Genomic DNA, 55,700 nt, shown 5'->3' with positions numbered 1-55,700 from the left:
CGTGATCTTCGGTCGCATGATCGGCAGCTATGGCCAGCGCCAGGCAAGCGAGCCGCCGCCTTTGCCTCGTACGCTCAACTCACCACTTAGCGTAACGGGAGGACATCATGGCTCGAGCCCTGCTGATCGTCGACGTTCAGCCAACGTTCTGCGAAGACGGCGAACTGCCAGTGACCGGCGGTAATGACGTGGCGTTCAGGATCGCGGAGTATGTCCTGGCACATCGGGGCGACTACGACCTGGTCGCCACCAGCCAGGATTGGCACATAGATGCGCCCGATCACTTTTCATCGCAGCCGAATTTCGTCGACACCTGGCCGCCGCACGGGCTGGCGGACTCCCCCAACGCCGCGTTACACCCTGCTCTCGTCGCCGCCCTGGGCGAGACGGGAAGCGATGTCTCGATCAAGAAAGGTCAGTATGCGGCGGCATATTCTGCCTTCGAAGGGACGGACGACGCGGGCCAGGACCTCGCCACGGCGCTCCGCGCGGCCGGCACGGACCTGCTGGATATCTGCGGCATCGCCGAGTCGCATTGTGTTCGGGCCAGCTCACTCGACGCATTGGGGGCCGGATTCAGCGTGCGGCTACTGACTGATCTCACGGTGCCGGTCACGGTCGAGTCCGGTGCCGCGGCTCGGGAAGAGATCGCTGCGGCAGGCGGACAACTTGTCAGCAGCTGAACAAACGAACGCGGCAAGCAGGAAGATTGCCGACACTCAGCCGGGGGAACTGGGTCGGATGGTCCTGCTTGCCGTCGGTTCGTAACTACCCGCGAAGAGCGGGCATACATCTATAGTGACGCGTGGATCTGTCCCTGTCTAGCCCGATATTAGGTCTAGACAGACTGTGGAATGAATTCGAAACACAGACTTAACTAGCCGTTGCGAAGGTCCCGTGCCTTCTCCTTTGCAGCGTCGGCGGCGTCCGAAGCCTTTCCTGCTACGTCAGAGGCCTTGCTGGCGAGATCGGATGCGGCCTGACTCGCCTTCGAAGGCAGATCGGACTGGCGAACTTGCCCGGCCGCCTTGCCTGCCACGTCAGAGGCTTTGCTGGCCAGGTCGGATGCGGCCTGACTCGCCTTCGAAGGCAGATCGGACTCCCGAACTTGCCCGGCCGCCTTGCCTGCCACGTCAGAGGCTTTGCTGGCCAGGTCGGATGCCGCCTGACTCGCCTTCGAAGGCAGATCGGACTGGCGAACTTGCTCGGCTGCCTGAGCGGCGAATCCTTTAAGCGCCGCCGCCGCCTCAGGTGCATGTTCACGTACCGCGTGCTTTGTGGACTCATACCCGCCCGACACGGCTTGCTGTGTCTTGGAGGCCAGGTCAAGCAAGATTCCGATGATCGCGCCGACAAAGGCACCTATCGCCAGGCCACGCCATACATTTCGCATCTCTACTCCTTTGATTTTATTGCGGATTTACGCTGGGAGAATCTGTAGCGTCAGGTTGGACCTGACTGTCTGGGGTCTGCGTACCTCCACCTCATAGCCGAGCGCATGGGTCTCGCCGCGGGGCGCTAGGTTGAGAAGTTCCACAGTCGAGGGCAAGCGCACCGGCGAACGAAACGAAGCCTCGACGGTGAAGTGATCGGCCAGCCTGCCCTCGAAGTAGGCCAAGGTGCGTGCCTTCAGCCACATGCCGTGGGCAATCGCTGACCTGAAACCGAACGGTCGTGCAGTGAGAGCGCTCAGATGGATAGGATTGCGATCACCCGAGATTGCCGCGTAGCGCCGGCCGATGTCGGCCGGTACGCGCCATTGTGCCGAGACCGGCATCGCAGAGACAGCGGTAACGTCTGGGCGAACCGCCTTTTCCCGATGTTGGTCGGGGCGCCGGTCGGGGCGCTCATCGGAACGGGTCTCGCGATGCAGGTAAGAACTGGTCTCGCGCCACACGACTTCGCCGTCGATGCGGGCCTCGGCAAGCACGTCGAATTCCAGCCCGGCGCGGTGCTGGCGTGGGCCTTGCGCCCAGACCTCAAGCGATACCAAGTCCACCGAGTGGACTGGTCGAAACTGGGTGATCGAGTTTCTGGTGTGCACCAACCCCAACAACGAAAAGGGAAAGTCTGATTCACTCATCCGTGCCACCGCCAGCGGAAACGTCAACAGGTGTAGGTACGTCGGAGGTAGAACTCCGGATACGCGCCAATCGCAGATGCGCTGATAGGCAACCAGACGCGCCTGATCGATGGGCTGTTCCGGCAACGTCAATCGCCTAGGTCCGATTTCGTGGCTGGCCGTGCTTTCCGGGGCCGCGCCAACGCGTTTTGGCGACAGACCGACCAGAACTGCCTTGGCGAACAGCGGCCCGAGTGCGGGCGGCTTGCTGAGCGTCCGGACCGGAACCGGGCCGGCGGTGTTCATGCACCGACCAGGTTCTGTCCACACACTCGAATGATCTGACCGTTTACTGCGCCAGTCCCCGGCCAGGCCAGCCAGCCGACCGTCTCGGCGACATCGACCGGCAGGCCGGCTTGCTGAAGACTATTCAGCCGACTCGCAACCTGCCGAACGGCAAAGGGCATCGCGTGCGTCATGTCGGTGTCGATGAATCCAGGTGCGACTGCATTGATCGTGGCACCAGCGGCTGCAAAGCTGCCCGCGAACGCACGAACCATGCCGATGACGCCGGCCTTGGAGGCAGCGTAGTTCGTCTGCCCGCGGTTGCCTGCGATACCCGTAGTAGAAGCTAGGCAGATCACGCGGCCGCCGCCAGTCATGACTCCGCGCTCCAACAGCACCGCGTTGATCCGCAGCTGTGCCTCGAGATTCACGGCGAGCACCGAGTCCCATTGAGCGGGTTTCATGTTCGCCAGCAACCGGTCACGGGTGATGCCCGCATTGTGGACGACCACATCCAGCGTGCCAAATCTCCGTCGGGCGTGATCAATGAGCCGTTGGGCGGCGTCGGGTGCGGTGATGTCAAGCTGCAGCGACGTACCGCCGATCCGATTCGCCACCCGGGCCAGGGAATCGCCAGCTGCCGGCAGATCCGCGAGGACGACTTGTGCGCCGTCACGAGCCATCGTCTCGGCGATAGCGGCACCGATGCCACGAGCGGCACCGGTTACGACCGCAACTCGACCTTCGAGTGGTCGGATCCAGTTCGCCTGCTCCGTCAGTGCTCCCGACCCGATCCGGATCGGTTGACCATCCACATAAGCCGACCGGCCAGACAGTAGAAACCGCAAGGTCGATTCCGCAGCACGCTCGTCGACCCCCTCGCCGTCGAGGACCACCAGGTTCGCGGTGGCACCCCCGCGCAGCTCCTTGCCTATCGAGCGAACGATCCCGTCCAACGCCTGCCTCGTAGCGTCGAGCACTGGATCGGCGCCCGTGGCGGAGCGGCTGAGCACGATCACTCGACCGGAAGGGGCTAACCGACGCAATGAGCCGACGAAGAAGTCACGCAGGCTGGTCAGGTCTGCAGGGGTTTCGGCTGCTGTGGCGTCGAAAACCAGCGCCGACCAAGCCGCCTTGGACGTAGTCGTGGACGTAGTCGTGGACGTAGTCGTGGAACCGTCCGACCCCTGATCGCCGGCGGTGTCCGAGGCCAGTTCCGGCTGCAGCCCCGCCGACTCGAGCACGCCTCCAAGCTCGGTCAACCCGATCCGGCCCGCGGTGCCGCCGAGCAGTAGCCGCCCAGAGACCGGTGGCTTCGAGAGGCTATGACGCCGCAACAATGCCGGTCTCGGCAGGCCCAGCCGGGACGCCACCGACTTGCCGAATGGCGAATTGATCAGAGCGGCGTAGTGATCAGCCATTTCAGTACTCGAGAATCGCAGCGACGCCTTGGCCACCGGCCGCACAAATCGAGATCAGTCCACGGCCCGATCCTCGTTCGTGAAGCAGTTTGGCCATGGTGGCAACGATCCTTCCGCCTGTGGCAGCAAATGGGTGGCCCGCGGCCAATGATGATCCATTGACATTGAGTTTGGATTGATCGATCGGACCCAATGCCGAAGCGCGTACCAGTTGACGGCGGCAGAACTCCTCGTCCTCCCAGGCGGCCAAGGTCATCAGGACGGTCGAGGCAAAGGCTTCGTGTATCTCATAGAAGTCGAAGTCCTGCAGGGTTAGTTTGTTGCGCTCCAACAGCCGCGGGACTGCATATACCGGCGCCATCAGCAGGCCCTCCGACTTCGGATCACCATGCACGTAATCGACAGCTGCGGACTCGGCATCCACAAAATGGGCGAGGACGTCAAAGCTGTGCTCGGCCGCCCACTCGTCACTGGCCAGCAATACCGCTGCGGCGCCGTCAGTCAATGGGGTGGAATTTCCGGCCGTCATGGTGGGATTCGGCAGGTCCTTGCCGAAGACGGCCGGCAATTTCGCCAGCTTTTCCATGGTGGTGTCGGGACGAAGGTTCTGGTCACGGCTCAGCCGCAGGAACGGCGTGAGCAGATCGTCGAAGAAGCCACGCTCGTAGGCGGCTGCCAAGTTGCGGTGACTCAGCAGGGCCAGCTCATCCTGAGCTTGACGAGCTATTGCCCACTCGGCCGTGCTGATCGCCTGATGCTCGCCCATCGACAGCCCCGTTCGGGCCTCAGAGTTCGAGGGGATTGCTGGCGCGAGCTGCCAGGGTCGTAAGCCGGTCAGAGCCTTGAGTCTCGCTCCGATGTTCTTGGCTCGGTTGGCGTCCAAGAGCACCGTCCGCAGGCCTTCGTTCACTGCGACCGGAGCGTCGGAGACCGTGTCGACGCCGCCGCTGACGCCAGACTCGATCTGGCCCAACGCGATCTTGTTCGCCACCAGGAGAGTCGTCTCCAGACCCGTGCCACAGGCTTGCTGCACATCGTAGGCAGGAGTCTGGGGCGAGAGAGCCGAACCAAGCACGGACTCACGCGTCAGGTTGAAATCCCTGGAGTGCTTGAGAACCGCGCCCGCCGCGACCTCGCCCAGCCGCTCGCCCTGCAGCCCGAATCGGGCGACCAGCCCGTCGATGGTGGCGGTCAGCATGTCCTGATTGGAGGCCTGAGCGTAGGCCCCGTTTGCACGAGCGAACGGAATGCGATTCCCGCCGAGGACGGCGGCTCGGCGTGCGGCCATGGCGACTACCTCCTGTTTTGCGTACGTCCCACGCTATCGAGTGACACGCGCGTCCGCATTCCGCAGATGCCATCCGGTTCCTCAGTACTAGCTCTTGCTCAGTAGTAGTGGCGCCGACCGCCGACCTCACGACCGACGGCACCGAGAATCCACAGGACCGCACCTACGAGGATGAGGATTATTCCAAGAACGGTGAGAATGCCGATGTTGGCAATGACGCCGATTATCAACAGAATCAGGCCTAGGACGATCACAAGACACTCCTTCGAACGGGAAGCCAAGCGCGGCTTCCATTGATTACTTCGATCGATTGCGTTGCCGAGGATGAAAACGGGTGCAAGCCTTAACGGCGGCACCGTCTGATTGCGAAATTAATTTCTCGTGGTTACCTGATGCGTTTTGCTTGGGAATTACCCGGCTAATGCAATGGGTAGGCGACCTAGCAAACCGGCCTCGACGAACTCGCGCGCGAGAACCTCACTGCACGCGACGACGTGAACCGGTGCCTGACCGTGTTGAATGCGTTCGCGAGCGGCGGCAATCAGCAATTGCACGCAATTGGGTTCGACAGATGTCACACCACCTGCGATGACTTCGACTCGCGAAGGACCATCTGGCACACACGAAATCATGCCCCCGACGGCGTCGGCCGAGACCTCGTCCAATGCGCCGATGATTGTCACTCGTGCTACGTCAGCGAGCATCTCCAGCGAGACGTGGTAGGACGCAGCGGCCGCGCCGTTGCGCGGAACGGGGAACTCCGGAAGATCCGGAAGATCGGGACGGGAGTCAAGTGCTGACACGAACGGCCTCCACGGAGTCGATTGACTCCCAACTACCCGGCTGCTGGTTCAGCCCGGCCCTGCTGCACACCCCGACTGAACAAATCTGCGTACGCGACCTGTCGAGCTCCATTGACAAGCGACCAGCGCTCGTCCTGGGCATGCGATTCGAATCGAGTGTAGACAGAAATTCTGTAAAGGTTCGGTTAACCATACCCGGCGCTTAGGATTTCGCCACCGGGATTTCGACTTTGCAAACAGACACGCGCTGCGTAACGTTGAGAGACGGCTCAAACGGCAGCCGAGTCAGCTGGCCGTTTCGGTTATCCGGAGCGCCACGCTCGGACTATCGAGGCGATATGACGATTCCGCCGATCGAACCCGGCCCTTCAGTGCCGCCGATCACTCCTGAACCGGTTGGCCCGCCACCGACACCTACGCCGGCGCCGACGCCGCCACCGGTTCCCAATCCTCCTCCTGTACCCAACCCACCCCCACTGCCCGACCCACTGCCGGACCCGCCGCCGGGGCCGTCCCCGATGCCGCCTGAAGAACCACCGCCGAACCCCGAGCCAGGATCTTCCGAGCCCGGCTCACCCGGCGTTGAACGTTGACCAGGCGGCAGTCCCTTCCGTCCAGCGTTGAGCGAATCGGAGTCGTGGTTCCTGCTCACAATGAAGGCGAGCTGCTAGCAGCCTGCCTGCGCAGCCTGGCGCTAGCTGCGGCGCAGACGACGGTTCCCGTTCACGTCGTCGTGGTACTGGATCGCTGCACCGATGGGACGAGCGAGGTACTGCGTCGAGCGGACCCTGCGGCTTTCGCGCAACTATCTTGGTTTCCCGGTCTGCGGACGGGCGTCGGTTCGTCGCGCGACGCCGGTGCCCGTGCGTTGATCGAGGGATGCGGTAGTCGCGGTTTGTGGCTGGCAAATACCGACGCCGACTCGACCGTGCCGGCAGGCTGGCTGGTGCGGCAAATGGCATATGCCGCCGACGGTGCGGAGGCGGTCCTGGGCACCGTCGACGTCGCCGATTGGTCGGGGCATTCGGCCGCAGTTCGGCGACGGCATCTGCTGGGCTACCGAGCCGTGCCCGGGCATCGCCACATGCACGGTGCCAACCTGGCAGTCGCGGCCGCTGCCTATGTCGAGGTCGGCGGCTTCCCTGCCACGGATTCCGATGAAGACGTCGCGCTGATCAACGCCTTGGAAGCTGCGCACCGTCGCGTCGTGTGGGCCGCCGACCTACCCGTAGTTACCAGCGCACGCTCAGACGGCCGGGCTGTCAACGGTTTCGCCGGCCACCTGCGGCAGCTGACCCGACTCGTCGAGAATGAGACGGCCACTGATGTCGCCCGCTAAGCCCCGCTCTGGAGCACCTGCCGCCCCGCTGGGTGCGGGCGCCGCTCTCGGGCAGCGCCTTCGCGAACTCGTGGCCGCCGACGCTGACCGAATCCCACTACCCGGCCGTGGTCACACCATCCAGCGATGGCGGGCGCTGGCCGGGGTGGCCGCTGAGGACGTCGCCCTCATCAAGCTTTACGAGGGTCATACCGACGCGCTGTCGATCCTGGCCGAGGTGGATCCCGATGCAGCCACCGCGCTGGACGTGGCCGAGTTCCAGATGGCTAACCGTCGTGCGGGCCGCACCGTGTGGGCCACCTGGGCCGCTGAGCCGCCCTCGGCGCGGCTGTTGCTGCACCGCGGCGCGGACGGTATTCGGTTGGACGGCCGCAAGGCTTGGTGCTCGGGTGCGGGCCTGGTCGACCGCGCGGTCGTCACGGCCTGGGACGACCGGGGCGAGCAGTGCCTCGCGACTGTCACGCTCGACCAGCCAGGCGTTCGCATTACCGATGAGGGCTGGCACGCCGTAGGCATGGGTCGATCCGAGAGCGTGGATGTCGTGTTCGACAACGCTCATGCGGTCCAACTCGGTCAACCCGGCCAGTACACCGCGCGGCCGGGATTCTGGCATGGTGGCGCGGGAATAGCTGCCTGCTGGTACGGGGCCGCGATTCCGTTTGTCGAGGCATTGAGTGATCTGGTGGCCAGGCGCGGGGAGCCGCATGCTGCTGCTCACCTCGGCGCGGTGAGCACGAGCGTCGCCGCCACCCGGGCGTTGTTGGTCGAATCAGCTGCTTGGATCGATGCAAACCCGTTACAGGACGCGCAGGAGATCGCGATGCGCGCCCGCTCCGCAGCCGAACAGACTGCGCTGGTGGTGATCGAGCGAGCGGGTCGCGCGCTCGGTGCCGGGCCGCTTTGCCGCGACGAGTCCCTAGCCCGCCGTTTCGCCGACCTGCCGGTGTTCTTGAGGCAGAGTCACGCCGAACAGGATCTCGCGGCCCTTGGATGCCTTACCGCGACGAACCATTCGGCGTCCCAATCCGGCTGGTCGCTATGACCGGCGTCGATGTGACACGGCCGCCGATGCCGATAGCTGAGCGACGCATCGTTGGTCGCGGAACACCCGAGAGGGACTGGCAGAACTGGGCTGGCTGGGCAGATTTGGATTCTGGCTCATTGGTTGATCTCGTGCCGCCTGGCCAGCGACTCGTGGTCGTCGCACCGCATCCCGACGACGAGGTGCTCGGCGCCGGCGGACTGTTGTTGCTCGCTGCGGCCGCCGGCCGGAGCATCCTTGTGGTGGCGGTGACTGACGGCAGCGGTAGCCATCCCGGCTCCGATCGATACTCCCCGGCCGAGCTGGTGACACAGCGGCGGTCCGAACGGCAGAACGCCTTACAGCTGTTGGGAATAGCGGCTGCCTCGGTGGTCGAGTTCGGGCTGGAGGACGGCACGGTAACCTCGCGAACCCAGCACCTGACTGCACTGATTGATGACATCACCGGTGATGGCGACGTCATCGTGACACCATGGCGCTACGACGGGCACCCCGATCACGAAGCCACGGCCATCGCGGTATCGGCAGTGATCGCGCGCTCGACGGCCACGATCCGCCAGCTCGAAGCGCCCATCTGGGGTTGGCATTGGGCGAGCCCGTCCGGCGGTCAGCTGCCGGCCCGCAGTGGGTTCGTTCTCCCGCTGGAGCCCGACGTTTGCGCTCGCAAGCTGGCCGCTATCCGATGCTTCACCAGCCAGCTTGAACCAGATCTGAGGACCCAAACTCCAGCCGTGCTGCCCGACTACGTGCTCCAGCGGTTTACCCGAAGCTGTGAGGTGTTTCTACGTTGACCGAGCCCGTGGACATCGAATACCTCAACGACCTCTACGCCCAGGGCCCGGATCCTTGGGGTCTCAAATCCAGCTTCTACGAGCGCCGCAAACGTAAGTTGCTACTCGGCTGCCTCCCGAGGGAGAGATATGAATGTGCTTACGAACCGGGCTGCGCAGGCGGTGACCTGACGGTCATGCTTGCCACCCGCTGCGACGGTCTGCTAGCCAGCGACTATCACCCGGACGCCGTGCGACGTACCCGCCAGCGGGTAGCGAGCCATCCAAACGTCAGCGTGACTCAAGCGTTGCTGCCAGACCAATGGCCGCAACAGCAAAGGCATTTCGACCTCATCGTCGTGAGTGAACTCGGGTATTACTTCACGCCCGCCGCGTGGACCGAATTCGGCCGGCTAGCGGTCGAATCCGCGGGCCCGAACCTGACCCTCGTCGCGTGCCACTGGCGCCACGATTTCGCCGAACGCCAACAGGGCACTGCTGAACTACACGCCCGCCTTGCTGAGTCGATCGGCTTTCCGCCAACGATCAGGCTTCTTGACGAAGACTTCGTCATGGAGCTCTGGACCTCGGACAGCCAGAGTCCGGCTCAGCGCGAGGGCCGAAGGTGAGCATTCGGCTGCGCACAGTCCACCGAGAGATCAAGCGCCAAAGCACAGAGGAGACGACATGACAGAACCATTGAGTGGACGCAAGATTGCCTTTCTGGTAGCAAACGAAGGTATCGAGCAATCCGAACTGGTAGAGCCGTGGACGGCGATCGAAGAGGCCGGCGGCCAGCCCGTACTCATCGCACCGGAAGCCGGCGAAGCCCAAGCCTTCAATCACCTCGACAAGGCTGACGCCTTTCCAGTACGGCTGCGCGTCAGCGATGCGAAAGCGGCCGACTACGCCGGCCTCGTCCTCCCTGGTGGCGTGGCAAACCCGGACGCCCTTCGAGTGGACAAAGATGCCGTCGCCTTCGTAAGGAGCTTCGTCGATGCCGGATTGCCGATCGCGGCCATCTGCCACGCCCCATGGACACTCGTGGAAGCCGATGTGCTGCGAGGTAAGTCGCTGACGAGTTGGCCAAGCCTGCGCACCGACATCAGCAACGCCGGCGGCCACTGGTCAGACGAGCAGGTCGTCGTTTCTGCCGATCAGGGCTGGACCTTGGTGACCAGTCGCAAACCCGACGACCTGGCCGCATTCAGTACGGCTGCGATCCAGGCCTTTCAGGTCTGACTCCCTTCAGGGCCGCCTCTGAGTGCTGGTCTCCTGCACGGACGCGACTGATGGAGGAACCGGGGGCGGCTTCGGCGCGTTGACGGAGACCGGTTTGCCCAGATGCACCGACAGTTCGGCCTCGGCGTAGTGACCGAACGGCGGTATATCGACGTAGCCGGACGATCTGTACAGCGCGATCGCCTCGGGTTGCTTGTAGCCCGTCTCCAGCACCAGCCAGTCGAGTTCTGCCGCCGCCGCGGCCTCCTCCAGGTACGTCAACACGCGACGCGCGTAGCCGTGGCCACGTCCGGCCGGTGCCACGTACATCCGCTTGATCTCCGCCACCCGGCCCGCCCAGCCGGTGTCGCTGTGTTCCGCGCCGTGCCTGCGCCATCCGCCCATCGTGACGGGGACGCCAGCCACGTACCCGACGACAAACGTTCCACGAGGTGCGGCGAACTCGTCGGGGTCGACGGGTGCAGAGTCCGGGCCGCCGTACCGGATGACGTACTCGGCTTGGACCTCGTCGATCAACCTTGACGAGTCGGGGTGGTCATAGCGAGTGCGCCGCAACTCCACATCAATCGAGGTCACTCGAGATCACCGATCTTCGCCACCGGAGCGTTCCGCCGAAGGATGCTCGGTCCGTTCGTCCGAATCCTCCAGAATGATCTCAGCCTGTCGCCGCGGATCGTCGCTGCCGACTTTTTGCTCCTCGGGCTCGAGATGTGAGCGATGCTCGACGCGCTCGGCGTCGAGATCCTCGATAGCGAGATCGTCTGCATTGTCAGGCTTTCCAGCGTCGGTGGTCATGCCATGACGGTACCGAAGGGTTCAAAGCGGCCGAAACCCTGACGCCCGCCCGGAATATCGATGTCGCAGAGCGGCTCAACACGCTAGTTTGAACGCTCAGGAGGCCGGAGTTGCTGCATATATCGCTCTTCGGTGAGCAGTCCATCACCGATCTTGCGACCGGCAGCGTACGCACGCGGTCGGCCCGTACGGTTGCGCTCATCGCCTTTCTGGCCGTACATGCCGGCATGCCGCAGACCCGGCAGCGTATCGCGGGATTGTTCTGGCCGGACTCCACGGATGCTCAAGCACTGACGAACCTGCGGCGGGAATTGCACCATCTTCGGCAAGTGCTCGTCGACGACCCATCGCTCGTCGTGACTCCTAGGGACCTGTGCTGGCGCGATACCGAGACCTGTCGGGTCGACGTCCGGACATTCAGCCTCGAACGCGAGGCTGCCCTGGCCGCCTCGGCCACAGCCGAGGACGTGGGGGTTCTCAGGCACGCGGCCCTGGCGATTGCGGAGTACCGCGGCGAACTCCTGCCCGGCATTTACGACGATTGGCTACTCGAAGCCAGGTCGGCGATCGAACGGCAATGCGTCGACCTCTGCGACCTGCTGGTGGACGTGCGGGCCCGAACCGGAGACCTCAGCGGCGCTGCAGAAGCCGCCCGCCGCCGGATCGCATTGCAACCGCTCGAAGAGGCTGGCTACCGAACGCTGATGCAGCTGCAGGCAGACCTTGGCGATCGCGCAGGCGCCGTGAGTACCTATCACCATTGCGCTTCGGTTCTCGAACGCGAACTAGGCATCGATCCCGATCCGGCGACACGGCGCACACTTCATGAGCTCCTAGCCCGCGCTCGACCCGCGGCGGCGACCGCCGTCCGGCAAGCCGCACGGGCGGCGGGCACTGCAGTGCCAGCAGGGGAGCCAGAATCGGAGCGAACAACGGAGCCAGCCACGGAGCCGGCCGGCAGGCGATCGGGCCTCGCTGCTGCCGAACTCTACGGACGCTCCGAGGAGTTCGCGGTGCTCAGAGCCGCGTGGCAGGGCGCCGCCGCTGGCCGCCCGAGCCTCGTCCTGGTTCGAGGCGATGCGGGCGTCGGCAAGACACGCCTCGTTGCCGAACTTGCGGATGAGGTCCGCTCGTCGGGCGGGGTCGTGGCCAGCGCGCAGTGTTTCGGTACCTCCGGACGGCTCGCCCTCGCCCCGGTGGCCGACTGGCTCCGGACGCCGGCCATCCAATCCGCAGCGCTCGATCCGGTTTGGCGAGTCGAGGTCGAGCGGTTGGTGCCGTCGGCAAAGGATGATCCCAACGTGCGAGCAGCAGCCACGATATCGCTCAGCGATACGGGCGTCGGGTCCAGGGCGATGGTCGATGCCTGGCAGCGTCATCGCTTCTTCGAGGGCATGGCACGGGCCCTGACCGGTATCGACCGTCCGATCCTGCTGGTTCTGGACAACCTGCAGTGGTGTGACCAAGAAACGCTGGCGTTCCTGTCGTTCTGCCTGGGCCTGACGACCGATGCTCGCATTCTGGTAGCGGCAACGCTGCGCACGGACAACCTCGACGAAGAGCCCGAGGTGCTGGGGTGGACAGCGAGGATGTGGGCTACCGGAATGCTCACCGAAGTCTCGCTCGGACCGTTGGACGTGCACGACACCGCGCGGTTGGCCGAAGCGATCGCGGGGCGACCGCTGCTCGGTAACGACATGAATCTGTTGCACGCGATGACCGGCGGATTCCCGCTGTACGTCGTAGAGGCTGCACGGACGACCGTGGATGTAGGGGACTCGCCGGTACCGATCGGTGACTTCACATCAGTGCTGCGCAACCGGCTGGAGCAGGTGAGCCCGACAGTTCGCGACGTTGCCGGGTTGGCCGCGGCAGTGGGACGCAACTTCACCCTTGATCTGCTGACTGAGGCCAGCGATCTCGATGCCGATGCCGTGGTGCGCGCGGTGGACGAGCTGTGGCGCCACCGGATCCTGCGCGAGTTCCGTGATGGTTACGACTTTTCCCATGATCTGCTGAGGGAATCGGCGTACAACCAGATCAGCCCGCCGAGACGATGGTTGCTGCACCGCCGAATTGCCCAAGGTCTGGAGTTGCTGCACGCCAACGACACAGATGCCGTGTCGGCTCAGCTGGCCGAGCAATATGCCCGTGGTGGCCGGCCCGAGCGTGCCATGGCCTACTACCGGCGTGCCGCCGATGTCGCCGCGAGCAGGTTCGCCCACAACGAGGCGATCCGTTTGCACAAAGAGGCATTGTCGATCGTGCTGACGTTGCCTGAGGGTCGTGATCGAGAACGGCAGGAGCTCGAAGTCCTCGAGGCCATGGCGGCTCCGCTCAACGCCAGCTACGGGTATTCCTCTCCGGAGCTGCAACAAACCCTCAGCCGGTCGGTCGTGCTTGCCGAGGGACTCGGGCGAAAAGGGTCAGCCCTTACCGCCCTGGTGGGGTTGTGGGCCTCGCAGTTCGTCCAGGGCAAGCTCGATCCGTCCTTCCATACGGTCACTCGAGCTCTGACGCTGGTCGTGACCGATCCTGTCCTGACCGGATCAGCACAGTTTGCCTTCGCCGGGTCACTTCTCAGCCTGGGGAGGCCGGAGGAGTCCCTTCGTCACTTCGCCCTGATTGAAACGCTCACGCGAGGTGCGCCGTCTCTGACCATCGGCACGAGACCCGACGTGCACGGCAAGGCGTGGGCGGCGCACGCGCACTGGCTGATCGGTCAGTACGAGGAGGCGGTGGCAAGCTGCCAGGACGCCATCGATCATGCCCGCGGCGTCGAACATCCGTACAGCTTGGCGGTGGCACTCGCCTACGGCGGTATCACCTACCAAATGCTGGAGGATCTGCCGAAACTGGACGACACCGTTCAGGAGCTGCGGGAGCTCTGCGACCGGTATGACTTCGCGTATTACCGGGAATGGGGACTGATCCTTGGAGGGTGGGCCGAGGGCGGTGCGGCCGGTCTGCAGCTCATCCACCAAGGGATCGACAATCTCAAATCCGATGGCTCGTTTGCCCGGATGCCCTACTGGCTGTCGCTGCTGGCAGACACCTTGCAGCGAAATAACAGGCCCGATAGTGCGAAAGCAATTCTCGACGCTGCAATTGTGGACGCTCAGGCCCGGCGCGACAGCTGGTGGCTACCCGAGGTGCTGCGACTTCGTGCGGCTTATGACGCGAATGCTGCAGTGCGCCTGAAAACTGCCGTTCAGCTCGCGCAGAAGCATGGCAGCGTAGCCCTGATAGCGCGCTGCGAACGCGATCTGGCCGCCTTGACCCGGTAGTCGACCTCCTGAAGGCGGCCCGAACGTAGCCAGAACGAGCGTTCGGCCAATCGGCATCAACAGGTCATGAAAGACGAACGATCGGCGAACGCGGCCAGACCTAACTTCAACAGGTCCACGTTTCCAGAGCGATTTTCAGAGGGAAGAACATGACCAATCACGAACCGACGGCAACGATTCGTGCTGCTTCGGCGCCCTACGAGGATTTGGCCGCTAATTTGCGCGGCGAGTTGATCACCTCGAAGGACCCCGGCTACGACGAAGCACGCGCGGTGTACAACGCCATGATCGACAAGTATCCAGCTGCGATGGCTCGCTGTCGTGACACTGCCGACGTCATCGCGTGCGTCCGCTTCGCGCGCGAGCACGGCCTCGAACTCGCCGTTCGCGGCGGCGGTCACAATGCCGCTGGCCTGGGCGTTGCCGACGATGCTCTCGTCGTCGACCTTTCGACATTGCGCAGCACCACTGTCAGCCCGGAAAACCACACCGTTCGGGTAGATGCCGGCTGCACGTGGGCCGACGTCGACCACGCGACCGTCGCCTTCGGGATGGCGACGCCGTCGGGCTTTCTCGGATCCACCGGGGTGGCCGGGCTGACCCTCGGGGGTGGCATCGGCTACTTGACCAGGCGCTTCGGTCTCACCATCGACAACTTGCTGTCCGCTGATGTCGTACTGGCTGACGGCACCTTCGTGACAGCCAGTGAAAGCTCGCACAGCGACCTGTTCTGGGCGATGCGCGGCGGTGGCGGAAATTTCGGGATCGTTACCTCGTTCACCTTCCGCTGCCACGACATTGGCGAGAACGGCGTGATCATCGGCGGCCCGGTGCTGTACGACATCGCCGACACTGCCGAGGTGATGCGCTGGTATCGCGAGCTTCTGCCGTCCCTGCCGGAGGAATTGAGCGGCTGGATCGGTTTGATCACGATCCCACCTGCCCCGCCGTTCCCGGAGGAACTCTGGGGTCGCGGTGCGTGCGCGATCGTCTGGTGTTACACCGGATCACACGATCGGGCTGATGAGGTGCTGGAGCCAGTGAAGGCCTACGGCTCACCGCTGGTCGTCGGGCTACAGCCCATGCCGTTCAACGTGCTTCAGACCGCGTTCGACGCGCTGTATCCAGCGGGTCTGCAGTGGTACTGGAAGGCAGACTTCTTCAACGAGATCTCCGACGCTGCCATCGATGTGCACTGCAAATACGGCAAACTGCTGCCCAGCGGGCATTCGACGATGCACCTCTATCCGATCGATGGTGCCGCCAGCCGGGTCGCCGAAGACGCGACGGCGTTCGCGTATCGCGATGGCGGCTGGGCCGGAGTCATCGTCGGCGTCGACCCCGACCCGGCCAACGCCGAGGCAATTTCGCAATGGGCGAAAGACTATTGGGAGGAATTGCACCCGACCTCGGCCGGGGGTGCCTACATCAATTTCTTGATGGACGAAGGTCAGGAACGGGTCAAGGCGTCGTATCGGGGAAACTACAGTCGACTGACCCAGGTCAAGGATCGCTACGACCCTGAGAACACCCTGCACATCAATCAGAACATCCAGCCCGCCAAAGGTTCGCGTGCCTAGCAACCGATGCGGTAGCCAAAAGAACTGCGGGCGTTGCCGTGATCGGCAACACCCGCAGTTCAGGCGATCTGAACAGCTCCAGAGGTACTAACTCCAGCTGATGTTCTTGACCTCGGTGAAGTCTTCGAGGCCGTGGCGGCCCCATTCGCGGCCGAGCCCGCTCTGCTTGTAACCGCCGAAGGCGCCCTCCTGCGCAATACCGGCCGGAGTGGAGCCCCACCCTGGGCCCTGGCCGTTGCCGGCACTCGCTGCGGCCGCCGAGCCATCGCCGACGCCCTGCGCGCTCATCAAGCCGGCGCGAATCTGCCGGGCGATGTTGAACGCGTGCCCGGTGGTCTTGGCGACGACGCCGCCGCCGAGGCCGTAGAGCGAGTCGTTGGCGATCCGCACCGCGTCGTCATCGTTGCCCGAGTACGGGATCACGGTGAGTACCGGTCCGAAGATCTCTTCCTGCGCGATCCGCATCGAGTTCTCGCCGATCATGATCGTCGGCTCGTAGAAGAAGCCCTTGGCCTGGCTCGATGGGCGCTTGCCGCCGGTGACGAGTTCCGCGCCTTCGTCCAAGCCTGACTGGACGAGAGATTCGACCCGCGCGCGCTGCTGCTCACGGATCAGCGGCCCGAGGGTCGTCGCCGGGTCACGCGGGTCGCCGATGGTTACCGCAGCAATGGCGTCGTCGACGCCGGAACGGTAAGCATCCATCAAATGCTCGGGCAGCAGCAGCCGCGTCTGCAGCACGCAGCCCTGACCACAGTGGTTCAGCACCGCGCCGAAGCCGATCGACCGGGCATAGTCCTCGCTGACATCGCCGAGGACGACCTGGGCGCTCTTGCCGCCGAGTTCGAGTTGGACGCGCTTGATCGTGCCCGCTGCCGAGGCCATGATGCGGCGCCCCGTCGCGGTCGATCCGGTGAAGGTGACCATGTCGACCATCGGGTTGGAGGTCAACTCGTCGCCGACTGCGCCACCGCCGGTGATGACATTGAAGACACCGGGCGGGATGCCCGCCTCGTCAGCGGCGCGAGCGATCACCATTGCATCGAGCGAGGTCCACGGGTGCGGCTTGAGCACCACCGTGCAGCCGGTCGCCAGGGCTGGCGCCATCTTGACCATGTTCAGCATGAAGGGAAAGTTGAACGGCGTAATCGCGGTCACGACGCCGATTGGCTCGCGGAACAGCGCCTGCCCGTTCACGCCGTTGGGGCCACCGGTCGGAGCGCCGACAGGTTCGACCCACTGAAGCTCATGCTGGATCTGGGCGGCGTTGGAGCGCAACATCCCGATCGAGCCGTAGCCCTGGACGAAGTCGGTCACGTTCGCCGGGCTCCCGGTCTGGGCGATCATCAGTTCCCGCAGGTCATCGGCTCGCGACTCGAGGATTTCTGCCATCCGGACGAGCAACGCAGCTCGCTCTGCTGGTTTCATCCAGGACCACGGCCCGTCGTCGAAGGCCGCGCGGGCCGCCTCGATGGCACGGAGGGCGGTTTTCGCCGTCGCCTCCGGCACCCGTCCGATGACCTCTTCGGTCGCCGGGTCGATCACCTCGATCGGCGGCAGGTCGTCATCGGTGACCCACTTGCCGTTGATGTAGAGATCAGAATTCCACTGCTTCGCCATGGAGCGCTCCCGGGATAATCGAATCGAATGGGCGGGTCATTCACGGCCTGGCCAACCCGAGACGGCTGGCCGGCATCGATCCAGTATGACGTGTGCCACCGTATTACTGAACGGGCTACCGCAAGCTGACCGGTAAGTCAGCTGCCTTCAACGGTTTCGGTCGCCCGGCTCGAGCCGCGCAGCTGGTTGGCCCAGAAGGGCAGGATCAACACCGACAACATCGCTGCCGTAACCAATACGGAGGCCAGTGCCGGCTGCATCAAGTCGTCAGTGACTCCGATGCCGGTGATCACGACGACCAGCGGCAACGCGGTGGAGGAGTACACAGCCAGGGCCTTGACGTCGCGAGCTGCGAGCTTGCCGCGGTAAAGCCAGCGGATCGGCCCACCGCGAACGACGAGGTACAGCATCAGGGCAACCGGCAGGAGCAGCAGGTAGAGCGGCTGGTCGAAGAGTGCGTCAAGATCGAGGCGTACCCCGCTCATCACGAAGAACACCGGGATGAGAAACCCGAAGCCGACCGCTTCGAGCTTGGATTCGAGAATCTCCACCTCGCTCGCTGGGCTGAGCGAGAGGAACAGGCGCAGGATCATGCCACCGGTGAAGGCGCCGAGCAGGTAATCGAGGTCGAACGCGGTCGCAATCCATACCAGCAGTACACAAAGCAGGCAGGCGACCCTGACGCCGAACTGGGCACTGGTGGAGAGAGTTTCACCGATGACCCGAACCACGCGTGGTGTCCGGCTCCGAAGTGCCAGGCCGACGGTGGCCACCGCGACGAGGACGTAGACCACGAGCACGACCGTACTGTGCAGGGGCCGGTCAGTGGCCAGAAAGATGGAGATGCCCACGATCGGACCGAATTCGCCGACCGCGCCGGAGGCGAATACGTAAGGACCGAAAGCAGTTTCGAGCTCGCCCCGGTCGCGCAGAATCGGTAACAAAGTGCCTACCGCGGTCGTCGTGAGTACTAGTCCGAGCGCAACCGAATGCGGTCCGAGGTTGCCGGTGATCAAGGAGACTATTGCGGCAACGGCAAAGCCTGCCAGCAACGTGACCAGCCAACTGCGGACCGCGAGCGTGATCGGTGCGCCCCGAATTCGTTGGAAATCGATCTCGTATCCGGCCAGAAACATCAGCAGCGCAAGCCCAAGATCGGATAGGCCGGTGAGCGCATTGGAGTCTTTGACCCAGCCGAAGACCGTAGGACCGACGAGGATTCCAAGGACGAGCTCCAGTACGACCGTCGGCACCGCGAGGCGCCCCTTGAGCAGGTCCGCGATGATCGGCGCGAGTGCAGCCATCGCGAGGACCACCACAAGGCTATGCAGGTTCGTCGCATCCACACTGGCCTCCTTTGACCAGCATGATCGTCTCAGACAGCAGTCTCAGACAACCGTCCACCGGTTGCCCTCGGCCGTTCAGTCGTTCTCGACCTCGAAGTCCCACGAGGCAACGATCTGATGGCTCGCTCCAGAGCTGGTCGGTGCCCAGCGCATCAGTCCCTCACCCGTCGGCATCACCACCCGAAGCTCGAACTTCGCCACCCCTCCTGGCGGCAACACCTTCGGCGGGAGCGGCTGACCGGCAACCAGCGTCGGGTGATAGACCGCGCCGAGATGGTCGATGGTTGTGAAGTCCGAGACCGTGATGGGCAGCGCTGCGCTGGCCGCGCTCAGCGTGACCGTCCAGGTGCAAGTGGTCGCGGGTGCCTGGTAGGGCAGGCCTTCCCCAGGCACGACCGGACCACTGACAACGGCGCGGACCGAGATGCCACCAGCAAGGTGCACATCGACACCGTCGCCCTCGGTGGTCAGCGCAGGGCGTTCAGATGTTCCGATCAGCACGCTGTCGGCTTGGATCGAGGCCGACGGTAGGAAGGTCGGGAGCGGGCCGTAGCTGTCGTCCTTCGCCGAGTCGCTAGCAGAATGGGAGCCGCACCCGCTGAGCACCAGGGGCGCTGTCACGAGTGCGGCGAGGACGGCCGTCAGGACGCGGTTCCGGCGCCGGGCACGAGGCCCGGCGCCGGCGACAACGGTCAATGGTGCCCGTGGTCGTTTGCGTTGTTGAACACGTCCGGACCAAACGGTGCCAGTCCGGCCTGCGCGGCGAAGCCCAGGTGTCCGTCCCGGTCAAGGCCGCCGGAGACCGTCCCAGCAGGCAGCTTGGCGTTGTCGCGACCGTCACTGACCTGGAAGATGTCTTCCATCGTCCGGAGCCAGCTGTAGTGGTTGTAGAACGTGCTGCTCGTCGTCCCGGGCTTGATCAGCGGGCTGATCAGCACGCTGCCGGTGTTGCCACCGCCTGGGGTTGCGTCGTCGGCGTCATACAGCGGGTCAGCCGTCTGACCGGGAGCGAGGAAGCCCGGGGCACCTTCGGCGCTGAGGCTGATCGCGCTGACCGGTCCGGTCGGGTTGACCGGAGTACCCGCCTGGTTGACGAGCTGGAACGAGCCGTCGATCACCGAACCCTTGGGCGAGCTGGCAAGCTGCGGACCGGTGTCGCTGACCGTTCCGACAAACGTGTTCGGCGGGATCGGGCTCGAACCGTCGGCGTTCTTGTCGACCGTGTCGGTCACGATTCGGCCGGTGTCATCGGCCAGAATCGTCGGATCGAGGACGTAGGTCGAGTTCGCACTTGCCGCCACCACATCGTTACGAGCACCCGGAGTGGTGCCCGAGCCGCCACGGACGATGCCCGCCACGCAGTTGGCCGGAACCGGCGTCGGCGTGGTTTGCGTGCATGCCGGCGGCCGGTCGATGAACGCGTTGTTACCTGGTCCCGGGAAGAGCTGCTGACCGAACTGGTTGGTCTGCAGGGTCGAGTTGGGTCCGGTCGGTTCGGTGTGGACGTTCTTGCCGAAGAGGTTCTCGCCAGCGGCGTCGGCGAGAAGTCCGGCACTCGCGTTCGGCTTGTCACCCTGGGTCGGTGCGTAGGCGTTGGCGTTGTTGAAGCTGTTACCCGAGTATGTGAACGGCGGGTTGCCCTCATCGAAGGTCACGTCGATCAGGCCACCGTCCTTGAACGCCGGTGATGCTTCGATCATCGGGATGTAGTACTCGAGGAAGAGGTCCGATGCGTAGAGGCCGCCGGTGAAGTTCGTCGGCGTGGTCGAGGCCGGGTTCGGCGTCGGGCTCTGGTAGATCGGCTTGCCCGCAGGCGTAAACGATCCGGAGAGGTTGTTGCCCTGGCAGATCGCGTCGTGTGCGTCGCTGCAGTTGTTCGGGCTGATCCAACTGAACGCCGGGGTTGTCGATTCCTTCTGCAGGTCCTTGAAGAGTCCGGTCTTCGGGTTATCCAGGTTGGCGACGTGGGCAGCATCGCAGTCGCTGCCACCCTGTGCGGGTTTCGTCAATGGCGGCAAGGTCTCTCCGGATGCGGAGACCGTTCCGGTGAGGCTATGGAACCACGGCATCGGGAAGTGCTTGGCGACATACTGGTCGTTGGCTTGGGCACCGGTGAAGCTGGTGACGCCCGGCGGCAGCGGGTTGCTCGCGGTTGCGCTCATCTGGATCGGGTTGGTCGTCGGGTTGTTCGCCGCCGAACCGGGGCCGCCACAGATCGAGTCTTCCCGTCCGGGCTGGTTGCCGAGGTCTTGCGCATAGCCCTTCCAGGTCTTGTTCGCGGCGTCGAGTTGGTTGAACAAGGTCGGCACGTCTGACGGGTATGAGCAGCCGTTTGCACCGTTGGGCGCGTTGGCGCCACTGGGCTGTTTGGCGTTCGCCGGCGAGGACACCTGACCGGCGTTAGCGCCCTTGGTCACGATGTCGCTGTTGCTACCGAAGTCGGTATTGGCAACGCTGCAGTCCGATTGAGTGTCCTCTTCGGGAGCCTGGCCGGAAACCATCGAGAGATAGTTGTCCATGCTCGAGTGGCCGGTGCCGTAGTAGTTGGTGAGTTCCACACCTTGGCTCGGCAGGGTCTTCCAGAGGTAGCTGTTCTGATTCAGGCCGGTGAACGTCGCGTCGTAGGACTTGTTCTCCAGAATGATCAGCCAAACGTGCTTGACCTGGCCTGCCTTCAGCCCGGTGCTGGTTATAGTCGCGCCTCCGTGCTGTGCGTCAGCCGACGCGCTGGAGGCAGTCGCGGCGACGGCGCCTGCCACCAGCACACCGGCCGCGACCAGCGCTCCGGTAAGACGAGTACGTCTCTTGGTATTTGGGAAAAATCTCATGGCACGTGTCTATCAATCGGACGATCAACGACACCACGGGTCAAACGGGACAGCCAGGTGAACACTAGGCAAACGGCAGTTCATCGGCACATGACAGACTCACAGCCAATGTCCCGCGATCGCACAGTCTCGACACAGAGGAAGACCCGGCCTACCGTGGATCGACCGCGCCGCATCGCGGTACGGCAGAGCGAGGAGGAGCCGATCATGGGTTCTCAGGAAAATGCCGATCTGGTTCGCCGCGGCTATGCCGCGTTCAGCGCCGGGGACATGGCGACGCTCAGCAGCTTGTTCGCCGACGACGCCGTCTGGAACGTGCCTGGCAGCGGTTCCCTGTCGGGCGCGAAGAAGGGGCGTGAGGCCATCCTCGGATTTTTCGGCGAACTGATGTCCCGCTCGAACGGGACGGTGTCGGTGACGGTAGACGACATTGTCGGCGGCGAGGAGCACACGTTCGGGTTGAGCCACAATCACGCCGAGCGCGGCGGCAACGTCCTCGACCAGACTGCCGTGCTCGTGTTCAGTGTCCGCGATGGCCAAGTCACCGAGGTGAACGAGTTCTTCGAGGACACCACCGCGAGCGACGCGTTTTGGTCCTAGCGTTTTGGTCCCAGCGTTTCGGTCCCAGCGTTTTGATCTGGCTGATTCGATCTACCCGACCAGCCGCGTTGGGACGTCGAAGGCTACAAAGACCGCTGGGTCTACGAAGTTCGTGTTGCGCTCGATGCCCGATTCGGTAACCGAGAACACCTGCAGCGAGTGCATCTCATAACTGGCGCCAGCACGGGCGTAGGCCGCGACTGCTGGCTGCCCGTTGGCCTCAACCGGCAGCATGCGCCAGTCCGTACCGCGCATTTCAAACGCGCGAGCTATGAACTGGACATAGTTCTCCCGGCCCAGGTACCAGTTGAGCACCGGCGGCATCTCGAGTAGCACGTCCTCGGTTAGTAAGTCAGCCAGGGCCGTCAGATCAGCGGCGACGAACGCCTTGACGTAGCGGTCGATCATTGCGCGCTGGTCAGCCTTGGCCGGTTCGTCCACGCGGTCCGCACCGATCCCCAGCTCGCTGAGACGAGCCCTGGCCCGCTGCAGACCACTGTTGACCGCGGCTGGTGTGGTGTCCAACGCGGTCGCGACTTCGGCTGCAGACCACTCGAGCACCTCGCGCAGGATCAGGATCGCGCGTTGCCTGGCGGGCAAGAGCTGCAGCGCGGCGATCAGCGCCAGCCGCAGCTGACCGCGGGCCAGGACGATGGCCGCGGGGTCCGAGTCATGCGTTGCGAGCAACGTGTCCGGCAGCGGCTCGACCCAGGCCACCTCCCGTCCTCGTTCCATCGGCGCCCTCGGATCGTCACTTGGCGCACCCAGACCCGACGGCAGCGGGCGGCGTCCCCGGCTTTCCAGTGCCGTCAGGCAGGCGTTGGTCGCGATGCGGTACAGCCAGGTGCGCATCGACGCGCGCCGGTCGTCGAACCGGTCATAGGCTCGCCAAGCCCGCAACAGGGTTTCCTGTACGAGGTCTTCGGCATCGTGGACCGAGCCGAGCATCTGGTAGCAATGCGCCAACAGCTCGGGACGGAAGGCGACCGTGTGACGTTCGAAGTCCTCGCTCATCGACAACGGGGTGGGCACCTCTCGGACGTCGGGCCTGCAGATGGTCGGGGGCTTGGCTGTGGTTTGGGGCTTGGCTGTGGTTTGGTGGTTGGCCGGTGACATCGGTCGGTTGGTTCAGCCGCTAGTCAGCCAGGCTGCCCATGGTCAAGTTCACGGTGCTACCCATCATGCCGCTCGCCTTGTCCGACGCCATGAGCACGGCCATATCGGCTACCTCCGAGAGCTTCATGACACGCTTCGGATGGGTCGTTCCCGCGAGATACTGCTGGAACTGTTCATACGTCGCCCCTGAACTCTTGAGCTCGAAGACCTGTTTCATCGTGGACGTCTCCGGCATACCGTGTGGCCGCAGGTTGACCACCCGGATGCCGTTCGGTGCAAGCTCGGCGGACAGGTCTCGGGTCAGCGCCTCCTTTGCGGCCATCGCCGCACCGTAGCCGCCATTCAAGGTGGTGCCTGTCCTTGCTGGAAAAGCGGAAACGGTCATGATCACTCCAGATTTGTTTCCGATCATGTGCCTGGCAGCCAGGCGTGCAGTCAGAAAGTACGACGTCGTGTATCCCGCGATGGGCGCGGCGAAATGCTCGGCGTCCAACTCAATGAGTGGGACACCCAGAATCTTCGAGTCCGAGATACCGATCGCGTTGAAAGAGACGTCTAACCGGCCAGCGCGGTCGACCACGTACTGCAGATGCTTGTCGATCGCTTGCTCATCGAGTGCGTCGATCGTCGCAGCTTCGGCGGAACCGCCAGCGGACACGATGTCCTTTGCGACAATGTCGACTTCCTCACGAGAACGTCCAGTCACGAACAGTTGGGCTCCCTCACTTGCGAAGGCGCGTGCCGCCGCACCACCGATCGCTCCGCCGGCACCGTAGACCACGACAACCTTGTCTTTCAATAACATCTCTGGATTCCTCTCCCCGGGTCCCGAACTGCCTTGGTGCAGTTCGATGCCCCCAGGGATACATACCGGCGGGGCCACGCAAACTCATCGGTCCGCGAGAAACCTGGCAACTCTCGTTGGCCAGTCCCCGATCGTGTAACACCCGGCACCGCATAGATGCCGAGCGTTACACGATTCGCCAAAAGCTCGCGGTGGTGCAACGTACGGTTGCGCACCGGGCTCTTCGTGGACTAACGTGCAACTACTAGTTGCATATCCACGTCGAGGTGGACCTGCCTTCGAGGTGTGTACGGTCGCATCGCGCGAATCGAGAGGAATCCTTCACATGACGAGCATTGAATCCTCTGCTGCGGCAGAAAGAACGGGGACGGACTATCAAAGAACCGTTCTCGTCAAGGCACTTCCCGGAGCGCTGTTCGATGCGCTGACCACCACCGCGGGCCTGACAGCCTGGTGGACGCAGGCCACGGGAGCCGGCGAGGCCGGTGGCGAACTGAAGTTCTTCTTTGAACCGCCGGAACCGCTCGTAGTCAATGTCGATAAGGCAACGCGGCCAACATCGGTGCAGTGGACGGTAAAGCAATGCGACTTTCTCTCTGACTGGGTGGGAACGCGTCCATCTTTCACCATCACGGCGGTAGGCGGCGGCGCGGCTGAACTCCAGTTTCGCCACTACGGTCTGACATCGGAGCTGGACTGCATCCAAGACTGCAGTCGCGGGTGGGACCACTTTCTCGAAAGTCTGCGTGAGTACGTGGAAGTCGGCCACGGAATGCCGCGCGGGAGCGATGCAGACAAAGCACGCCGCTTGTAGCCGGGGTTCGGTGAGATGAGCACACCGATTCCATCGACATTCCCCTTACACGTCCACGTGTTACCGGCATTCGTCGGTGGCCAGGGTTCACGCTGCTGGTCGATCAGGTATGCGAATCCGTCCAGAGCCAGGTCGGGCTTGAAGCCTGACCTGGCTCCGGGCCCTGATCAGTCCGTAATACCGGCGAACATGCCGGGCTCGTACGAACCGCCCTCGTTGCCAGCAATTACGGCCAGCCGGTTGGTCGCGTTGATCAGGGCGATGAGCGAGATCAGCGCGACGATCTCGTCGTCGTCGTAATGCTTGCGAACCTGGGCCCAAGTCTCGTCGGAAACGCCTTCATAGGCGTCGGCGAGTCGGGTGCCCTCCTCGGTGAGCGCCAGTGCAGCTTGCTCCGCCTCCGTGAACACGGAGCTGTGTCGCCAACCGGCGAGGAGGTTGAGCCGGACCGGGGTTTCACCGGCGGCCGCGGCCTCCTTGGTGTGGATGTCGAGGCACCAACCGCAGCCGTTGATCTGGCTCGCGCGCAGCGCTACCAGCTTCTGGGTGGCGGCAGGTAGCGGCGACTGCTCGATCGCCAGGTTCACGTTGTAGATCCGCTTGGCGATCTTGGTGCCGAGCTGATTGTTGATCAGATCGATACGGGGTTGCATGACTTTGTCCTCACTTGTGGGGTTGCGCGCCGTACGAATCGTTCGCACGGCGTCCTGACGAACATGAAGATGCCGACGACCCGATCCGTGTGACAGCGCTGCCATGCGACCTACGCCACCAATCGTTCGTGTCACAAAGCGGCTGGTACCGGCGTCCTGTGTGTGGCACGGTCGAGATGGAGTACAGGCAGGAGTCAGCATGAGCGAGCACCGCAGACGGACAGAGGACACCGCAGAGCCAACAACTTGCGACGGCCGGATGGACGCCGCCACCAAGGCGTTCATCGCCCATCGCAACCTGCTTTTCACTGTCGCCTACGAGATGCTCGGTTCGGCCACTGACGCAGAGGACGTCCTGCAGGAGACCTGGCTGCGGTGGGTGGGCGTCGATCTCGAAGCGGTCCGCGATCAACGTGCCTACCTGGTCCGGATCACCACTCGTCAGGCGCTCACCCGGTTGCGGACGCTGGGCCGTCGCAAAGAGTCCTACGTCGGTTCTTGGCTGCCCGAGCCGCTGCTGACGGCGCCCGACGTGGCCGAGGACGTCGAGTTGGCTGACAGCGTCTCGATGGCGGTGCTGTTGGTACTCGAAACACTCACTCCCATCGAGCGAGCGGTGTTCGTGCTACGCGAGGTGTTCGATCTGGAGTACGACGAGATCGCTGAAGCCGTGGACAAGAACCCGGCCGCGGTCCGCCAGATCGCCCATCGCGCACGCGCGCACGTCGCCGCGCGCCGACCACGCGGGATCATCTCTGCGGCAGAAACCAAACGCGCCTTCGAGGCGTTCCAACAGGCTGTCGATACCGGCGATCTGCAGAGCCTGCTGGAGATTCTCGCGCCTGATGTCGTACTCGTGGGTGATGGCGGTGGCATCGTTCAGGCCGTACTGCGGCCCGTCGTCGGCGCCGACCGGGTGGCTCGCGTGTTGGGCGCCGGCTTGGGCCGGATGGCCGAGGCGTCGTTACAGCTGGTGCAGGTCAATGGTTACCCGGCCCTGATTCTCAGATTCGACGACGAGATCGACACGGTGCTGGCATTGCGCATCGACGACGGCCTCATCTCCGGGCTTTACGCCGTCCGCAATCCCGAGAAGCTGTCGCACCTGGAGCAGGAGACCGCTTTACGCCGCTGAATCCAGGCGCCACCGGGCACGCGATCCGCCGTCGAGGCTCAACCACTTCTTGGTATACCGCTGGGCGGTCATGGCGACCTGGTTGTATACCAAGCTCGATGTGCGGCACGATTACGCGACGCGGCGGCCTTTCTCGCCGACCACGTCACTTGCGATGCGCGAGTCGTCGCCGAGCACGAAGTGGTCGCTCAGACCGGCGCCACCATGCTCCCGGCAGAAAAAGGCCCCCGCGCATTTGAGCATCGTAGCGAGGCTTGGCGAGGGCTCTATTGAGTCAAACGTACACGATCATGCGTCGCCATTTGACTGGTTTCGTCAAGGACCATGTCGATATGGGTCGGGGACTTGACCTGAACCGCTTCAGGTTTTCGATACTGGAGTCATGCACGAGGACGAATTCACGATCGCTGAGACGGTAGCCCGGTGTGGTCTGCCTGAGAGCACGCTGCGTTACTGGGAGCGAATCGGTCTGGTACGCCCGATCGAGCGGGATGCATCAAGTCGCCACCGTCGCTACAGCAGCGCGGACGTCGCGACGCTGGAGACGCTCGCCAACCTGCGCGCAGTCGGGATGGGCATCGAGGACATGCGCGCCTACCTGGCCGGCGCCCGCCGTGGCGACGCCGCCGCGGGAGAGCAGCGGGCGCTGTTCGAGGCACACGCACGTCGGTTGGCCGACGAACTCAACGCCCTGGAACTACGCCGTCGCTACCTCGATCTGAAAGTCCAGTACTGGAGCGCCCGAGAGGTCGGCGACCTGGACAAGGCTGCCGCCGTCGCCGAGGAGCTCGGCCCGATCATCCATCACATCAACCCGAAGGACACCGCATGAGCACCACCCGTATCACGTCACCGTTCACGTTTTCCTCCACCGCCGCCGAGGTCATCTCCGGCATCGACCTGCACGGCCGCCGCGCGCTGGTCACCGGCGGCGCTGGCGGCATCGGCGTCGAGACCGCTCGCGCACTGGCTTCAGCCGGCGCCGAGACACTCATCGCCGCCCGCAACCTGTCCGCCGCTGAGGAAGTCGCCGCCGATATCCGCGCTAGCACCGGCAACCAGGCCGTCGCGGTGGCGCAGCTGGATCTGCTCGACCGCGCCTCGATCGATCGCCTCGTCGACGGGTACGCCGGTCCCCTCCACATCCTGATCAACAACGCCGGGGTCATGGCCGTCCCGGACCTGCAGCTCAGCCCCGAGGGACACGAACTGCAGTTCGCCACCAATCACCTCGGCCACTTCCGCCTCGCTCTCGGGCTGCTGCCCGCATTGCGAGCCGCAGGAGGCGCGCGGGTGGTGGCGGTCAGCTCACGGGCCCACTTGAACTCACCGCTGGTCTTCGATGACATCGACTTCGCCCATCGTGCATACGATCCAGCGCTGGCCTACGCCCAATCCAAAACCGCGAACGTGCTGTTCGCGGTCGCAGCTGCCCGCCAGTGGTCCGATGCCGGGATCGAGGTCAATGCGCTGCACCCAGGAGCGATAGCTGACTCGAATCTGTCGCGTCACCTGGATCCCGCCGTGCTCGGCGAGCTGCGCGCATCGGGCCGCTATGCCTTCAAGACACTTGCCCAGGGCGCAGCCACCAGCGTCTTCGTCGCCACCTCGCCGCTGCTCGACGGCGTCGTTGGCCGCTACTTCGAGAACTGCCAGGAAGCAGACCCAGACGACCCGAGCGCCGCCGGCACTGACGCGGCAGGCGTCGCCAGCTACGCTCTCGACCCCGAAGCCGCCGAGCGACTGTGGATCCTGTCGGAGCAGATGAATCGCTGACAACCCAGGCCATTGTGCGGCCCGAGTTTTCGGCCGACGACCCTCGGACCGGAAACTCGGGCCGCACAATTCAGTTTTCTTAGCTGGCCAGGCCCTCGAGAACCGTGAGCTCGGCGGCTCGTTCCTGCGGTGGGCCGACAAGCCCGCCGGGAATGGGCATCAACGGCATCAGTGTCTCGGCCACGAAACGCTCGCACGCATCCTTCGATTCGTAGACCGCCGAGATGAGAATCCCGCCCTCGGTGGGTCCGCCGGCGTGGAAGAGCTCCGGACGTTCCCCCCCGGCTGCGTTCGTGACGGCAGCGAGTGTTGTTTGGTACTGCTCGACGGTGCCACCGGGCCAGAAATGTGTCAGGAAATATGCCATTTCGTGCTCCCGTCTCAGCTCTCGACCAGCATGACGACGGTGTCGGCGACGACCCCGTCAGTGGCCATCGCCTGGGCAGCCTCGTCGGTCTGCAGGAACGTGACGAGGGCGTCGACATCAGGGACCTCAGCGCTCAGGCCGACACGCTTGGGATTCGTGGGATCGATGTATGTGCGAAGGTCTGTGACCCCCTGAGAACTGAACGCGGCACCCCTTACTTCAGAGGCAAGCCAAAGATCACGATCTTTGACGTCGTGGTAACAGATGACTTTTGGCATAGCTTCACTACCTGTTCTCGATTGATTCGCTGCGCTTAACGTTTTCTCGTGAGCAGCGATACGCCTAGGCCTGCAATTGCGGGACGATCCCGTCTACATCCATCTCGTAGTACTCGTTGTTCGCGAACGGGCCGACCGCACCCTCCACGACCTCACGTACAGCGTCGACTGATTTGCCTTCCCACACGCAGATGCCGAGGGTGTGATCGTGGGTGGCTGCGTGGATGGGCAGTGCGACACCGTCGGGCAGGCCACCTTCGAGAGCTTTCGCTTCGGCCGCCTCGAAACCTTCCGGGTCATGAATTCGGTGAATTACCGTGACAAACATGTGCATTCCCCTCCCGCGTGATGACGCAGACGCCTGATCCCTTGCCAAGCGAAGCGATCGGTATTCGTGCATCGTGGCGGTGGGTCGTTACACCTGCGCATCACTTGGCGTGACCGAATCGGTCGGGTCAAACGGCGAGGTCGGCCAGACCAGCCAGCACACTACGTCGCAGGGCTTCGCTCGTGAGCGGAGTGCCACGTTGAACATGAGCGGCAAGGTCAGGCAGGGCCAAAGCGGCGTGGCCGGCTCCGGCAGTGTTCGCGAGCGTGGCGATCACATCGTCGGCGCAGGCGTGACCTGACCGGGCCAGCAGCGACGCACAGGCCACGAGGACGGTCTGGTCATCTCCGAGACCGTGATCGATCTGCTCGAGGACGAGTTCACGCATCCGAAGTGCCGCCAACGCAGGGGATTCGCTCTCCCACAACTGACTCCAAGTGGCAACCGAGATGCGGCGTTCGACAAGTGGCAGTGGGTCGGTTACCTCAAGGGCACGGCGGGTCCATTCGTGCGACTCGCCGGGGTCGCTGACGGCGAGCGCTGACGCGAGCACCCGGCAGGCCAGCAGCCGAGTGGCCGGCACGTCCGAGTCTTGTGCCGCGATCCGCGCTCGGGCCAGCCAAGCCTGCCGAACCAGGTCTCGTCGATAGACCGCGCACGCGAGGAAGATAGCGATTCCCACCATGTAGTCGACGGTCTGCGGCGGCGCAGCGGGGTCGGCGATGGCTTCGTCAAGCATTGCCAGCGCCGCGTCCGAATCGCCCGTGCTCACAATGAGATAGCCGCTGTGCAACAGCTGGCGAGCACCCAACGTGCCACGAGGATCGCACTGGGCGTACACGGCCAGAGCTTGATTCATGTCTTCGTCGGAGAGCGCGCTCATCGCACGGCTTCCGTAGGCGGTCGCGACCGCTACTCGGCGCTCGTCATCGGGAGCCAGTAGCGGGTCAACGCCGATGATCGCGTTGGCGAGATGCGGATGGCTCAGCAGGAGGACGCTCGTCGGCGCACCACACAGTGCGGCGGCGAGTCCCCGGTTGTCGGTGCGAACAGCGACATCAAGCGCGGCACGCCAGCTGTCCACTTCGCGTTCGAGCCGAAGCCCGGCCTCGTGGCTGGCGCGGGAGTAGAACGCCCGCATCGGGATGTCGGTCAGCCCGGCGATCCACCACGCATGGGCGCGAGCGACGGCGCCCGTCTCGCCGGCTTCGGCAAGGGCCCTTAGCGCGAAGGCACGCAGCGGTTCGAGGATGCGATAACGGGTGACGACCGGCCGCAGATTCACGTCGATCATGCTTCGGGCAACGAGGGACGAGATCAGCCCGGGCACGTCCTTACCGGGGTATCCCATCCGGGTCGCCACTTCGGCTGCCGCATCGAGTTCGAAGCCACCGCGGAAGATTCCCAGCATGCGGAACAGTCGCTGCTCGTCGGTGCCGAGCAGCCGATAGGACCAGTCGATCGCCTTGCCTAGGGTCTGCTGGCGTTCGGCGCCCCGCCGGCGCCCGTCGCTCAACAGCGGGAAGCTGTCCTCGAGGCTCGATCGCAGCGCACGTAGGCCGAGTGCCCCGGCTCGGGTGGCTGCAATCTCGATCGCCAGCGGGAGTCCGTCGAGCCGATCGCAGATCTCCTCGAGTACCACACGATCATCGGGTCCGATCTCGGTTCCGGCGGCGCGCGAACGGGCCTGGAGCAGATCGGCTCCGGCGCCAGGCGGATCGAGTGGCTTCACATAGAAGACCTGTTCCCCTTCGAGCGCAAGGAATTCGCGGCTTGTCGTAACGACGACGACATTCGGACAGTTGAGGGTGATGGTGTCGACGATCTCGGCTGCGGCATCGAGAAGGTGCTCGCAATTGTCGATCACGAGCAGTCCCGCGCGGTCGCCAAGATAGCTCGCCAGCGACCGGACGTCATCGGTGACGGCGGCACCGACGGCGGTGGCGATGGACGAGACGATGTCCGCAGGGTCGCGCAGCGCTGCCAGTTCGACGAACCACGTTGTCGTGCCTTCTTGGTTGGCCCGGTGTGCGAGAGCGACGGCGAGCCTGGTCTTGCCCACCCCGCCGACTCCCGTCAACGTGAGCAGTCGGGTGGTCTGGATATGTCCGGCGACGGTTGCGAGATCGTCGGCACGGCCCATCAGCGTGGAGCGATACCTCGGCAGATCGGTGCTGAGGGTTGCCGCACGGGCGGCGTTGGCCTCCGCAGTTGTTGTCCGCGCGCTGCCGTCCACGCGCCGGCCGACCTGCCGACCGATCTCGCGTACTTCGGCAGACGGCTCCGTCCCCAACTCGGCTGCCAGATAGGCCCGATAGGTCCGATACACCGCGAGTGCCTCGGCCTGGCGACCAGATCCGGCAAGTGCTTGCATCAGTAAGCCGCGTGGATGATCGCGCAAGGGGTGGTCAGCGATATGGCGTTGCAACGCGGCGATGGCTTCTGGCCAGCGGCCGCGCGACATCAGTTCGCTGGCGCGTTCCTCAACGGCCGCCGCGTACAGCTCGGTCAGCCGGACCGACTCGGATCGCGCCCACGGCTCCTCGCGGAACTCTTCAAGCGCCAGACCACGCCACCAGTCAAGGGCTCCGTCCAACTGGGCCAGCCTGTCCACACCATCCTTGACCCGCGTCAACGCGACATAGAACCGGTCGCTGTCCACGTCAGCCTCGAGACGGTAGCCGACCGCATCGGTCAGTAAGACATCCGAACCGAGCAGCCTGCGCAACCGCGACACCGACGTGCGCAAACTGCCGGGTGACATCTGCAGATCCGCGGTGAGCCGCTCGGACCTCACGGACCGCCGCGCGTCCAAAGCCAGCACGGCCACGAGCCGACGCTGGGTAACACTCGGCAGATCGGGCGCGGTTCCGTCACGCAACACGACCTGAACCGCACCCAAGAGGCGCACCAGTGGCACGTCGTTCGTGCCTGCGAAGTTCGTAGCCCCGATCACGCTCGCGCCTACCCCCAGTCGAGGCCTTGACGGTAGCCCTCACCGCATCAGGCACGGGTGAGGCGTTGATGGACCGGGAGTTGTTTCGCTGATGCTTCGGGCGCTGTGTTTGATGCGGATCTGACCGACGAGACTGCTGAACGCGAGAAGGACGGCCAATGCCGTGTACCAGTACACAGCGTGCACCTCGCCGATCCAACCGGCGAGATAGCCGACGATGACTATGGGAACTCCGAACGCTACATAGGAAACGACGTAGATCCCAGCGACGACACCCGCACGCTGATCTGCTGCTGCGAGCGGGAAAACCAGTCGCAAGGCAGCGGTGAACGATGCACCGAATCCCACGCCGGCGATGGCCTGTCCGATGATCATGACCGCCAAGCTTGCGACGAACACTCCAACGATGATGGCGACTGCCCCGACGATTGAGGCATAAATGCCAATTGTCATCGCGCGCCGGGGCTCGACACGAGCGAACGCCAGCCCGATCACAGCCGATACCGCTGGCGCGATGAAACCAGATACACCGTTGAGCAGGCCGCTGTCGAGATGGAACACGCTGCGAACCATGCTCGGCGCCAGTCCGCCGGAGAGCCCGGCGAGCATCCAGGACGCCCCAACAACTGGCGCTGCGGCGCCGAATTCCCTGCGTGCAGCAGATGGAACGGCGACGCGCGGAATCAACGACCGAAGTGCGCCCGAAGCGCGGGTAACCGTCTCGGGAGAGAACGCGATGACCACGATCCCGAGGCCAGTGATGATGATGAGGACGATGAACACGATGGAATTTGCAGCGCTTGTCAGCTGAATCGCTAGGCCAGCCAGCAAGGATCCGAGGGCGAGACCACCAGTCACGCTGACGCTGCCCAAGATCGTGGCCAGCCTCTTGCGGTTCGCCGGGGCGACTTCGACGAGCTCTGCGGTCAACGCACCCGATGCTGCGCCGGTGGCGACGCCTTGCACGACCCGGCCGACGATCACCCACCCGATATCAGGAGCGAGCAGGAACACCACATTGGACGCGAGCTGAACGATCAGAGACCCGACAAGGACCGGGCGCCGACCGATGTGGTCAGACAGTGACCCGAGCGTGAGAATGGCAGCGAGAAATCCCACCGCGTACACAGCGAACGCCAACGTTAGAAGCGATGGCGCGAAGTTCCACTGCTCCTTGTAAACCACAAGCAGCGGCGTCAACACGCCGGCGCCGAGATAAAGACTTGTGAACGTCATTGCCCCGCCCGCCAAAGCGAATCCGGCGGGCAGCCGGTGACCCCGGCGGGTAGCGGGCAGCTCGGCCAACACGTGTGTTGTAGACATTGCGATCTTCTTTCAAAGAAACGGGATCCGGAGGTCCCAGGTCATGAATTTGGTGCGAGCAGGCGCGCACGGGGCGCGCTCAGTCAACGATCACGACAACGCCCGACGGCTGCCCCAAGGCCGCGACGGTACGTTCGGCGGCACGGTCGATCTGAACCCTCGGCTCGGCCGGTATCTCATGCTCGTAATACGTGCCCGGCCCGTACAGCTGGCCGTAACTCAGTACTACGCCGTCCCCGGCCAGAACGGCACGTTCCAGTTCGGCGACCGCCTGAGCGTCCGGCCCTTCGGGCAACTGCCAGGCAACGGTCTGGGCGAAATATTTCGGCGACCCGCTCTTGAGTGCGGCATCGAGCAGATTCTGGTTGCCCTCGGTTCGGATGCGAGCGTTGCGCTCCGAGTGATCGCCGATCTTCGCCGCTTCGTCCGGCAAATCTGTGAGCTCATTCAAGATGACATCCGGCCGGAATTCGCAAACGACCTGGATCAGCCGGTCGCGGTCGAAGACGTCACACAACGACGGTTCGGCGCCGAGTCGTCCCACCAGTTCGGTCTTGCTGGGCGAGCGTGTCATTCCGCCGACTTCGTGCCCGGCTTGAACCAGCCGAGGAATGAGCCGTCGCCCAAGCACTCCGGATGCACCTGCAAGAAAGATTCTCATGATTCGTCCTTTTCTGATGGAAAGTTTCCTAGCTACAAGTAACACGCTAGGAGCCAGATGGCGCAGGTGTATGGTCCATTTCTATGCCAGATTCATGGGCCAATTCGGCGCCCGAGAAATTCTCTGCCCTCGGTACGGACCTGCATCTGGAACTGACGGGTTCGGGGTTGAGAGCTGGGCTGACAGATGCTTTGCGCGAGGCCGTGCGGACAGGTCGTCTCGCTTCGGGCACTCGGTTGCCCTCGTCGCGCTCGCTAGCTGCTGATCTAGGCATCGCGCGTAATACCGTGGCCGACGCCTATGCCGAACTGGTTGCCGAGGGCTGGCTCACCGCGCAGCAGGGCTCCGGGACGCGGGTGGCGCTGAGGTCACAGCCGCGCAGATCCGTGCCCAATGCCCCCTCGACAGCTCCGGCACAACACCGCCCGACGTACAACAGGTACAACCTCTTGCCCGGTTCGCCGGACCTGGCGGAATTCCCCCGTAAGCAATGGCTCACCGCAGCACGCCGCGCTCTGACCACCGCGCCGAACGAGGCTTTCGGGTATGGCGACTCCCGCGGCCGGAAAGAACTCCGCATCGTCATAGCGGACTATCTGGCACGGGTACGCGGGGTTTATGCAACCCCGGAACGGATCGTCATCTGTGCCGGTTTCCACCACGGCCTGATGCTCATTGGTCAGGTCCTCAAGGCGCGGCGGGCACGGGCGGTGGCGGTCGAATCGTATGGCCTCGATATCTACCGCGACGTGCTGACCAGCGCCGGCCTACGCACCCCGACAATCTCAGTGGACGAGCGGGGCGCCCGTACCGATGCCTTGCAACGATTGCCTGGGATCAGCGCGGTGTTGTTGACACCGGCACACCAGTACCCGACCGGGGTCGCGCTGCATCCGGACCGACGCGCTGCCTTTGTCGATTGGGCGCGCGCCAGCGGCGGCCTGATTCTGGAGGACGACTATGACGGTGAATTCAGATACGACCGTCAGCCGGTAGGCGCTCTACAGGGCCTGGACCCTGAGCGAGTGGTGTACTTCGGCTCGGTAAGTAAGTCGCTGGCGCCCGGGCTGCGGCTTGGTTGGATGGTGCTGCCCGAGGAGCTTGTTTCCCAGGTCGCGGCGGCCAAGGGGCATGGCGACTACATGTCGAGCGCGATAGAACAACTGACACTGGCCCAGTTCATCGCGTCCGGCGCGTACGAACGGCACGTGCGGTCGATGCGGCTGCACTACCGGCGGCGCCGCGACCAGTTGGTCACCACCCTGGCTGAGCGAGCCCCGGGCATCCGCGTGACCGGACTTGCCGCCGGGCTACAGGCGGTCCTCGAACTCCCACGAGGCACCGAGCTTGCAGTTGTCCAGGCGGCGGCCCAGCGCGGCCTGGCGGTCAGCGGAATGGCCGAGTTCCACTACGACTTGACGGATCCCGGCGCGCAACCCCCCGAGCAGGACGGGCTGGTGGTCAACTACGCGGCGCCTTCGGAGAGCGCCTGGGCGGGCGCCCTCGACGTGCTGTGCCGCTCGTTGACGCTGCCGCGCGGGCGGTCTCGCGTGGTGCCACCTACGAGCTAGCACGTATAGCCGGATGCGAGTGTCCGAACCGCGGTTTCCGCGTGGTCACCCATGTGCCGTGCCGCTTGGGGCACGACGCTGGATGGAGACCGGCCGAGCGAACATTCGAATCGCCGGACGCCTGCCCGTCGTCAACGGCACAACGGCTTTACGAGGACAGACAATGAGCGTCACAGCCATCGCCCCGGCGAGCACCGCCGAACTGGGCGGACAACACGAGCACGCTCGCCCACTCCGACCGGTCTTCGCGGGGGACCTGGTTGGCCCCGCCGTTGCCGCTTCGGATCTTCGTGGTGGCCTGCTGCAAGTCGCCGAGACGCTGCGCAAGACGCGCGGCGCCAGCGGAGTCGAATGGTGGACGCCAACAGCGGACGCGTCGTCGTGCCGGCGGGACCTGGCTATCGGCGGCACGACGGGCCCCCGGACGGCATATCCGCTCGGCCCCGCCGGCACCCTCGTCGTGATCGGGACGCAGGCGGCAGGTATCGAGCAAGCGATCGCGCCTCTTCGCCCGTGGGCGCATCACCGCTGGAACGAGGAACGCCTGACCGAACATGCCCTCCGGCTGGCGCAGCGGAACCAGACGCTCGAGGAAGCTGCGGCGCTGATCGCCCACGACGTGAAGTCAGCGCTCACGTTCGCCTTGCGCAGTGGCCGATTCCGTGACGGGCTCGAGCAAGGACTCGACATCGTCGACTCCATCATCGACGCGGTTTGCTCACCCGGATCCGACGGCCGCGCCGCTCGGGTCGAGGAGACGGTGCGTGACGCGGTCAGCGATCTGGGCGACGGTCGCACAGAGGTATTGACGAATGTCACCGACCGTTTTCCGATGCCTTCGCAGGCTCTTCGCGTCGTGCTCAGGAATCTGTTGGCCAATGCAATCGCCGCCCGGGCGCGCAGGATTCAGATCTCAGTCGTCACGCGAAACGGTAGAGCCACCTTGGTGGTGGACGATGACGGTCACGGTTTGGACTCCGAGGGAGGCTACTGCACCGGCAGTCAGCTCGGTCTCAACCTGTGCCGTCGGCTGGTGGCTTGCTTCGGCGGGCGGATCGACCTCGAATCCCTACCTGCCGGCGGCACGCGCGCTCTGCTCGAGGTAACCGGAGCTGTCGGATGATCGGCGTTCTCATCGTCGATGACCACGAACTGTTTCGGACGGCGCTCCGTGCCCGGCTCGATGCAGAAGGCGACATCACGACGGTCGGCTGCACCGGGACCGCGCGGCAAGCCGTCGCGTTGGCCCGAACTTTGCGGCCGGACGTGATTCTGTTGGATCTGGTTCTGCCTGACGGCGCTGGCAGTAAGGCAATACCCGCGTTATTGGCGGCGAACCCGGCGACGAGCATCATCGCCGTTTCCTCGCAGACGCAGCCGGGCGTAGTTCGCCGGAGCATTGCTGCTGGGGCCCGCGGTTACGTTCCCAAGCGAGCATCTGACACGGAGCTGATCGAAGCGATTCGCCGCGTGGCATCGGGCGATCGCTATGTCGATCCAGCGCTGGGCGCAGAACTCGTGGTTGGTGACGCGGTGCCTGCCCTTCAGCCGATCTCGGACCGTGAGCGGGAGGTCCTACACCTCCTTGCGCTCGGGCATACCAATCAAGAAATCAGCGACATGCTCTTCGTCTCCGTACGGACGGTCGACACCCATCGCGCGCACATCATGCGAAAGCTGGATCTGCAAACCCGCGCCGATCTCGTCCTGTTCGCATTGGCGAACGGGCTCATCGGGGCGGTATGAACGACTAGATCAAGGGTTGCTCGATCGCGCTGCCGGGCGTTGCCGGCGCTACAAGCGGCAGCGAGATCGTTATCTCGGTACCTTTGCTGTGCTCGCTTCGCAACGAAAACTGACCACCGAGCGCTTCGATCCGGTCTTGCAGACCTATCAGACCTGTCCCGCGCGCCGGATCCGCACCACCACGCCCATCGTCGCTTATCTCGACCAACAACTCACCGACACCAACTCGCGCGCTGACCTCGATTCCTGATGCCTCGGAGTATTTGCCGGCGTTGGCAAGTGCTTCCGCCACCGCGTAGTAGGCCGCGACCTCTATCGGCTCCGGCACGTCGATGTCCGCTTCAGCCTCGAGCCGGACCGGCAACGCACACCGTTGGATCAGGGTCTTCAAAGCTCCCGCCAAATCGCCCTCGGCCAGCCCAGCTTGATGGATGCCCCGGGCGATCTCGCGCAACTCCTCCAGCACTTCGGCCATTCCGTTGGCCACGGCGTCCAGGCGGGGTAGCAACTTGGTGTCGTCCGCTGCGACCCATTCCTGCGCCTCGCGAAGCTGCAGCGCCAGTGAAATGAGGTGCTGCTGAGCACCGTCGTGCAGGTTGCGCTCGAGGCGACGGCGCGCCGTGTCGTCGGCCGTCACGAGCCGAGCGCGAGATGCCGTGAGCGCCGCCTGCGCCTGCGCATTCGAGATCGCCGTCGCTACCAGTTCGGTAAAGCCGGCCAGGCGGGTTTCGGTGTCAGCAGCCAACGGTTCGACGAGGGATCCGGCAATCATGACGCCCCAGATCCGTCCCGCGACGATGATCGGTACCCCTGCCGCCGAGCGGTAGCCCCAGTCGCGGGCCAGGTCGGCGAGGTCACCAGTAGCACCAGCGTAATCGTCGATCCGGGCCGAGTGACCGCTTTCGAGCACCAGCGCGTGGATATTGCGTCCGTCCGGCTTGATATGCAGACCGATGGCGAGCGGCCGGCCTGGGTCTGCTTGTGCCCAGCCGCCGACCACGGTCGCGGCGCCGTCGGCGTCGTATCGGCTGAGGACGGTGTAGTCCACGCTGAGGAGTAGCCCGACTTCCTCGGCGACCGCGGCAAACACCCGGTCGGGCAGCGCGGCGCAGGCGACGAGCGTCGCCACCCGCCGCAGGGCGGCTTGCTCGTCGGCGAACCGTCGAAGTTCCATGCGGGCCTGAGCATTGGCGAGCGCGGTGGCGACGAGTTCGGTGAAGTCCGCCAGGCGTGCTTCGGTCTCAGGAGCCAGCGCCTGGCTCTGGGCCGATGCCAGCATCACCAACCCCCACGGCCGCCCCTCGACGGTTATCGGGACGCCGACGGCGGCACGCACGCCGGCTTCTCGTGCAACCTCGGACGCGGCGCCTGCAGTGCGGGTGTAGTCGTCGATCCGCACCGGCCCGCCAGCCCGTAGCGTCAAGGTGTGGAGATCGTTGCCGCCCAGTTCGAAACGGTCACCGACCTGGGCGGGTAACCGGGAACCTGGGCGACTCCACACGCCGACGATCGTGGCCAGGTTGCCGTCGTAGCGGCTGAGAATCGCGTTGTCCCCCAACAGCAGTCGGCCCACCTCGGCTGCGACGGCGGCAAAGATCTCCTCCGGCGGCGTGCCTCTGGCAACCAGAGTCGCTACCCGTCGCAGCGCGGCCTGCTCACCCGCACGGACGAGTTCCTCGGTCGTCGAGCTACTCCGTCGGATCGTCATCGGCCCTCCACCGGCGCGGGCACGGTTGCCCCAACGCACGCCCGTCATCAGACTGCCCCGAGCACGCACTCCGTTCAAGAGGCCCAAGAGGCGCAAGAGGCATCGGCACACATCGGGACGGATGTCTGCCGCAAAACGGGGCGGACGAGCACCCGTTCGCCCTAGGATTGGTCGATGGTGTCCGGTGCCGACGCCCTGAACCGCGAGCTCTCTGCCGTAGGAGCCATCGCGGGTGCACGCTTGGCCGAGCTCAGGGACGAGATCTGGGGCTTGCTTACGGACGCGATTCCCGAGCTTCGCGGTGACGATGTCATCGAGCGGCTCCTCGATGCCAGTGTCGAGGAGAACATCTCGACACTGCTGCACGTCTTCGAACACGGCATTGCAATAACGGACGTCGGCCCACCGGTGGCGGCGACGGAGTACGGCAGGAGGCTGGCTCAACGGGGCGTGCCGATCATTGCCCTGATTCGGGCATACCGCATCGGGCACGGGCGGTTTCTCTCCCGTTGCGTCGAGGAGCTTGCGAAGCGTTCGATCGATGTCGATCTCATGACCGAGGTGATCTTGCGGCTCGTCGAGGTCAGTTTCCGTTACATCGACCAGATCACCGAGCAGCTGGTCGTCACCTACCAAGCCGAACGTGACCGCTGGCTTCTCGCTCGCAATGCCGGCCGAGCGGCTCGGGTGCGGGCGGTACTAGCAGGCGAAGAGATCGACCCCACTGATGTCGAGTCGGCGCTTGGATATCGGCTGCTGCAACATCACCTCGGCGCTGTCGTCTGGGTGACCGGCGATGCACAGGGTGCCGAGAGTCTCGTGATGCTTGAGCGCTTGGCCACGACCGCCGCCCGGGCGCTCGGCGGCGATGGCCGAGAGCTGTTCGTGCCGCGTGACGAGACAGTCGCGTGGATCTGGATACCGCTCGGCATCGGCGGGGTCTCCCGCGTGGACGCCACGTCGGTGGCTGCGTTCGAAGGCGATGCGTCAGCACGAATCGCCTTCGGCGAACCCGGTTACGGCGTCGAGGGGTTCCGGCAATCACACCTGCAGGCCGTCAGCACGCAAACTCTGGCGCTGGCTGCGCGGCCCGGGGTCCGGGTTACCGCCTTCGCCGATGTCGGCACGGTGGCACTGCTCTGCAGCGATCTCCCGGCCGCGCGGAGCTGGATCTGGGCGACGCTCGCCGACCTGGCGATCGATGACGAGCCACACGAACGGCTGCGCGAGACGTTGTTGCTCTATCTGTCGACGGGAAGCTACCGCGAGACGGCCGCGCAGCTGACGATGCACAAGAACAGCGTGCATTACCGGCTCGGCAAGGCTCGGGAGGCCCTCGGCGCGCCGATCGACAAGCACCACGCCGACCTCGAGCTCGCGCTGCGCGCCTGTCACTACCTCGGCCAAGCAGTCCTCAGGCCGGTGGCTCGCTAGCCCGCCACCCGTTCACGCCGGTCCAGAAAGGTGAGGACTGCAAGTACCCGGCGGTGGTCGTCGGAGCTTTCCGGCAGCCTCAACTTGGTCAAGATGCTGCGCACATGCTTTTCGACAGTTCGTTCGGCGACCCAGATCTTGTTGGCGATGCCACCGTTCGAACGGCCCTCGGCCATGAGCGCGAGCACCTCGCGCTCGCGTGGGCTCAACGCCTCGAGTGGGTCGTGACCAGCGCGTTGACGGACGAGTTCCTGGACCAGTGCCGGCTCGATCACGACCTCGCCGCCGATCAGCCGTTCCAGCGTCGCGCGGAATTCGGCGATGTCGATCACTCGGTCTTTCAGGCGGTAACCGATGCGACGTTCGGTGGCCAACAGGTCCATCGCATGCTCGACCTCGACATGTCCGGAAAGCACCAAGATGGCCGTCTGAGGACGTTCCTGGCGGATGATCCGTGCTGCGTCCAGACCTTCGGTCCGATATCCAGGCGGCATTCGGATATCGACGATGACGAGATCCGGCTGCTGCGACCGAACGAGCGCGAGCAGCTCCTCGGCGGTGCCGGCCAGTCCCACAACCTCGAAGCCAAGTCGGTCGACAAGGCTGCCCAAGGCGTGCCGCAACAGCACCTCGTCGTCAGCGACCACGACCCGAAAGCGTTCAGGGCGGCCTGAGACCCTCGCGTCGAGGTGATCCATAACGTCAACTCCGAATCGTCGAACCAGTCCACGAACGAGCCTACGAACTCAACTCACAGCTGGCACTGTGCCCGGCACACGAGAAAGGCGACGCCTTTTGGTCCACGCACCCGAACGTGAGGCGCCCACGGCCTCACGTACGGATGAAACTGCTGAGCCCCTCAAGAGTCAGCTCAAGAGTCAGCTCGAGACTCAGACGGACGACGAGACAAGTTTTTGGAAGTCCCGCTGCAGATCGCCTGCTTGTGTTGAGACGACCAGGGCGCTGATTCCGAAGACGATGCTGTACAAGCCGAAGACGACGGCCAGCGACTCTGCCCCGATGTCCGGACGGACGAACAGGACGATGCCAAGCGCAATCGAGAGTAGCCCGCCGAGCAGCCACATCGCGCGATGACCAGCCGACTCGCCACTACCAAACGTCATGGCAACCTCGAACGTACCTATGACGAAGGCCCAAATTCCTACCAGCACCGCGACGACGAGCGCGGTCGGTCCGGGCCAGATCAGGGCCACAACGCCTGCCACCAATGACATCAGAGACAGCAACAGGTAGCCGGCAGCGGGACCTATCCGGGCACTGTCGAACGCACGCATTGCGTCCGTGATCGCAACAACGAATGCGTAGAAGGCAAAAAGGATGACGAAGGCTCCGATGGTGATGCCGGGCCAGGCGACCGAAACGATACCGATCGCGATGGCTAGCACACCCCGAACAATCAACGATGTTCGCAAGGACATGATGAAAGAACCTTTCTGTGTTGGACGTGCTCGGACGAAGCGGAATTGCAATCGCTCCGTCCGAGCCACGTCAATCAATAGCTGATCGCCAACTCGTCGCGCACGGACGTCACTCCCGGCGCGGCCCACGCAGCACCGATCGCCTCGTCGTGCTCGGCCCACGAGCGAACCGTTCCGGCGACCGTCACGGTGCCAGCTGCCGTCGAGACCGTGAGGTCGTTGGCGTCGAACCCGGCGTTGCGCTTGAACGCCTTGGTGATTTCCTGCTTGGTGTCCGACGCGTTGGGCGTCGGTCCGCTGACCGCGATGTCGTCGAGGACATCAAGAGTTCCGGCGATATTGCTTGCGACGTAGTCGGCCTCGTCCCGCTGGTACTGCCAATCCACCGTTCCGGTAAGCGTGACGAAACCGTCGTTGACCTTCGCGTCGACCGTGCTCGGGACGATGCTGTCCAGCATGAGTGCCTGAAGAACGTCGCCACGGATCTCGGCGTCGGCACGCTTGTTGGCAGTGAGCAGTCGTACCTGCAGCCGGTTGTCGACCGATAGCACGCCGAACACTCGCTGGGCGGCGTTCTTGGCCTCCCTCTTCTCACGGATGCTTCCGACGGTGCCGCGCAACGTAACCGCACCGTCCTCGACTGATACCGCGATGGCCGCACTGTCCACCTTCGGATCCCACATCAGCTCGTCGCTCACGTTGGCAACTAGTTCTTGGTCCAGGACCATCTCGAAACTCCCTTCATCGAATGAGTTGACTGTTCGATCGTCTGCCTCCGTACACCGCAGTACATCGGTGCTTTCTGCGGACCGGCTGCAGGTAACACGACATCACCCAAGGGGGATCGCGGCGCCATGAACCGCACAGGTACGGGCTCGCGGAATGACGAACTGACGATGACGACACATGCCCTGTTCGATGCTCACGGTCAGTTGCGGTCCGGAAACCAACGCGATCCACAATCCCGCACGGACCCTGGGTGTGACGAAGGTGCGCAAGACCGGTCCCGATCGAGACTTCCGTCCGAACGTGACGCGGGCCTCCCCAACATCGCTGGCATGCCCGATGGCGAGAGTCCACCAACGAGAACCTCGCATCGCCCCAGGCACGAACTGTCGCCATGCGCCGGCCACCGAGACCATTCGCCGATCAGTCGTTGTTACCAGACCAACCAGGTCACGGCTGGCGTCGTAGACCTCGATCCACTCGCGGCTGGCCGCGTGCCCGCGGTGATGGACACGCCAGCCGCCGGGCAGGCACAGATCGGCAGGGGTCTCGTGCGCCAATTCCTCGTTGATCATGGCTGAAAGCGATAGCCCATGCCGGGCACGGTGATGAGATGGCGCGGACGGTTCGGTTCAGGTTCGAGCTTTCGCCGCAACTGGAAGATGTAGGTGCGCAGGTAGCTCGGGTCAGTGTGTTCCGGGCCGCCACGCAACGCGGCGAAAAGCGTCTCTGCCGAGACCAGTCGGCCCGGCCGGCGCATCAGCTGCTCGAGCAGGCGCCACTCCGTCGGCGTGAGTCCCACCCGCTCGCCGTCCTTTCCAATGGCAACCTTGGCCGCCATATCTATCTCGACGTCACCAACCGCTACTTTTGGCTGGGTTTCGAAATCACCATCACTTATCGCCGCTCCCAGGTGTGCGAGCAACTCGTCCAGACCGACGCGACCCCCGGACCCGCCGCCGGGGACGAGAACCACGATCGCCGGGGCCGAGATTCGACCCAGGCCCGAGCTCTCACCGCTTTCCGTAGCAGCGAGTGGGGTCTGGCGCGAGAGTGTGGCTGGTACCTGCCACGTGTACATCGAACTCATCTGACACCTCCGATTCGGTTTCCGTCCTCGACGATCCCCGATACGAAGGCGGGCCGAATCGGTAATACCCTTGAGGCGATGCGGCAATCCTGCAGCCAACAGCCCCCTCGGACGGCACTCGAGTACGAACCCCTCACATTCCAGGAATATCCGGAAATGGTCTCGCATTCGGATCGCACACCAAGAGCTATAGCGCCAGCCAATGTCACCAGAGCCATCACCGCTTTGGCGACCGCCGGATTGCCGGGTGGACTGGCTGGTGAACGGCAAACCGCCGCCTCATCCGTTTGAAGGGACAAGGAAAATGGGAAAGGCAAAAGATATCCGTGAAGCCGTCGAGGCCGAACTCGGTTTCGACCCGATCGTTGACGCGACCGACATCACCGTCAAGAATCTGAACGGGCAGGTGGCACTCAACGGCACCGTACCGAGCTACCCGCAATACCGCGAGGCGGCCGCAGCCGCGCAGCGCGTCGCAGGGGTAACGGAGGTTCACAATCACCTCGAGGTGATGCTGCCAGAAGGTGACTACCGCGATGACGCGATTTTGACCACCGCCGCGAACAACGCCTTGGAGTTGAATGTCGCGGTACCGACTGGTGTTGAGGCAACTGCCCGGGATGGCAACCTGACGCTGACCGGCATCGTCGCCTACGGTCCGCAGCGCGCCGCAGCCGAGACGGCCGTCAACGGGCTGACCGGTGTGCGCAACGTCAAGGACGACATCGAGATCGTTTACGATGCCGACCCGGTCGACGTCGTACTTCTTGTCCAGGACGCGCTCGATCGCTACGCACTGATCGCCGATGACAGCGACCTCGCGGTGGACACCCAGGGCAACACCGTGACCCTGGCTGGGCACGTCCGCACCTGGGCCGAACACGACGCGGTGATCGGCGCCGCCTGGATGGCCACCGGCGTCTTCGAGGTCCGCGACGACGTCTACGTCACTGGCTGACGCCGACTTCCTGCCGGCTATCAGCAGGTCCACCTGACCAAAGGTCCACGTGACCGAAGGTCCGCCTGACCGAAGGTCCGCCGGGCCGGTCCCCGCGCACCGCTGTCCGGGTGTCTGGGGGCCGGCCCGCGCACCGCGCGTGGTGCCCGCCGGTAAGCAGCCATAGCTCGCCACCTGGGAGGGCACCCCTCAACCACGAAAGGCAGCACCATGACCAAACCAGACTCCAGCACAGCTGGGCAGGCAGGCGAACCTAAGGACCCTCCAAGCACGCCACAGAACACCCGGCACCACCCGGTGGTGCTCGAGCAGCAAGCGCAGCGGGCGCAGGACGTTCAGCTGCGAGTCGCCGACTGGATCACCACATTCGCCGGGTCGATGAATTTTGTCTACCTCCACATCGCGCTGTTCACCATCTGGATTCTTTTCATCGAATCCAAGCCGTGGCCGACGTTGACGCTCATCGTCTCGCTGGAAGCGATCTTCCTGTCCACCTTCGTCATGATCGGCCAGAACCGACAGGCAGCGTTCCAGCAGGCAAAAGCTGACCACGACTTCACCGAACAAGAGTTGGAACTCAAGACCAACACGCAACTGACACGTGAGATCCACACACTCACCACGGAGCTGCACAACCGGCTTCTGAAAGCGTCGACGCCGCACCAGCCGTGAGCTCTGTCAAGAAACTGCCGTTCCAGATATCCCAGGAAGCGTAGCGGATTCATGATCGGGAAAGCAGGGTGGCGGGCATCAGTGGCTGCAGGATTCCCGCACCGCATCAGGCGTATTACCGATTCGGCGGGTAGGAACGGCGAGGATCGTCGAGGTCAGAAGCCGAATCGGCCCGCCGTTAAGCGCCGCTCGGTACAGATCTGGCCCGAGGAGGACCTGCGTGACAGATATCGACAAGCCGCCAGCCGAGCCGATTCCGCTCCCCCCGACGCGTACACGGGCACCGCAGAGTCTTGAACTGCGCCACTTGCGATACTTCGTCGCCGTCGCCGACGCCGGTAGCTTCACGCAGGCGGCGGCGCGCCTGTTCATCGCCCAGCCGACCCTCAGCCAGCAGATCCAGCGGCTGGAACAGATCGTCGGAACCCCGCTGCTACGTCGCCGGCGGGATGGTGTGCGGCTCACCGCGCCAGGCAGCGCACTACTCGAGGCGGCCCGGGACGTGCTTTCGGCGGTCGATCATGCGGCCAGCCAGACCAGGCAGGTGGCCGGCCTGGATCGGCCGCGGCTGCGGTTTGTCATACCAGCGGATTTGCCTGACTCTCTCGCGGTAAAGATCACCTCTTGGTTGCGAACGACCGCCGATGTCGGCGAGGTTGTCATCACCTGGATGGAGGCAGCTCTTGACGCTGAGTTCTCGCCGATCCGCCACCGCCGTGCCGACGCGGGCATGGGCTGGCTGAACGCAAGCCCCGACGCGCTGCCGGCTCCGCTCGAGGCCATGAGCTTGGGAGAATTCGAGCCCGATGTGTGGGTCCCCGCCTCACACCCGGCGGCGCACAGTGGGCTAATCGGCCTGCAAGAGCTGGCCAGAATGGACGTCATCCATGGACCACGCCGCGCCAGTCCCGCGACGTATGACCGCTGGCTGGAGGACTTGCGGTCGGTGAACTCGCGGTTCGAATTCACCGACCCACCCGTGCGTCACTCGCTGTCGATGGCGCTTGCCTTCGCCGCTACCGCCGACCGCTCAGCCGCTGTGCTGACCGGTCCCACTGCCATCGCTGGGCCCCCGCCCGGCGTTATCCGGCTCCCGCGCTCGGCGGAAAGTGCTGACATGGCACGAGTCAGCATCCACGGCCACCCGCTGACCGCCACGGCGGCTCTGGTGTGGAACGGCGAGTTACCCCGCCCGCTGCAGCAGATTCTGTTCGACACTGCCGACGGCGTGACCCCGTCGTCGGAGCCGACCAAGACGACCTAGGAGATCTTGCGCCGGTAAGTGCCCATGGCGATCGCGTACGCGACGAGGAGGAGACCGAGGCACCAGGCGAGAGCAGTCCAGATGTTGGTACTGACCGGCTGCTGGGTGAACAGGTCGCGGATGGCATTGACGATGGACGTGACCGGCTGGTGCTCGGCGAAGGCGCGCACCGGGCCCGGCATAGTGTCGGTGGGCACGAATGCCGAGCTGATGAACGGCAGAAAGATGAGCGGGTAGGAGAACGCGCTCGCCCCGTCCGCGGACGACGCAGAAAGACCAGGGATTACGGCAATCCAGGTCAACGCAAGGGTAAACAGGATCAGCATGCCGACGACCGCGAGCCACGCCAGCACTCCCGCCCCCGAACGGAAGCCCATGAGCAGGGCGACGAGCACGACGATCACGGCAGAGATCAGATTGGCGAGCACTGAGGTCAGCACGTGCGCCCACAGGACGGAGGACCGCGCGATCGGCATGGACTGGAATCGCTCGAAGATGCCGCTCTTCATATCCAGGAACAGCCGGAACGCGGTGTAGGAGATGCCCGAGGCAATCGTGATCAGCAGAATTCCGGGCAGCAGGTAGTTCACATAGGAATCAGACCCGTGTTTGATCGCGCCGCCGAATACGTAGACGAACAGCAGCATGAAGGCGATCGGCATGATCGTCGTCGTGATGATCGTGTCCACGCTGCGAGTGACATGGCGCAGCGAGCGTCCCAGCAGGACGGCGGTGTCGCTCAAGTAATGCTCGGTCATCGTTGTTCCCCACTCGATCTTGCTGACGCTGTGGTCATAGCAAGCGCTTCACCGCCGGCGCCGTCCTTGTCGTCGCTGTTCTTGACGTCGCTGTCCTTGACGTCGCCGTCCTTGTCGTCGGTACCCACGATGGCGAAGAAGACGTCCTCGAGGCTCGGCTGCTGCTCGACGTATTCGACTTTGGCGGCCGGGAGTAACTGCTTGAGCTCGGTGAGGGTTCCGTTGACGATGATTCGACCCTCGTGGAGGATCGCGATTCGGTCGGCGAGGTGTTCGGCCTCGTCCAGATACTGCGTCGTGAGCAGCACTGTCGTGCCGTGTTCGGCCAGTTCCCGCACGGCCTGCCACACCTCAATGCGCGCCTGGGGATCAAGTCCCGTTGTCGGCTCGTCGAGGAAGATGACCTCCGTATTCCCAATGAGACTCATCGCGATGTCGAGGCGACGGCGCATGCCACCGGAATACGTCGACACCCTCCGCGCTGCGGCGTCGGTCAGCGAGAAGCGTTCGAGCAGATCGTCCGCGATCCGGCCCGGATCCTTCAGGTGGCGTAATCGCGCTACGAGAACAAGGTTCTCCCGTCCGCTGAGGATTTCGTCGACGGCGGCGAACTGTCCGGTGAGGCTGATGGACTCTCGTACGTTCGCCGGCTGCGTGGCCACGTCGAAGCCGTTGACGCTGGCAGTTCCCGCGTCGGCCTTGGCCAGCGTGGAAAGGATCTTCACGACTGTGGTCTTGCCCGCTCCGTTGGAGCCGAGCAGGGCGAAGATGCTGCCCCGCTGCACGTCGAAGTCCACGCCGCGCAGCACGTCCACCTTTTTGTATGACTTCTGAAGGCCGCGTACGAGGATGGCCGTTCCCGAGGTTGGTCGGGCCGTCATGAGCGGGTCTCACCGTCGTCTTGTTCTGCGCGGTTGATGGCGCTGACCAGCCGTTCCCGGACCCGATCGGGGACGTAGCCGCCCTTCGTGTAGTTCTGAGCAAACGCCTCGACGAATTCGACCGGGTTCTCACCGACGATGTCGCGGATCGGCGTTCCGTCAGCCGCAGCCTGTTCGAACAGCTCGACAAGATCCTCGAACTCAGATGCTGCGCTACTGCCGTCGAACGGCACGAAGTGCATGAGATAGCGCTCGATCTCGTCAACCGCGGTGCGGTAGTTCTCGGGAAGCGCTCGTGTGCGCGCCTTGTATGCCCTCCACCGACGTTTGTCGCCGATCACCTTTGAGGCGAAATCTGAAATTCCCATGATTACTTTTCTCCTTCGCGGAGCTGTTCCAATCGTTCTGTGAGGAAGCTCCAGGTCCTCCAGAATTCTTCGAGATATTCCTGTCCCTGAGCGTTGAGGGAGTAGACCTTGCGTGGCGGCCCCTTCTCCGAGGGGACCTTCTCAACGTCAACGAGACCGCGCTGCTCGATCCTGATGAGCAGTGCGTAGACAGTCCCCTCCGCGATGTCAGAGAAACCCTGATCTCGCAGCCAGGCGGTGATCTCGTAGCCGTACGCGGACCGGCCGGAGAGGATCGCGAGGACGATGCCCTCCAACGTTCCCTTGAGCATCTCGGTCGCTTGTTTGCCCATGGACTGTCCTCAACTACTCAGTGATATTGACTACCAGTAGATAGTAACACTGAATAGCGCCATGGCAACGTCAAATGCGAGTTTCCTCGACGGACCGGGAGAGCAGACAAAACTCATTGCCCTCGGGGTCAGAGAGCACTACCCACGTTGCATCGGCCGCTTGGCCCACGTCCGCGTATCGCGCACCCAGGGCCAGGAGCCGCTCGAGCTCTTCGGACGTCGTTAGGCCGTCGGCGCGAAGGTCGAGATGCAATCGGTTCTTGACAATCTTGTTCTCGGGCACTGCCACGACGTCGATCGTTGGCCACGCACCGTCAGGCGGCGCAAGGCTGATGACACTGCCGTCCTCTTCGACGACCCGCCAGCCAAGAACGCCGCACCAGAAGTCGGCTACCCGGCGTGGCTGCACAGCATCGATTGCAATAACCGCTATTCGACTGGCCATGCCATCATTTTGGCGCCTGGGCGGCTGTATCCGCCGCTGTGGACGTGCGATCGGGACCGAAGACCGAGAAGAACGAAACGCGGGCTCGACGCACTCGTAGGCGGATCAGTGACATCTACTCCTCACACAGTGGTGGTCACGCCCGACTGCGATCGATCGGTGCGGGTTCGGGTTGGACGGTCGACCTCGCGACCACCGCGCCTGCCGGGAGCAGTTGGCGCCGGGCGACCGCAACGATGGTGCGGACGGCGATGCCGCCCACCAACGTGGTGATAGCACCCAGGAGGACGTACTCATAGATGCGGTAACCGGATGGCTGCTGGTCGTTGAGCCAGTGCAGTCCGGTGGTCGCGACGGCGGCCCAGCTGAACGCAAAAGCCCAGGTGCCGGCGGCGAAGGGCAGGCTGATGTAGAGCGGGAGCAGCCGAAGCTGAGCCAAAACCATCAATAACCCGTACCCGCCCACGATGGCTGCGACAGCATCGACGTGATCGCCGTTGAGGGCGAAGTAAGCCAGACTGCCGACCGCGGCCGGCGCGATCTCGATGGCCAGCGTTGGCAGCAGAGGCTTGGGGAGCAGGGGCCGGAACAGTAGCCGTCCCAGGATGATCGAGCCGAGGGCCGCCCAGCAGAGCGCGCCCAGGCCCAACATGATCTCGGCCAGGCGTCGCTGCCCGACCTCCGCTGCGCCGGCCGAGGCAATCAGACCGCCAGCCACCGTCGGCAGGAAATACCCAGGGTGAAATTGATCCACCTCCAACGGCCCGTAAATCCACTGGCCGGTAAACCAGGCACCGAGTAAGACGGTGAGCACGAGGAAGACATCCAGCAGCAGGCGTCCAGTGCCCGCGCCATGCGGGTAGATGCCCTCCGCGGCCAGGATCATCGGCGTGATGACCGCCAGCGACGCGAACGGTCCCGCCATCGCGTCGGTCAGATCGCGAGCGAATACCGAGGGCTGAGAAGACACATAGCGTGCGTAGCTGATGAGAACGACCAGCCAGGTAAGTGCCGATAGGGCCAGCAGGCCGTCGCCGATAGCTACCGGCGCATGGCCGTAGTGAGTCACGATCAGCCAGCTGCCCGCCAACCCGGCAAGGCCGAACGGTATTGCGAACAGGTTTAGCGGAATGCGAGGAGTCGACAATGTCCTCGTCTCCAATCAAGGTTGCTGAACAACGAGGACCTCCGAGTGGCAGAGCCGCGGTCGGCTACCTACCCTGCTCGGAGGTCCTCAACACATCACCGACCTCAGAGGCCCTGGGCGGCGTCATCGATGTCTGCTGTCAGTGCACCTGTTTGGTGGACATCGCTGCCCGTTCGATTATGCGGGTCACTGACTTCGGGTCCGATATCAGGCCTAGATGGCCCGCCTTGAATTCAGAGATGCTGGAGCCCGCGAGGTGGGCCATCGCCTTTTGCGCGCTCGGGGGGACGACCCGGTCCTGAGTGCCGACGAGATACCACGAGGGGATCGTTCGCCACGCGGGGATCCCCGACGGTTCGTTCAGGGCCCCCAGGGTGCTCGGTCGCTGGGACGCGAACAACACTTCGGCCTGGTCGGCGGGCAGCCCGTTGGCGAAAGCGGTGAGGAAGGTCGAGTGCTTCAGATACAAATCAGTAGTCGCCACCGGGGGAAGGGTTGCGGGCACGAAGTCGAAGACGGTGGTGGGATCAGCGACAGCGAGAGCTGACTCCGGCCCGGCGAGCGGCGCGACTGTCTGCCCTTCGTCGGGGACCAATCCGTCGACGTAGACCAGCGCCTGGACGTCGTGATTGCCAGTGGCAGCATTGGTTATGACTGCGGCGCCGTAGGAGTGGCCGACGAGTACGACTGGGCCGGTGAGGGTGCTGAGATAGGTGGCGAGGTAGGCCGAGTCTCCGGACAGCGACCGCAGCGGATTTGGGACTGCCGCGACGGTATAGCCGTCATGCTGCAATCTCTTAACGACCCCGCTCCAGCTCGAGGCATCGGCCCAGTCACCGTGTACGAGCACGACAGTGGGCTTCTGCGTCTCCCCTGACCGAGAGTCGTCGGCGATTGCCCGTTGCGTCGGGACGACGGCGAGGGTGGCAAAGAGGACGCCTATCGCGCTGCCGACGGCCACGCGGCGCATCCCCGATAGTGGTGAGGCAATGGATTTCATGGTCGGGTCCTGTTCTTGGTCTTGTTGGTACCTGCCAGCCAGGTCTGACCGGGAGGTGAAGGTCTCGGCGGTCCGTGCGGATCTCGGGCGCCGGCGTGTTCTGTGACGGCTATCTGTTTCGTGCCGCTTCCGGGTGGGCTACGCGACGTTGACGGCGGCGAGTCGCAAGGGCGTCGGCGCATGGAGCGCTGTCGCTCGTCATCCGCGTTTCCCCTTGCGCTAGCAATGTTTGCACCTTCATGATCCAGTGCGGCGTCCCGCGGGTCCTGGCGGCCAATCGTGACCGCCTCGCGATAAGTGATCATTGTCTGTTCGCCTCGTCGGCAGCTGGTCTCCTCACTGCCAGATCAAGGTTCGCGGTGAATGCCGCGCGTCGACCCCGGCTAGACCCCGGGTCCGCCCCCCGGGGTCTACTCACCAGGGCAAGCAGCACAGCCGGCATGCGGCTGGGCGGGTTAGCGTCGGATTAGCGGTGCAACAACCCGCTGACGTCACGGCATACTCATGCGTGCCTAGATAGATTACGATAAGAATCTATCTTCTAGAAACCTGCTCCACCCGTCTCCGGAGGCTTCTTATGACCACACCAATCCCGGGCACTGCCCTCATCACTGGTGCGACCGCGGGTCTCGGCGCCGCCTATGCCGAGCAGCTAGCCATGCGCGGCAAGAACATCATTCTCGTCGCACGCGACAAGACGCGCCTCGACTCGGTCGCCGTCGAAATCTCATCAGCGACTGGGCGCACCGTGTCCGTACTGTCCGCCGACCTCGGCACTGCCGAAGGTACCCGCGCCGTCGAAGCCAAGCTCGCCAGCGATCCAGCCATCGATGTACTCGTCAACAACGCCGGTGGCGCGCTGTTCGGGCCGGTCCAGAGTGCCGATCCGGACGCGCTAGACAAGCTGGTGACGCTCAACGTCACCTCCTTCACCCGCATTTCAGCGGCAGCGGCGAGGGCATTCGCCAGCCGCGGGAACGGCACCATCATCAACGTGGCGTCGGCGCTCGCGCTCAACATCATGCCGGTCGGCGCCGCATACAGCGCTACCAAGGCGTACGTGGTCGCATTCACACAGGGCCTGGCACAGGAGTTCGCCGACACTAATGTGACCGTCCAAGTCGTGCTGCCCGGCGGCCTGCGCACCGCCTTCTGGGACGGATCGGGAATCGAACTCGACCAGCTACCGACCGAGATCATCATGGAGCCCGCAGACGCAGCCAAGGCTGGGCTGGCGGGACTGGACGCCGGCGAACTGGTGACCATCCCGTCGCTCCCGGACTACGCGGGGCGGGAAAGGCTCGATGCTGCACGTAAGGCGCTGATCCCCGGTCTGTCGCTCGCGAGGCCCGCCGCGCGCTACACGAGATAACCGGCTCGGGGCGCTTTCCTCAGGCCGCTCAGCGCTCGAAGTCGCCGACCTTGGTACGCGCAGCCGACAGAATACGGTCCGACAACGGTGAACCCGCGGTGGCCCGCGACAACATCAACGCGCCTACCATTTCGCACACGAGAGCGATGTCCTCGTCGCTGGGAGCGCCACCGCCGCTGCCCATCCACCCGGCGAAACGCGCGACTCCAGCCTGATAGGGATGACGGGCTTCGCTGTCGGTACGCGACCGGCCGATGTCCGAGCCGAATCCCGTGGTAGGACATCCCCGAGCTGAATCGTCGCGATGAGCCGGTGATAGGTAGTAGTCCGCCAACGCGCGACGAGAGGCCGCGTGATCGCCAGGATGACGAGCGTCGAATTCGTCGAGCAGGTCGAACATCGTCGAAAACGCCTCGCCGACCGCCTCGGCCACGAGTGCATCCTTCGACTCGAACTGCTTGTAAAAGCCACCCTGGGTCAGACCAACCTCGGCCATCACGTCGCTGACACTCGTGGAACCGACCCCCCGTTCCCGAAAGAGACGAGACGCCGATTCCACCACTCTCTTGCGATTCACGGTCGCCTGCCCGCGAGATACTCGCCCCATCCGGTACACCTCCAGCTCGTGTCTTTAGATTACGCTCATAATCGAGGCGCGGCGAGGCGCAGCACGACAGGTGGATGCTCCTCGCTACGACTCCGTCAGACTCGCTGGTGGCGGAGCACACTATTCTGGTTGCCGATACTTCCTTCGCCCGCGGAGGTCGGCATGACCAGGTTGCGCGGCCGCAAGCTCGAGTGTGCGACGCTCGATCAGCTCTTGGACGCTGCACGATCCGAGCGGAGTGGTGTACTCGTTCTACGTGGCGAGGCGGGCGTCGGAAAGACCGCCCTACTGGCCTATGCGGCTGAGCAGAGCAATGGGTGGCGGATTCTTCACGCGGTCGGCGTGCAGTCAGAGATGGAGCTTCCCTTCGCAGGTCTCCAGCTTCTCTGTGCACCCCTGCTGGCCGGACGCCAGCAATTGCCTGTGCCGCAACGGGACGCGCTCGGCACTGCGTTCGGGTTGAGTTCCGGGCCTCGACCCGATCGTTTCCTCGTCGGCCTCGCGGTATTGAGTCTGCTGTCGGGTGCGGCTGAGAACCAACCGTTGCTTTGTCTGGTCGATGATGCCCAGTGGCTCGACAGATCCTCCGCGCAAGTGCTCTCGTTCGTAGCCCGACGATTGCAGATGGAGTCGATTGTTCTCCTCTTAGCCGAGCGTGAACAGGACGATGTCGATGAGTTGACAGGACTTCCGGACCTGCGGCTCGGCGGACTGTCGTACATCTACGCGCGTGACCTGCTCGCCTCGACGATAACCGGACCGTTGGACGAGCGGGTCCGCGACCGGATCATCGCCGAGACGCGCGGCAATCCGCTGGCACTGCTGGAGCTTCCCCGGGGGTTGACTGCGGCAGACCTCGCGGGCGGGTTCAACGTACCGGGTGGGCCACCTCTGCCAAGTCGGATCGAGGCGAGCTTCCGACGGCAGGTAGGCCGCATGCCCACCGAGACCCAGCAACTGTTGCTGCTCGCGGCGGCAGAACCCGTCGGTGATCCGGCCCTGCTCCGGCTAGCCGCAGAGCGGCTCGCGATTCCAATAGAGGCGGCGAGTCCAGCCGAAGCGGACGGCTTACTCGAAGTCGGCGCCCGAGTCACGTTGCGCCATCCCCTCCTCCGATCGGCGATCTACGGCGCGGCGTCTTCCGCGGAGCGACGCAGCGTGCACCGCGCGCTCTCGGAAGTGACCGACGCGCAGCGCGACCCGGATCGCCGCGCGTGGCACCGCGCGCAGGCCTCGCCCGGTCCCAACGAGGAGGTGGCCGCGGAATTGGAGCGCTCGGCCGGCCGAGCGCAGACGCGCGGCGGTCTGGCCGCGACCGCAGCTTTTCTGGAGCGCGCGGCACGCTTGACACCGGAATCGGGTCGGCAAGCGCAGCGCGCGTTGGCGGCAGCGCACGCAACCTACGAGGCCGGGGCACATGAGGCCGCGTTGGCATTACTGGCCACAGCGCAGGCCGGTCCGCTTGACGAAACCGCTCGCGCCCGAGTGGGCCTCCTGCACGCACAGATCGCCTTCGGCTCACGGCGAGGCGGCAACGCCCCCGCCCTGCTACTGGCGGCCGCCACGCAATTGGAACCGTTTGACTCAGCCCTCGCGCGCGACACACACCTTCACGCGCTCTCCGCGGCACTGTTTGTTGGACGTTTCGCTGGGGAGATCGACGTC

57 protein-coding genes (1 of these 57 running past the window's edge) are annotated in these 55,700 nt (G+C 64.3%); 22 read left to right on the top strand and 35 right to left on the bottom strand.

What is annotated here, in order from left to right:
* The first annotated feature begins 107 nt into the window (after positions 1-107).
* The gene (locus ACSMXN_RS01600) at positions 108-683 is read left to right on the top strand and encodes an isochorismatase family protein (protein WP_022915958.1); all 576 of its coding nucleotides are present in this window, start codon (positions 108-110) and stop codon (positions 681-683) included.
* 194 nt (positions 684-877) lie between these two features.
* Here the strand turns inward: ACSMXN_RS01600 and ACSMXN_RS01595 are convergent, their stop codons facing one another.
* From ACSMXN_RS01595 to ACSMXN_RS01570, 6 genes are all read right to left on the bottom strand, one after another.
* The gene (locus ACSMXN_RS01595) at positions 878-1,393 is read right to left on the bottom strand and encodes a hypothetical protein (protein WP_455407675.1); all 516 of its coding nucleotides are present in this window, start codon (positions 1,391-1,393) and stop codon (positions 878-880) included.
* A gap of 27 nt (positions 1,394-1,420) precedes the next feature.
* The gene (locus tag ACSMXN_RS01590; protein WP_022915376.1) at positions 1,421-2,368 is read right to left on the bottom strand and encodes a MaoC/PaaZ C-terminal domain-containing protein; all 948 of its coding nucleotides are present in this window, start codon (positions 2,366-2,368) and stop codon (positions 1,421-1,423) included.
* A complete protein-coding gene (locus ACSMXN_RS01585; RefSeq protein WP_027139941.1) occupies positions 2,365-3,768 on the bottom strand; it encodes a 3-oxoacyl-ACP reductase in 1,404 nt (467 codons plus the stop codon). Before ACSMXN_RS01585 ends, ACSMXN_RS01590 begins: the two co-directional genes overlap by 4 nt.
* Before the next feature lies 1 nt (position 3,769).
* Positions 3,770-5,056, bottom strand: coding sequence for an acetyl-CoA C-acetyltransferase (locus tag ACSMXN_RS01580; protein WP_022915374.1), 1,287 nt, complete (start codon positions 5,054-5,056; stop codon positions 3,770-3,772).
* Positions 5,057-5,154: 98 nt separating this feature from the next.
* Complete coding sequence (locus tag ACSMXN_RS01575; RefSeq protein WP_022915373.1) at positions 5,155-5,310, bottom strand: DUF6131 family protein; 156 nt, start codon at positions 5,308-5,310, stop codon at positions 5,155-5,157.
* Between the two features lie 156 nt (positions 5,311-5,466).
* Positions 5,467-5,859, bottom strand: coding sequence for a hypothetical protein (locus tag ACSMXN_RS01570; protein WP_022915372.1), 393 nt, complete (start codon positions 5,857-5,859; stop codon positions 5,467-5,469).
* A gap of 637 nt (positions 5,860-6,496) precedes the next feature.
* Between ACSMXN_RS01570 and ACSMXN_RS01565 the strand changes: the two genes are divergently transcribed.
* From ACSMXN_RS01565 to ACSMXN_RS01545, 5 genes are read left to right on the top strand one after another with little or no spacing between them, the layout of a single operon-like run.
* A complete protein-coding gene (locus ACSMXN_RS01565) occupies positions 6,497-7,198 on the top strand; it encodes a glycosyltransferase family A protein (protein ID WP_051149056.1) in 702 nt (233 codons plus the stop codon).
* Positions 7,185-8,240: an acyl-CoA dehydrogenase family protein gene (locus ACSMXN_RS01560; RefSeq protein ID WP_022915370.1), complete on the top strand. Its 1,056-nt coding sequence runs from the start codon at positions 7,185-7,187 to the stop codon at positions 8,238-8,240. Before ACSMXN_RS01565 ends, ACSMXN_RS01560 begins: the two co-directional genes overlap by 14 nt.
* Positions 8,237-9,031, top strand: coding sequence for a PIG-L family deacetylase (locus ACSMXN_RS01555; protein WP_022915369.1), 795 nt, complete (start codon positions 8,237-8,239; stop codon positions 9,029-9,031). The genes ACSMXN_RS01560 and ACSMXN_RS01555 overlap by 4 nt, the downstream gene beginning before the upstream one ends.
* Positions 9,028-9,639, top strand: coding sequence for an SAM-dependent methyltransferase (locus tag ACSMXN_RS01550; RefSeq protein ID WP_196811438.1), 612 nt, complete (start codon positions 9,028-9,030; stop codon positions 9,637-9,639). The genes ACSMXN_RS01555 and ACSMXN_RS01550 overlap by 4 nt, the downstream gene beginning before the upstream one ends.
* Before the next feature lie 58 nt (positions 9,640-9,697).
* On the top strand, positions 9,698-10,252 hold the full coding sequence (locus ACSMXN_RS01545) for a type 1 glutamine amidotransferase domain-containing protein (RefSeq protein WP_022915367.1): 555 nt from the start codon (positions 9,698-9,700) through the stop codon (positions 10,250-10,252).
* A gap of 6 nt (positions 10,253-10,258) precedes the next feature.
* Here the strand turns inward: ACSMXN_RS01545 and ACSMXN_RS01540 are convergent, their stop codons facing one another.
* Positions 10,259-10,828 (bottom strand): GNAT family N-acetyltransferase, encoded by a 570-nt coding sequence (locus ACSMXN_RS01540; protein WP_022915366.1) that lies wholly within the window; start codon positions 10,826-10,828, stop codon positions 10,259-10,261.
* Positions 10,829-10,834: 6 nt separating this feature from the next.
* Positions 10,835-11,047: a hypothetical protein gene (locus ACSMXN_RS01535; RefSeq protein ID WP_022915365.1), complete on the bottom strand. Its 213-nt coding sequence runs from the start codon at positions 11,045-11,047 to the stop codon at positions 10,835-10,837.
* Between the two features lie 110 nt (positions 11,048-11,157).
* Between ACSMXN_RS01535 and ACSMXN_RS01530 the strand changes: the two genes are divergently transcribed.
* Positions 11,158-14,334 carry an AAA family ATPase gene (locus tag ACSMXN_RS01530; RefSeq protein WP_022915364.1) on the top strand — a complete coding sequence of 1,059 codons (3,177 nt, stop codon included), beginning with the start codon at positions 11,158-11,160 and terminating at the stop codon, positions 14,332-14,334.
* A 149-nt stretch (positions 14,335-14,483) separates the two neighbouring features.
* Complete coding sequence (locus ACSMXN_RS01525; protein ID WP_022915363.1) at positions 14,484-15,914, top strand: FAD-binding oxidoreductase; 1,431 nt, start codon at positions 14,484-14,486, stop codon at positions 15,912-15,914.
* Positions 15,915-16,001: 87 nt separating this feature from the next.
* Here the strand turns inward: ACSMXN_RS01525 and ACSMXN_RS01520 are convergent, their stop codons facing one another.
* From ACSMXN_RS01520 to ACSMXN_RS01505, 4 genes are all read right to left on the bottom strand, one after another.
* Positions 16,002-17,531, bottom strand: coding sequence for an aldehyde dehydrogenase family protein (locus tag ACSMXN_RS01520; protein WP_022915362.1), 1,530 nt, complete (start codon positions 17,529-17,531; stop codon positions 16,002-16,004).
* A 137-nt stretch (positions 17,532-17,668) separates the two neighbouring features.
* The gene (locus ACSMXN_RS01515) at positions 17,669-18,877 is read right to left on the bottom strand and encodes a cation:proton antiporter domain-containing protein (protein ID WP_022915361.1); all 1,209 of its coding nucleotides are present in this window, start codon (positions 18,875-18,877) and stop codon (positions 17,669-17,671) included.
* Between the two features lie 75 nt (positions 18,878-18,952).
* Positions 18,953-19,573, bottom strand: a complete 621-nt coding sequence (locus ACSMXN_RS01510; protein ID WP_022915360.1) for a hypothetical protein — start codon at positions 19,571-19,573, stop codon at positions 18,953-18,955.
* Entirely contained in the window at positions 19,570-21,705 is a 2,136-nt protein-coding gene (locus ACSMXN_RS01505; protein ID WP_022915359.1) for an alkaline phosphatase family protein, read from the bottom strand. Before ACSMXN_RS01505 ends, ACSMXN_RS01510 begins: the two co-directional genes overlap by 4 nt.
* A 207-nt stretch (positions 21,706-21,912) precedes the next feature.
* Between ACSMXN_RS01505 and ACSMXN_RS01500 the strand changes: the two genes are divergently transcribed.
* On the top strand, positions 21,913-22,305 hold the full coding sequence (locus tag ACSMXN_RS01500) for a nuclear transport factor 2 family protein (protein WP_027139937.1): 393 nt from the start codon (positions 21,913-21,915) through the stop codon (positions 22,303-22,305).
* A gap of 51 nt (positions 22,306-22,356) precedes the next feature.
* Here ACSMXN_RS01500 and ACSMXN_RS01495 read toward each other — a convergent pair whose 3' ends face one another.
* Entirely contained in the window at positions 22,357-23,319 is a 963-nt protein-coding gene (locus ACSMXN_RS01495; protein ID WP_027139936.1) for an RNA polymerase subunit sigma-70, read from the bottom strand.
* Positions 23,320-23,440: 121 nt separating this feature from the next.
* Positions 23,441-24,226: an SDR family oxidoreductase gene (locus tag ACSMXN_RS01490; RefSeq protein ID WP_022915356.1), complete on the bottom strand. Its 786-nt coding sequence runs from the start codon at positions 24,224-24,226 to the stop codon at positions 23,441-23,443.
* 325 nt (positions 24,227-24,551) lie between these two features.
* Here ACSMXN_RS01490 and ACSMXN_RS01485 point away from each other — a divergent pair, with 325 nt between their 5' ends.
* Entirely contained in the window at positions 24,552-25,040 is a 489-nt protein-coding gene (locus ACSMXN_RS01485; protein ID WP_022915355.1) for an SRPBCC family protein, read from the top strand.
* 167 nt (positions 25,041-25,207) lie between these two features.
* Here the strand turns inward: ACSMXN_RS01485 and ACSMXN_RS01480 are convergent, their stop codons facing one another.
* A complete protein-coding gene (locus ACSMXN_RS01480; protein ID WP_027139934.1) occupies positions 25,208-25,693 on the bottom strand; it encodes a carboxymuconolactone decarboxylase family protein in 486 nt (161 codons plus the stop codon).
* A gap of 199 nt (positions 25,694-25,892) precedes the next feature.
* Between ACSMXN_RS01480 and ACSMXN_RS01475 the strand changes: the two genes are divergently transcribed.
* From ACSMXN_RS01475 to ACSMXN_RS01465, 3 genes are all read left to right on the top strand, one after another.
* The gene (locus ACSMXN_RS01475) at positions 25,893-26,828 is read left to right on the top strand and encodes an RNA polymerase sigma-70 factor (protein ID WP_027139933.1); all 936 of its coding nucleotides are present in this window, start codon (positions 25,893-25,895) and stop codon (positions 26,826-26,828) included.
* A gap of 382 nt (positions 26,829-27,210) precedes the next feature.
* Positions 27,211-27,660 (top strand): MerR family transcriptional regulator, encoded by a 450-nt coding sequence (locus ACSMXN_RS01470; RefSeq protein WP_022915351.1) that lies wholly within the window; start codon positions 27,211-27,213, stop codon positions 27,658-27,660.
* A complete protein-coding gene (locus ACSMXN_RS01465) occupies positions 27,657-28,604 on the top strand; it encodes an SDR family NAD(P)-dependent oxidoreductase (protein ID WP_022915350.1) in 948 nt (315 codons plus the stop codon). The genes ACSMXN_RS01470 and ACSMXN_RS01465 overlap by 4 nt, the downstream gene beginning before the upstream one ends.
* A 79-nt stretch (positions 28,605-28,683) precedes the next feature.
* Here the strand turns inward: ACSMXN_RS01465 and ACSMXN_RS01460 are convergent, their stop codons facing one another.
* The 6 genes from ACSMXN_RS01460 to ACSMXN_RS01435 form a co-directional block, all read right to left on the bottom strand.
* The gene (locus tag ACSMXN_RS01460; protein WP_022915349.1) at positions 28,684-28,971 is read right to left on the bottom strand and encodes a hypothetical protein; all 288 of its coding nucleotides are present in this window, start codon (positions 28,969-28,971) and stop codon (positions 28,684-28,686) included.
* Positions 28,972-28,985: 14 nt separating this feature from the next.
* On the bottom strand, positions 28,986-29,249 hold the full coding sequence (locus ACSMXN_RS01455) for a hypothetical protein (protein ID WP_022915348.1): 264 nt from the start codon (positions 29,247-29,249) through the stop codon (positions 28,986-28,988).
* A gap of 64 nt (positions 29,250-29,313) precedes the next feature.
* Entirely contained in the window at positions 29,314-29,577 is a 264-nt protein-coding gene (locus tag ACSMXN_RS01450; RefSeq protein ID WP_022915347.1) for a hypothetical protein, read from the bottom strand.
* A 127-nt stretch (positions 29,578-29,704) separates the two neighbouring features.
* On the bottom strand, positions 29,705-32,533 hold the full coding sequence (locus tag ACSMXN_RS01445; RefSeq protein ID WP_022915346.1) for a BTAD domain-containing putative transcriptional regulator: 2,829 nt from the start codon (positions 32,531-32,533) through the stop codon (positions 29,705-29,707).
* Between the two features lie 39 nt (positions 32,534-32,572).
* Positions 32,573-33,856 carry an MFS transporter gene (locus tag ACSMXN_RS01440; RefSeq protein WP_081649343.1) on the bottom strand — a complete coding sequence of 428 codons (1,284 nt, stop codon included), beginning with the start codon at positions 33,854-33,856 and terminating at the stop codon, positions 32,573-32,575.
* 79 nt (positions 33,857-33,935) lie between these two features.
* On the bottom strand, positions 33,936-34,517 hold the full coding sequence (locus tag ACSMXN_RS01435) for an NAD-dependent epimerase/dehydratase family protein (RefSeq protein WP_022915344.1): 582 nt from the start codon (positions 34,515-34,517) through the stop codon (positions 33,936-33,938).
* 83 nt (positions 34,518-34,600) lie between these two features.
* On the opposite strand from ACSMXN_RS01435, the gene pdxR reads away from it, so the two are divergent.
* The 3 genes from pdxR (at position 34,601) to ACSMXN_RS01420 (ending at position 37,834) form a co-directional block, all read left to right on the top strand.
* Positions 34,601-36,088, top strand: a complete 1,488-nt coding sequence (pdxR, locus tag ACSMXN_RS01430) for a MocR-like pyridoxine biosynthesis transcription factor PdxR (RefSeq protein WP_022915343.1) — start codon at positions 34,601-34,603, stop codon at positions 36,086-36,088.
* Between the two features lie 163 nt (positions 36,089-36,251).
* Positions 36,252-37,211 (top strand): ATP-binding protein, encoded by a 960-nt coding sequence (locus tag ACSMXN_RS01425; RefSeq protein WP_196811437.1) that lies wholly within the window; start codon positions 36,252-36,254, stop codon positions 37,209-37,211.
* Complete coding sequence (locus ACSMXN_RS01420) at positions 37,208-37,834, top strand: response regulator transcription factor (RefSeq protein WP_022915341.1); 627 nt, start codon at positions 37,208-37,210, stop codon at positions 37,832-37,834. The genes ACSMXN_RS01425 and ACSMXN_RS01420 overlap by 4 nt, the downstream gene beginning before the upstream one ends.
* Positions 37,835-37,838: 4 nt before the next feature.
* Here the strand turns inward: ACSMXN_RS01420 and ACSMXN_RS01415 are convergent, their stop codons facing one another.
* Positions 37,839-39,542, bottom strand: coding sequence for a GAF domain-containing protein (locus ACSMXN_RS01415; RefSeq protein WP_081649345.1), 1,704 nt, complete (start codon positions 39,540-39,542; stop codon positions 37,839-37,841).
* A 174-nt stretch (positions 39,543-39,716) separates the two neighbouring features.
* On the opposite strand from ACSMXN_RS01415, the gene ACSMXN_RS01410 reads away from it, so the two are divergent.
* The gene (locus ACSMXN_RS01410; RefSeq protein WP_027139931.1) at positions 39,717-40,976 is read left to right on the top strand and encodes a helix-turn-helix domain-containing protein; all 1,260 of its coding nucleotides are present in this window, start codon (positions 39,717-39,719) and stop codon (positions 40,974-40,976) included.
* Here the strand turns inward: ACSMXN_RS01410 and ACSMXN_RS01405 are convergent.
* The 5 genes from ACSMXN_RS01405 to ACSMXN_RS01385 all read right to left on the bottom strand — a co-directional run bounded on the left by ACSMXN_RS01405 (position 40,973) and on the right by ACSMXN_RS01385 (position 44,231).
* Positions 40,973-41,674, bottom strand: a complete 702-nt coding sequence (locus tag ACSMXN_RS01405) for a response regulator transcription factor (RefSeq protein ID WP_022915338.1) — start codon at positions 41,672-41,674, stop codon at positions 40,973-40,975. The genes ACSMXN_RS01410 and ACSMXN_RS01405 overlap by 4 nt on opposite strands.
* Before the next feature lie 192 nt (positions 41,675-41,866).
* Positions 41,867-42,415, bottom strand: coding sequence for a DUF308 domain-containing protein (locus tag ACSMXN_RS01400; RefSeq protein ID WP_051149058.1), 549 nt, complete (start codon positions 42,413-42,415; stop codon positions 41,867-41,869).
* 74 nt (positions 42,416-42,489) lie between these two features.
* Positions 42,490-43,143: a BON domain-containing protein gene (locus tag ACSMXN_RS01395; RefSeq protein ID WP_022915336.1), complete on the bottom strand. Its 654-nt coding sequence runs from the start codon at positions 43,141-43,143 to the stop codon at positions 42,490-42,492.
* Between the two features lie 102 nt (positions 43,144-43,245).
* Positions 43,246-43,716, bottom strand: coding sequence for a hypothetical protein (locus ACSMXN_RS01390; protein WP_022915335.1), 471 nt, complete (start codon positions 43,714-43,716; stop codon positions 43,246-43,248).
* Complete coding sequence (locus ACSMXN_RS01385) at positions 43,713-44,231, bottom strand: winged helix family transcriptional regulator (protein WP_022915334.1); 519 nt, start codon at positions 44,229-44,231, stop codon at positions 43,713-43,715. Before ACSMXN_RS01385 ends, ACSMXN_RS01390 begins: the two co-directional genes overlap by 4 nt.
* Before the next feature lie 304 nt (positions 44,232-44,535).
* On the opposite strand from ACSMXN_RS01385, the gene ACSMXN_RS01380 reads away from it, so the two are divergent.
* The 3 genes from ACSMXN_RS01380 (at position 44,536) to ACSMXN_RS01370 (ending at position 47,125) form a co-directional block, all read left to right on the top strand.
* Complete coding sequence (locus tag ACSMXN_RS01380; protein WP_022915333.1) at positions 44,536-45,189, top strand: BON domain-containing protein; 654 nt, start codon at positions 44,536-44,538, stop codon at positions 45,187-45,189.
* Positions 45,190-45,486: 297 nt separating this feature from the next.
* Positions 45,487-45,861, top strand: coding sequence for a DUF1003 domain-containing protein (locus ACSMXN_RS01375; protein ID WP_455407674.1), 375 nt, complete (start codon positions 45,487-45,489; stop codon positions 45,859-45,861).
* 220 nt (positions 45,862-46,081) lie between these two features.
* Positions 46,082-47,125: a LysR family transcriptional regulator gene (locus ACSMXN_RS01370; protein WP_022915331.1), complete on the top strand. Its 1,044-nt coding sequence runs from the start codon at positions 46,082-46,084 to the stop codon at positions 47,123-47,125.
* On the opposite strand, the gene ACSMXN_RS01365 is transcribed toward ACSMXN_RS01370, so the two are convergent.
* From ACSMXN_RS01365 to ACSMXN_RS01335, 7 genes are all read right to left on the bottom strand, one after another.
* Positions 47,122-47,883 (bottom strand): ABC transporter permease, encoded by a 762-nt coding sequence (locus ACSMXN_RS01365; RefSeq protein ID WP_022915330.1) that lies wholly within the window; start codon positions 47,881-47,883, stop codon positions 47,122-47,124. The two genes, ACSMXN_RS01370 and ACSMXN_RS01365, sit on opposite strands and share 4 nt — an antisense overlap.
* Entirely contained in the window at positions 47,880-48,764 is an 885-nt protein-coding gene (locus ACSMXN_RS01360) for an ATP-binding cassette domain-containing protein (RefSeq protein WP_022915329.1), read from the bottom strand. Before ACSMXN_RS01360 ends, ACSMXN_RS01365 begins: the two co-directional genes overlap by 4 nt.
* Positions 48,761-49,132, bottom strand: coding sequence for a DUF1048 domain-containing protein (locus ACSMXN_RS01355; RefSeq protein ID WP_022915328.1), 372 nt, complete (start codon positions 49,130-49,132; stop codon positions 48,761-48,763). Before ACSMXN_RS01355 ends, ACSMXN_RS01360 begins: the two co-directional genes overlap by 4 nt.
* A gap of 2 nt (positions 49,133-49,134) precedes the next feature.
* The gene (locus ACSMXN_RS01350) at positions 49,135-49,464 is read right to left on the bottom strand and encodes a PadR family transcriptional regulator (RefSeq protein WP_022915327.1); all 330 of its coding nucleotides are present in this window, start codon (positions 49,462-49,464) and stop codon (positions 49,135-49,137) included.
* A gap of 70 nt (positions 49,465-49,534) precedes the next feature.
* Positions 49,535-49,909 carry a VOC family protein gene (locus ACSMXN_RS01345; protein ID WP_022915326.1) on the bottom strand — a complete coding sequence of 125 codons (375 nt, stop codon included), beginning with the start codon at positions 49,907-49,909 and terminating at the stop codon, positions 49,535-49,537.
* Positions 49,910-50,045: 136 nt separating this feature from the next.
* The gene (locus tag ACSMXN_RS01340; protein WP_022915325.1) at positions 50,046-51,056 is read right to left on the bottom strand and encodes an SLAC1 family transporter; all 1,011 of its coding nucleotides are present in this window, start codon (positions 51,054-51,056) and stop codon (positions 50,046-50,048) included.
* 139 nt (positions 51,057-51,195) lie between these two features.
* The gene (locus ACSMXN_RS01335) at positions 51,196-52,056 is read right to left on the bottom strand and encodes an alpha/beta hydrolase (RefSeq protein ID WP_196811436.1); all 861 of its coding nucleotides are present in this window, start codon (positions 52,054-52,056) and stop codon (positions 51,196-51,198) included.
* 577 nt (positions 52,057-52,633) lie between these two features.
* Here ACSMXN_RS01335 and ACSMXN_RS01330 point away from each other — a divergent pair.
* Positions 52,634-53,428: an SDR family NAD(P)-dependent oxidoreductase gene (locus tag ACSMXN_RS01330; RefSeq protein WP_022915323.1), complete on the top strand. Its 795-nt coding sequence runs from the start codon at positions 52,634-52,636 to the stop codon at positions 53,426-53,428.
* Positions 53,429-53,456: 28 nt separating this feature from the next.
* Here the strand turns inward: ACSMXN_RS01330 and ACSMXN_RS01325 are convergent, their stop codons facing one another.
* Positions 53,457-54,035, bottom strand: a complete 579-nt coding sequence (locus tag ACSMXN_RS01325) for a TetR/AcrR family transcriptional regulator (protein ID WP_027139928.1) — start codon at positions 54,033-54,035, stop codon at positions 53,457-53,459.
* Between the two features lie 162 nt (positions 54,036-54,197).
* Here ACSMXN_RS01325 and ACSMXN_RS01320 point away from each other — a divergent pair, with 162 nt between their 5' ends.
* On the top strand, positions 54,198-55,700 hold the 5' portion of the coding sequence (locus tag ACSMXN_RS01320; protein ID WP_022915321.1) for a helix-turn-helix transcriptional regulator. It continues 1,248 nt past the right edge of the window; only the first 1,503 of its 2,751 coding nucleotides appear in the window; it begins with the start codon at positions 54,198-54,200; its stop codon lies beyond the right edge, outside the window.

The sequence above is a fragment of the Parajatrophihabitans canadensis genome (genome assembly GCF_053764775.1).
Note: the sequence above shows the minus strand (reverse complement) of the source record. Positions and strands in the feature narration are given on the sequence as shown.

Excerpts from the sequence above, each read along its gene's own strand:
- ACSMXN_RS01600 (WP_022915958.1), top strand. The coding sequence starts at position 108 with ATGGCTCGAGCCCTGCTGATCGTCGACGTTCAGCCAACGTTCTGCGAA.
- ACSMXN_RS01595 (WP_455407675.1), bottom strand. The coding sequence starts at position 1,393 with ATGCGAAATGTATGGCGTGGCCTGGCGATAGGTGCCTTTGTCGGCGCG.
- ACSMXN_RS01590 (WP_022915376.1), bottom strand. The coding sequence starts at position 2,368 with ATGAACACCGCCGGCCCGGTTCCGGTCCGGACGCTCAGCAAGCCGCCC.
- ACSMXN_RS01585 (WP_027139941.1), bottom strand. The coding sequence starts at position 3,768 with ATGGCTGATCACTACGCCGCTCTGATCAATTCGCCATTCGGCAAGTCG.
- ACSMXN_RS01580 (WP_022915374.1), bottom strand. The coding sequence starts at position 5,056 with ATGGCCGCACGCCGAGCCGCCGTCCTCGGCGGGAATCGCATTCCGTTC.
- ACSMXN_RS01560 (WP_022915370.1), top strand. The coding sequence starts at position 7,185 with ATGTCGCCCGCTAAGCCCCGCTCTGGAGCACCTGCCGCCCCGCTGGGT.
- ACSMXN_RS01555 (WP_022915369.1), top strand. The coding sequence starts at position 8,237 with ATGACCGGCGTCGATGTGACACGGCCGCCGATGCCGATAGCTGAGCGA.
- ACSMXN_RS01545 (WP_022915367.1), top strand. The coding sequence starts at position 9,698 with ATGACAGAACCATTGAGTGGACGCAAGATTGCCTTTCTGGTAGCAAAC.
- ACSMXN_RS01535 (WP_022915365.1), bottom strand. The coding sequence starts at position 11,047 with ATGACCACCGACGCTGGAAAGCCTGACAATGCAGACGATCTCGCTATC.
- ACSMXN_RS01525 (WP_022915363.1), top strand. The coding sequence starts at position 14,484 with ATGACCAATCACGAACCGACGGCAACGATTCGTGCTGCTTCGGCGCCC.
- ACSMXN_RS01520 (WP_022915362.1), bottom strand. The coding sequence starts at position 17,531 with ATGGCGAAGCAGTGGAATTCTGATCTCTACATCAACGGCAAGTGGGTC.
- ACSMXN_RS01505 (WP_022915359.1), bottom strand. The coding sequence starts at position 21,705 with ATGAGATTTTTCCCAAATACCAAGAGACGTACTCGTCTTACCGGAGCG.
- ACSMXN_RS01500 (WP_027139937.1), top strand. The coding sequence starts at position 21,913 with ATGGGTTCTCAGGAAAATGCCGATCTGGTTCGCCGCGGCTATGCCGCG.
- ACSMXN_RS01495 (WP_027139936.1), bottom strand. The coding sequence starts at position 23,319 with ATGAGCGAGGACTTCGAACGTCACACGGTCGCCTTCCGTCCCGAGCTG.
- ACSMXN_RS01490 (WP_022915356.1), bottom strand. The coding sequence starts at position 24,226 with ATGTTATTGAAAGACAAGGTTGTCGTGGTCTACGGTGCCGGCGGAGCG.
- ACSMXN_RS01485 (WP_022915355.1), top strand. The coding sequence starts at position 24,552 with ATGACGAGCATTGAATCCTCTGCTGCGGCAGAAAGAACGGGGACGGAC.
- ACSMXN_RS01480 (WP_027139934.1), bottom strand. The coding sequence starts at position 25,693 with ATGCAACCCCGTATCGATCTGATCAACAATCAGCTCGGCACCAAGATC.
- ACSMXN_RS01475 (WP_027139933.1), top strand. The coding sequence starts at position 25,893 with ATGAGCGAGCACCGCAGACGGACAGAGGACACCGCAGAGCCAACAACT.
- ACSMXN_RS01470 (WP_022915351.1), top strand. The coding sequence starts at position 27,211 with ATGCACGAGGACGAATTCACGATCGCTGAGACGGTAGCCCGGTGTGGT.
- ACSMXN_RS01465 (WP_022915350.1), top strand. The coding sequence starts at position 27,657 with ATGAGCACCACCCGTATCACGTCACCGTTCACGTTTTCCTCCACCGCC.
- ACSMXN_RS01460 (WP_022915349.1), bottom strand. The coding sequence starts at position 28,971 with ATGGCATATTTCCTGACACATTTCTGGCCCGGTGGCACCGTCGAGCAG.
- ACSMXN_RS01455 (WP_022915348.1), bottom strand. The coding sequence starts at position 29,249 with ATGCCAAAAGTCATCTGTTACCACGACGTCAAAGATCGTGATCTTTGG.
- ACSMXN_RS01450 (WP_022915347.1), bottom strand. The coding sequence starts at position 29,577 with ATGTTTGTCACGGTAATTCACCGAATTCATGACCCGGAAGGTTTCGAG.
- ACSMXN_RS01440 (WP_081649343.1), bottom strand. The coding sequence starts at position 33,856 with ATGTCTACAACACACGTGTTGGCCGAGCTGCCCGCTACCCGCCGGGGT.
- ACSMXN_RS01435 (WP_022915344.1), bottom strand. The coding sequence starts at position 34,517 with ATGAGAATCTTTCTTGCAGGTGCATCCGGAGTGCTTGGGCGACGGCTC.
- pdxR (WP_022915343.1), top strand. The coding sequence starts at position 34,601 with ATGCCAGATTCATGGGCCAATTCGGCGCCCGAGAAATTCTCTGCCCTC.
- ACSMXN_RS01425 (WP_196811437.1), top strand. The coding sequence starts at position 36,252 with ATGAGCGTCACAGCCATCGCCCCGGCGAGCACCGCCGAACTGGGCGGA.
- ACSMXN_RS01420 (WP_022915341.1), top strand. The coding sequence starts at position 37,208 with ATGATCGGCGTTCTCATCGTCGATGACCACGAACTGTTTCGGACGGCG.
- ACSMXN_RS01415 (WP_081649345.1), bottom strand. The coding sequence starts at position 39,542 with ATGACGATCCGACGGAGTAGCTCGACGACCGAGGAACTCGTCCGTGCG.
- ACSMXN_RS01410 (WP_027139931.1), top strand. The coding sequence starts at position 39,717 with ATGGTGTCCGGTGCCGACGCCCTGAACCGCGAGCTCTCTGCCGTAGGA.
- ACSMXN_RS01405 (WP_022915338.1), bottom strand. The coding sequence starts at position 41,674 with ATGGATCACCTCGACGCGAGGGTCTCAGGCCGCCCTGAACGCTTTCGG.
- ACSMXN_RS01400 (WP_051149058.1), bottom strand. The coding sequence starts at position 42,415 with ATGTCCTTGCGAACATCGTTGATTGTTCGGGGTGTGCTAGCCATCGCG.
- ACSMXN_RS01395 (WP_022915336.1), bottom strand. The coding sequence starts at position 43,143 with ATGGTCCTGGACCAAGAACTAGTTGCCAACGTGAGCGACGAGCTGATG.
- ACSMXN_RS01390 (WP_022915335.1), bottom strand. The coding sequence starts at position 43,716 with ATGATCAACGAGGAATTGGCGCACGAGACCCCTGCCGATCTGTGCCTG.
- ACSMXN_RS01385 (WP_022915334.1), bottom strand. The coding sequence starts at position 44,231 with ATGAGTTCGATGTACACGTGGCAGGTACCAGCCACACTCTCGCGCCAG.
- ACSMXN_RS01380 (WP_022915333.1), top strand. The coding sequence starts at position 44,536 with ATGGGAAAGGCAAAAGATATCCGTGAAGCCGTCGAGGCCGAACTCGGT.
- ACSMXN_RS01365 (WP_022915330.1), bottom strand. The coding sequence starts at position 47,883 with ATGACCGAGCATTACTTGAGCGACACCGCCGTCCTGCTGGGACGCTCG.
- ACSMXN_RS01360 (WP_022915329.1), bottom strand. The coding sequence starts at position 48,764 with ATGACGGCCCGACCAACCTCGGGAACGGCCATCCTCGTACGCGGCCTT.
- ACSMXN_RS01355 (WP_022915328.1), bottom strand. The coding sequence starts at position 49,132 with ATGGGAATTTCAGATTTCGCCTCAAAGGTGATCGGCGACAAACGTCGG.
- ACSMXN_RS01350 (WP_022915327.1), bottom strand. The coding sequence starts at position 49,464 with ATGGGCAAACAAGCGACCGAGATGCTCAAGGGAACGTTGGAGGGCATC.
- ACSMXN_RS01345 (WP_022915326.1), bottom strand. The coding sequence starts at position 49,909 with ATGGCCAGTCGAATAGCGGTTATTGCAATCGATGCTGTGCAGCCACGC.
- ACSMXN_RS01335 (WP_196811436.1), bottom strand. The coding sequence starts at position 52,056 with ATGAAATCCATTGCCTCACCACTATCGGGGATGCGCCGCGTGGCCGTC.
- ACSMXN_RS01330 (WP_022915323.1), top strand. The coding sequence starts at position 52,634 with ATGACCACACCAATCCCGGGCACTGCCCTCATCACTGGTGCGACCGCG.
- ACSMXN_RS01325 (WP_027139928.1), bottom strand. The coding sequence starts at position 54,035 with ATGGGGCGAGTATCTCGCGGGCAGGCGACCGTGAATCGCAAGAGAGTG.